Origin of the sequence: Paenibacillus vandeheii (assembly GCF_030433635.1) — a bacterium.
GTDB lineage: Bacteria > Bacillota > Bacilli > Paenibacillales > Paenibacillaceae > Paenibacillus > Paenibacillus vandeheii.
The window spans coordinates 1-57671 of the sequence record NZ_JAROCD010000016.1 but is presented as its reverse complement, the minus strand read 5'-3'; the positions used below and the strand labels follow the sequence as shown (position 1 = coordinate 57671).

51 protein-coding genes, 1 rRNA gene and 1 riboswitch (1 of these 53 running past the window's edge) are annotated in these 57671 nt (G+C 47.3%); of the genes, 18 read left to right on the top strand and 34 right to left on the bottom strand.

The window, feature by feature from the left end; genetic code table 11:
• The 4 genes from P5G61_RS26700 to P5G61_RS26685 form a co-directional block, all read right to left on the bottom strand.
• Positions 1–1070 carry the 5' portion of a vWA domain-containing protein gene (locus P5G61_RS26700; protein ID WP_301249258.1) on the bottom strand. Its footprint begins 619 nt before the window's first position, so only the first 1070 of its 1689 coding nucleotides appear in the window; it begins with the start codon at positions 1068–1070; its stop codon lies beyond the left edge, outside the window.
• Positions 1071–1081: 11 nt separating this feature from the next.
• Positions 1082–1813, bottom strand: coding sequence for a hypothetical protein (locus tag P5G61_RS26695; protein ID WP_301249257.1), 732 nt, complete (start codon positions 1811–1813; stop codon positions 1082–1084).
• Between the two features lie 351 nt (positions 1814–2164).
• Positions 2165–2731 (bottom strand): Uma2 family endonuclease, encoded by a 567-nt coding sequence (locus P5G61_RS26690; RefSeq protein ID WP_301249256.1) that lies wholly within the window; start codon positions 2729–2731, stop codon positions 2165–2167.
• 77 nt (positions 2732–2808) lie between these two features.
• Positions 2809–5133: a beta-L-arabinofuranosidase domain-containing protein gene (locus tag P5G61_RS26685; RefSeq protein WP_301249255.1), complete on the bottom strand. Its 2325-nt coding sequence runs from the start codon at positions 5131–5133 to the stop codon at positions 2809–2811.
• 200 nt (positions 5134–5333) lie between these two features.
• Between P5G61_RS26685 and P5G61_RS26680 the strand changes: the two genes are divergently transcribed.
• Together P5G61_RS26680 and P5G61_RS26675 are read left to right on the top strand one after the other, a co-directional pair.
• On the top strand, positions 5334–6101 hold the full coding sequence (locus P5G61_RS26680; protein ID WP_301249254.1) for an AraC family transcriptional regulator: 768 nt from the start codon (positions 5334–5336) through the stop codon (positions 6099–6101).
• Between the two features lie 166 nt (positions 6102–6267).
• Entirely contained in the window at positions 6268–6777 is a 510-nt protein-coding gene (locus tag P5G61_RS26675) for a GNAT family N-acetyltransferase (protein WP_301249253.1), read from the top strand.
• A 143-nt stretch (positions 6778–6920) separates the two neighbouring features.
• Here P5G61_RS26675 and P5G61_RS26670 read toward each other — a convergent pair whose 3' ends face one another.
• Both P5G61_RS26670 and P5G61_RS26665 read right to left on the bottom strand, forming a co-directional pair.
• Positions 6921–8270: an amino acid permease gene (locus P5G61_RS26670; RefSeq protein ID WP_301249348.1), complete on the bottom strand. Its 1350-nt coding sequence runs from the start codon at positions 8268–8270 to the stop codon at positions 6921–6923.
• Between the two features lie 360 nt (positions 8271–8630).
• The gene (locus P5G61_RS26665; RefSeq protein WP_301249252.1) at positions 8631–9086 is read right to left on the bottom strand and encodes a GNAT family N-acetyltransferase; all 456 of its coding nucleotides are present in this window, start codon (positions 9084–9086) and stop codon (positions 8631–8633) included.
• A gap of 256 nt (positions 9087–9342) precedes the next feature.
• Here P5G61_RS26665 and P5G61_RS26660 point away from each other — a divergent pair, with 256 nt between their 5' ends.
• Both P5G61_RS26660 and P5G61_RS26655 read left to right on the top strand, forming a co-directional pair.
• Positions 9343–9918, top strand: coding sequence for a GNAT family N-acetyltransferase (locus tag P5G61_RS26660; RefSeq protein WP_301249251.1), 576 nt, complete (start codon positions 9343–9345; stop codon positions 9916–9918).
• 2 nt (positions 9919–9920) lie between these two features.
• A complete protein-coding gene (locus P5G61_RS26655; RefSeq protein WP_301249346.1) occupies positions 9921–10262 on the top strand; it encodes a DUF1801 domain-containing protein in 342 nt (113 codons plus the stop codon).
• 157 nt (positions 10263–10419) lie between these two features.
• Here P5G61_RS26655 and P5G61_RS26650 read toward each other — a convergent pair whose 3' ends face one another.
• From P5G61_RS26650 to P5G61_RS26640, 3 genes are all read right to left on the bottom strand, one after another.
• The gene (locus P5G61_RS26650; RefSeq protein WP_301249249.1) at positions 10420–11724 is read right to left on the bottom strand and encodes a DUF1963 domain-containing protein; all 1305 of its coding nucleotides are present in this window, start codon (positions 11722–11724) and stop codon (positions 10420–10422) included.
• Positions 11725–11802: 78 nt separating this feature from the next.
• Complete coding sequence (locus P5G61_RS26645) at positions 11803–12981, bottom strand: alanyl-tRNA editing protein (protein WP_301249247.1); 1179 nt, start codon at positions 12979–12981, stop codon at positions 11803–11805.
• A gap of 265 nt (positions 12982–13246) precedes the next feature.
• Positions 13247–14155 (bottom strand): ketopantoate reductase family protein, encoded by a 909-nt coding sequence (locus P5G61_RS26640; RefSeq protein WP_301249246.1) that lies wholly within the window; start codon positions 14153–14155, stop codon positions 13247–13249.
• Between the two features lie 149 nt (positions 14156–14304).
• Between P5G61_RS26640 and P5G61_RS26635 the strand changes: the two genes are divergently transcribed.
• Positions 14305–14853, top strand: coding sequence for a TetR/AcrR family transcriptional regulator (locus P5G61_RS26635; RefSeq protein WP_301249245.1), 549 nt, complete (start codon positions 14305–14307; stop codon positions 14851–14853).
• A gap of 221 nt (positions 14854–15074) precedes the next feature.
• On the opposite strand, the gene dhaK is transcribed toward P5G61_RS26635, so the two are convergent.
• On the bottom strand, positions 15075–16844 hold the full coding sequence (gene dhaK / locus P5G61_RS26630; RefSeq protein WP_301249244.1) for a dihydroxyacetone kinase subunit DhaK: 1770 nt from the start codon (positions 16842–16844) through the stop codon (positions 15075–15077).
• Positions 16844–17986, bottom strand: coding sequence for a glycerol dehydrogenase (locus tag P5G61_RS26625; protein ID WP_301249243.1), 1143 nt, complete (start codon positions 17984–17986; stop codon positions 16844–16846). The genes dhaK and P5G61_RS26625 overlap by 1 nt, the downstream gene beginning before the upstream one ends.
• 361 nt (positions 17987–18347) lie before the next feature.
• Here P5G61_RS26625 and P5G61_RS26620 point away from each other — a divergent pair, with 361 nt between their 5' ends.
• Positions 18348–19379: a PocR ligand-binding domain-containing protein gene (locus P5G61_RS26620; RefSeq protein ID WP_301249242.1), complete on the top strand. Its 1032-nt coding sequence runs from the start codon at positions 18348–18350 to the stop codon at positions 19377–19379.
• 259 nt (positions 19380–19638) lie between these two features.
• Here P5G61_RS26620 and P5G61_RS26615 read toward each other — a convergent pair whose 3' ends face one another.
• Positions 19639–20739, bottom strand: a complete 1101-nt coding sequence (locus P5G61_RS26615; RefSeq protein ID WP_301249241.1) for a threonine aldolase family protein — start codon at positions 20737–20739, stop codon at positions 19639–19641.
• A gap of 15 nt (positions 20740–20754) precedes the next feature.
• A complete protein-coding gene (locus tag P5G61_RS26610; protein WP_301249240.1) occupies positions 20755–21621 on the bottom strand; it encodes a LysR family transcriptional regulator in 867 nt (288 codons plus the stop codon).
• Positions 21622–21758: 137 nt separating this feature from the next.
• Between P5G61_RS26610 and P5G61_RS26605 the strand changes: the two genes are divergently transcribed.
• Positions 21759–22748: a quinone oxidoreductase family protein gene (locus P5G61_RS26605; RefSeq protein WP_301249239.1), complete on the top strand. Its 990-nt coding sequence runs from the start codon at positions 21759–21761 to the stop codon at positions 22746–22748.
• Between the two features lie 94 nt (positions 22749–22842).
• The gene (locus tag P5G61_RS26600; protein ID WP_301249238.1) at positions 22843–23106 is read left to right on the top strand and encodes a hypothetical protein; all 264 of its coding nucleotides are present in this window, start codon (positions 22843–22845) and stop codon (positions 23104–23106) included.
• A 174-nt stretch (positions 23107–23280) separates the two neighbouring features.
• Here P5G61_RS26600 and P5G61_RS26595 read toward each other — a convergent pair whose 3' ends face one another.
• The 3 genes from P5G61_RS26595 to P5G61_RS26585 form a co-directional block, all read right to left on the bottom strand.
• Positions 23281–24051 (bottom strand): CPBP family intramembrane glutamic endopeptidase, encoded by a 771-nt coding sequence (locus P5G61_RS26595; protein ID WP_301249237.1) that lies wholly within the window; start codon positions 24049–24051, stop codon positions 23281–23283.
• A gap of 150 nt (positions 24052–24201) precedes the next feature.
• Positions 24202–24849, bottom strand: coding sequence for a response regulator transcription factor (locus tag P5G61_RS26590; RefSeq protein ID WP_301249236.1), 648 nt, complete (start codon positions 24847–24849; stop codon positions 24202–24204).
• Positions 24836–25807 (bottom strand): sensor histidine kinase, encoded by a 972-nt coding sequence (locus P5G61_RS26585; RefSeq protein ID WP_301249235.1) that lies wholly within the window; start codon positions 25805–25807, stop codon positions 24836–24838. The genes P5G61_RS26590 and P5G61_RS26585 overlap by 14 nt, the downstream gene beginning before the upstream one ends.
• A 399-nt stretch (positions 25808–26206) precedes the next feature.
• Here P5G61_RS26585 and P5G61_RS26580 point away from each other — a divergent pair, with 399 nt between their 5' ends.
• Positions 26207–26995, top strand: coding sequence for a formate/nitrite transporter family protein (locus tag P5G61_RS26580; RefSeq protein ID WP_079350000.1), 789 nt, complete (start codon positions 26207–26209; stop codon positions 26993–26995).
• Positions 26996–27199: 204 nt separating this feature from the next.
• Here P5G61_RS26580 and P5G61_RS26575 read toward each other — a convergent pair whose 3' ends face one another.
• The 5 genes from P5G61_RS26575 to fabF all read right to left on the bottom strand — a co-directional run bounded on the left by P5G61_RS26575 (position 27200) and on the right by fabF (position 35979).
• Positions 27200–28186: a WXG100 family type VII secretion target gene (locus P5G61_RS26575; RefSeq protein WP_301249233.1), complete on the bottom strand. Its 987-nt coding sequence runs from the start codon at positions 28184–28186 to the stop codon at positions 27200–27202.
• 51 nt (positions 28187–28237) lie between these two features.
• Complete coding sequence (locus tag P5G61_RS26570; RefSeq protein WP_435874296.1) at positions 28238–28696, bottom strand: acetyltransferase; 459 nt, start codon at positions 28694–28696, stop codon at positions 28238–28240.
• Between the two features lie 308 nt (positions 28697–29004).
• Positions 29005–33990, bottom strand: coding sequence for a DUF4132 domain-containing protein (locus tag P5G61_RS26565; RefSeq protein ID WP_301249229.1), 4986 nt, complete (start codon positions 33988–33990; stop codon positions 29005–29007).
• Positions 33991–34013: 23 nt separating this feature from the next.
• Positions 34014–34433 (bottom strand): hypothetical protein, encoded by a 420-nt coding sequence (locus tag P5G61_RS26560; RefSeq protein ID WP_301249228.1) that lies wholly within the window; start codon positions 34431–34433, stop codon positions 34014–34016.
• 307 nt (positions 34434–34740) lie between these two features.
• Complete coding sequence (gene fabF / locus P5G61_RS26555) at positions 34741–35979, bottom strand: beta-ketoacyl-ACP synthase II (protein ID WP_301249227.1); 1239 nt, start codon at positions 35977–35979, stop codon at positions 34741–34743.
• A 142-nt stretch (positions 35980–36121) separates the two neighbouring features.
• On the opposite strand from fabF, the gene P5G61_RS26550 reads away from it, so the two are divergent.
• The gene (locus tag P5G61_RS26550; RefSeq protein ID WP_301249225.1) at positions 36122–37003 is read left to right on the top strand and encodes a helix-turn-helix transcriptional regulator; all 882 of its coding nucleotides are present in this window, start codon (positions 36122–36124) and stop codon (positions 37001–37003) included.
• Between the two features lie 99 nt (positions 37004–37102).
• Here the strand turns inward: P5G61_RS26550 and P5G61_RS26545 are convergent, their stop codons facing one another.
• From P5G61_RS26545 to P5G61_RS26505, 9 genes are all read right to left on the bottom strand, one after another.
• Entirely contained in the window at positions 37103–37942 is an 840-nt protein-coding gene (locus P5G61_RS26545; protein WP_301249224.1) for a MetQ/NlpA family ABC transporter substrate-binding protein, read from the bottom strand.
• A gap of 77 nt (positions 37943–38019) precedes the next feature.
• Positions 38020–38688: a methionine ABC transporter permease gene (locus tag P5G61_RS26540; RefSeq protein ID WP_301249223.1), complete on the bottom strand. Its 669-nt coding sequence runs from the start codon at positions 38686–38688 to the stop codon at positions 38020–38022.
• The gene (locus tag P5G61_RS26535; protein ID WP_301249222.1) at positions 38678–39496 is read right to left on the bottom strand and encodes a methionine ABC transporter ATP-binding protein; all 819 of its coding nucleotides are present in this window, start codon (positions 39494–39496) and stop codon (positions 38678–38680) included. Before P5G61_RS26535 ends, P5G61_RS26540 begins: the two co-directional genes overlap by 11 nt.
• A 131-nt stretch (positions 39497–39627) precedes the next feature.
• Positions 39628–41916, bottom strand: a complete 2289-nt coding sequence (locus P5G61_RS26530; RefSeq protein ID WP_301249220.1) for an outer membrane protein assembly factor BamB family protein — start codon at positions 41914–41916, stop codon at positions 39628–39630.
• A gap of 109 nt (positions 41917–42025) precedes the next feature.
• Positions 42026–42820, bottom strand: coding sequence for an energy-coupling factor transporter transmembrane component T family protein (locus P5G61_RS26525; protein WP_301249219.1), 795 nt, complete (start codon positions 42818–42820; stop codon positions 42026–42028).
• Complete coding sequence (locus P5G61_RS26520; RefSeq protein ID WP_301249217.1) at positions 42795–44309, bottom strand: ABC transporter ATP-binding protein; 1515 nt, start codon at positions 44307–44309, stop codon at positions 42795–42797. Before P5G61_RS26520 ends, P5G61_RS26525 begins: the two co-directional genes overlap by 26 nt.
• The gene (locus P5G61_RS26515; protein WP_301249216.1) at positions 44310–44903 is read right to left on the bottom strand and encodes an ECF transporter S component; all 594 of its coding nucleotides are present in this window, start codon (positions 44901–44903) and stop codon (positions 44310–44312) included.
• A gap of 908 nt (positions 44904–45811) precedes the next feature.
• Positions 45812–46480, bottom strand: coding sequence for a pectate lyase (locus tag P5G61_RS26510; RefSeq protein ID WP_301249214.1), 669 nt, complete (start codon positions 46478–46480; stop codon positions 45812–45814).
• Between the two features lie 366 nt (positions 46481–46846).
• A complete protein-coding gene (locus P5G61_RS26505; RefSeq protein WP_024628996.1) occupies positions 46847–47722 on the bottom strand; it encodes a radical SAM/SPASM domain-containing protein in 876 nt (291 codons plus the stop codon).
• 329 nt (positions 47723–48051) lie between these two features.
• A riboswitch (TPP riboswitch) is annotated at positions 48052–48154 on the top strand.
• A gap of 169 nt (positions 48155–48323) precedes the next feature.
• On the opposite strand from P5G61_RS26505, the gene P5G61_RS26500 reads away from it, so the two are divergent.
• The 7 genes from P5G61_RS26500 (at position 48324) to P5G61_RS26470 (ending at position 54654) form a co-directional block, all read left to right on the top strand.
• Positions 48324–49091 carry an ABC transporter ATP-binding protein gene (locus tag P5G61_RS26500; RefSeq protein WP_301249213.1) on the top strand — a complete coding sequence of 256 codons (768 nt, stop codon included), beginning with the start codon at positions 48324–48326 and terminating at the stop codon, positions 49089–49091.
• Positions 49078–49890 (top strand): ABC transporter permease, encoded by an 813-nt coding sequence (locus P5G61_RS26495; protein WP_301249211.1) that lies wholly within the window; start codon positions 49078–49080, stop codon positions 49888–49890. Before P5G61_RS26500 ends, P5G61_RS26495 begins: the two co-directional genes overlap by 14 nt.
• A 158-nt stretch (positions 49891–50048) precedes the next feature.
• A complete protein-coding gene (locus tag P5G61_RS26490; RefSeq protein ID WP_301249210.1) occupies positions 50049–51116 on the top strand; it encodes an ABC transporter substrate-binding protein in 1068 nt (355 codons plus the stop codon).
• Positions 51117–51298: 182 nt separating this feature from the next.
• Positions 51299–52111: a hydroxyethylthiazole kinase gene (thiM, locus tag P5G61_RS26485; RefSeq protein WP_301249209.1), complete on the top strand. Its 813-nt coding sequence runs from the start codon at positions 51299–51301 to the stop codon at positions 52109–52111.
• On the top strand, positions 52108–52920 hold the full coding sequence (gene thiD, locus P5G61_RS26480) for a bifunctional hydroxymethylpyrimidine kinase/phosphomethylpyrimidine kinase (RefSeq protein WP_301249208.1): 813 nt from the start codon (positions 52108–52110) through the stop codon (positions 52918–52920). Before thiM ends, thiD begins: the two co-directional genes overlap by 4 nt.
• A complete protein-coding gene (gene thiE / locus P5G61_RS26475) occupies positions 52920–53585 on the top strand; it encodes a thiamine phosphate synthase (RefSeq protein WP_301249207.1) in 666 nt (221 codons plus the stop codon). Before thiD ends, thiE begins: the two co-directional genes overlap by 1 nt.
• Positions 53586–53910: 325 nt before the next feature.
• A complete protein-coding gene (locus P5G61_RS26470) occupies positions 53911–54654 on the top strand; it encodes a MerR family transcriptional regulator (protein WP_301249206.1) in 744 nt (247 codons plus the stop codon).
• Between the two features lie 270 nt (positions 54655–54924).
• On the opposite strand, the gene P5G61_RS26465 is transcribed toward P5G61_RS26470, so the two are convergent.
• On the bottom strand, positions 54925–55407 hold the full coding sequence (locus P5G61_RS26465) for a hypothetical protein (protein WP_301249205.1): 483 nt from the start codon (positions 55405–55407) through the stop codon (positions 54925–54927).
• A gap of 194 nt (positions 55408–55601) precedes the next feature.
• Here P5G61_RS26465 and P5G61_RS26460 point away from each other — a divergent pair, with 194 nt between their 5' ends.
• Entirely contained in the window at positions 55602–56036 is a 435-nt protein-coding gene (locus P5G61_RS26460) for a ferritin-like domain-containing protein (protein ID WP_301249204.1), read from the top strand.
• Positions 56037–56098: 62 nt separating this feature from the next.
• Here the strand turns inward: P5G61_RS26460 and P5G61_RS26455 are convergent, their stop codons facing one another.
• The 3 genes from P5G61_RS26455 to rrf all read right to left on the bottom strand — a co-directional run.
• Complete coding sequence (locus tag P5G61_RS26455) at positions 56099–56749, bottom strand: deoxynucleoside kinase (protein ID WP_301249202.1); 651 nt, start codon at positions 56747–56749, stop codon at positions 56099–56101.
• Positions 56746–57369 (bottom strand): deoxynucleoside kinase, encoded by a 624-nt coding sequence (locus P5G61_RS26450; RefSeq protein WP_301249201.1) that lies wholly within the window; start codon positions 57367–57369, stop codon positions 56746–56748. The genes P5G61_RS26455 and P5G61_RS26450 overlap by 4 nt, the downstream gene beginning before the upstream one ends.
• Positions 57370–57596: 227 nt before the next feature.
• Positions 57597–57671 (bottom strand): 5S ribosomal RNA (rrf, locus tag P5G61_RS32110); the annotation flags it as partial.

The following is a 57671-nucleotide window of genomic DNA, read 5'->3' as shown; positions in this document are numbered from 1 at the left end:
TGCAAGCCATTAAAGCCGAATTCCTCAGCCGATTGCTGATACTTCGCTTGTGTTACGAATTCCGCATACTTCTTGATGATCTCCTGCTTGTTCTGCGGCAATTGCCCCAGCGCATACAGTGGGCTGTCATGTCTTACGCCAAAAGGCGTAAAGACGTATCCGCTTTTCAGATCTGCGGTGTTTACGTAAGTCTGGTATTCCAGTACAAATGCATCCAGACGCCCTGACTTGGCTGCTTCACGCATCTGAATGGTTGTTGATGCTGTAAACGGTACGTTCGCCTGAAACTTCTCAAAACCCTCAATGGCTTTCTCTCCAAGCGGATTGGAGCTATCATACGTGTTGAGTGCCGTCACGAGAAAGTTCAGCCCCGTGGAACTGGCAAATGGATCGGTGTACCCCATCGCGAGTTCGTTATTGGCAATCGCTTCGGTCACGGTTTTTACATTAACTGAGCCGTATGTGTCGACCAGCGCATCATATTTGGCTTTGGAGATGACGATACCGGGAACGTTCCCCACCAGTCTTTTGGATACCAGGTCTGTCTTTACTCCGCTTGCAGCTACCATCTCGCCCCACAGTTCATTCGAAGGGGTGTACGCATCGGGCACATATTTGCCGGACTTGATATAATCGGCTGCCGTTCCGGATGCGATATTGCGTAATTTCACCGAAACCTGTTTGCCGTCTACGGTAATGTTCGCTTTGTTGAACTCTTCGGTTACTTCGGTTAACCAGCCGTCCGCACCGGTCCCCGCCTTCTCGATGGAAGAAAAGATCTCTACATAATCATTCGTTGTATTCTCGACCGTGATCGGGAATTTGGAGATGTCCGGCAGGGACTCTGCCACATCGACCGGATCGAGATCGATCTGTCCTTTGACCGGTTCAGCCGTTGCCGGTGCAATGTCCGCATACAGCTTGCCTAATTCTTTGCCTGCATTCTCTGTCGTTACCTGTGTACTGGATTTACCCACGTTCGACGTCAGCGTAATACCTGCATATACCAGGCCAAACACGAGCACGAGCATCAAGATCGATATGAAAAAAAACTTTCCCTTCTTCGCCATAAGGCAACCCCTCACTGTCTGTATAATTTAGTGTGCTTGATTAATTGGTCAATCTCCTGCATACAAGGCATCTGTTCGATATCTCCAGCTTCAAAACTGTCCAGTCGGGAGATTTCCAGCATCAGCTGGTCAAGCTTCAAAAGAATTTCCTCATTGGTATGAAGTGAATTTTTCACATAGCTCAGATATTCGTTATATACTTTGGTCTTTTCCTGAGTAAGCTTCTGGGGAAGTGTAGCGGATTTGGATTTCATCAGGCTGGCGTACTCGGCTTCATCAAACACATTGAGTCTGTTCAGCACGCTTCGGATATTGAGGTATAACAGCTTCTCCACTTCAAGAGTGACCGAAGCAAATTTCTTGTAACTCAGTTCCCCCGGATCAAATCGCTGGTTCAGTACATTCAGGAGGGTTTCTTTCTTTTTCTTCATGCGGCTCAGTTGGGACAATCCCAGCGTAATATCTTCCTCAAGCACTTTAATGCGTCTATAGAAGGATAACGCTTCCACATAATCTTCATGGGTTTCGATTTGCTTCACGGGCAAGACTACAGGCTGTCTGAACAACAAGGTATAACTTCCATAGAAGAGAGCAAGAGCACTTCCGAACAAGAACGTGACCGAGAGCGCTGTCGTAAAAGCACCCCCATCAAAATTCAGCCCGATGAATCCTGGCGAGAATAATAGAACGTTCATGACGACAACGCCGAAGATCAGCCCCAGCAGCTTTATGTACTTTATCATGTAAATCATCAGACCTCCTTTCACGCTATATGTCGGATCTTCAGGTCGATATTTCCAATTGCATATTTCTATCATTGTACATGATGTTGCCTCATTCGGGTGGATTAATATGGATATTCATAATATACGTGGCATGGGCTTATCCCATTTCATCTTTAGAAGGACAACGTGGATAAGATTTTGTAACCTCTGGGAAATGAGCCTTGCGCCCTTGAACCATCGGTGGCGGAAAAAGAAATGTTATCAGGTAATACGTGGAAATATGGAGTGCGTGTTATTTTTTATATAGGACTTATTCGATAAAAAAAACACCCCGACGCCAGCGCCGGAGTGATTATGATGTTTTCAGATCTAATTCAGTTTGAATAAATTCCGAAGCGGAATCTCCAGTTCCGGATATAATACCGATTGAATCGTTTCTTGCTCCGTGTACAGATGACGGTTCTGGTAAGTGCCTTCTTCCAATGTGTACACATGAACGGTCTGATTGCCAGGGTCAACAATCCAGTATTCATTCACGCCATATTTCTGATACAGATTAAACTTTTCATTAAAATCCTTCAGCGCAGTTGAAGGAGACAGCACTTCTATGATTAGAGACGGCGCACCGTGACAGCCGTTTTTGGATATTTGGTCTTTGGAACAAACCACCGATAAGTCCGGTTGGACAACATGGTCAGGTACGTCATACTGTTCATTCTCGCTGAAATAAATGTCAAAGGGAGCAACAAATACGAAACATTTTCGATTCTGAAAAAAAGTACGCAAGGAGAAGTGCAGCTCACCCACAATAAACTGGTGTAATGAGGTGGGCGCTGGAGACGTGCCGTACGCTTTCCCATTAATTAACTCCCAAGTTCCCTCCCAGGTAAGCCAATCCTGAAAACTATAGATGCCTTTATTGTCTGGTTTGGCCACACTCCAACCTCCTCTTTTACCTAATCAGCATTTTGCTTTTAATATACCACTGTGTTTGCCCAATTTCATACAATACCTCATTTACGATAAATGGACTCCGGTTTGCTCCGCGTTGTTCGTACCTCCACAACCTTACCGGCACAACCCTGATCACCCAATGCCTGAAATGCGACCCGAACGCTATCTTTGCCCGACGTAACCGTCTCAGGGATATCATAGGTAACGTAGAATACTTCACCGATTTTGTTCATATGAATCAGCTGTTCACCGACCACCGTTCCATCGACAGTGATATGAAATGTTCTTTCATACTTCGTATCCTTGCGTTCAAAAGGAGAATGATCCCCGCCCCAGTATGCGACACATACATAGTTCGGTGCGGAACCATCCACTGCCAACTGGTAGCTGAAGTAAGCCCCGCTGACACCAAAGGCTTCCCGCCACATATGCAGCTTGTTACGGCCATCTGTATACGAACCGTTATAATGTTCTGCGCGGCAATTGCTATCCAGATGATGTCCGATCTCATCCTGCTGACCATCAGGCTGTACCCTGTCGATGGTAATATCATTTAGCTCCTTCTCCAAAGCATCTCCTGCATCGTTGAACGGCCAATAGACCGTATAGAATTCATGATGCACATCATAGAACGGGATCAGCTTCACCGGTTTGCCATCCGAGGTGACGTCCTTGCTGATCTCAAACGTCAACGTACTTGCGTCTACCACCTTGATCCACTCGTTCACATCCTCCTGCTCCGTCCAGATTACAGGGACAGGTGCGGTCTTGGGATTCAGCGCGGTCTCATCCACGATGGTATCCTCGGGCAGCCCTTCGCTTCCAAGTGCTCCTGCCAGTACAATCGGACCGTACAGGAATGCCACCTTGTGTGCATCGTCCCGGGACGTGTATTGGTGGAGCGACATCGGCAGCGTGATCGTAATGACGTCGCCAGCGGTCCATGCGCGATCGATGGAGAGGTATCCGGCTTCCATCCGGCTATACGGATGCGCCGTATCCCCGTTGACCGTTGCCGTCATTGGCTCTTGCAGCCATGAGGGCACACGTAGTCTAAGATTGGCCGAGGCGCTGCCTTCGGTGATCGTCAGGGTACCCTTTTCCGAATAAGGAAAGTCGGTTTCGAGCTTCAGCGATAGGCCTTGGGATCTCCAGTCCAATTGGGATGCGATATACAGGTTGACGTACAGATCCTGTTCATCCTCGAAATAAATCGCCTCAGCGTATTTGCCCGGGTTCTCCATGCCAGATCCTGTGCAGCACCACCAGGCGGTATCGTGAGTACCGTAGATTTTGTAGTGGCCTTGCAGCGTTGACGCAAAATACGTTTTGTTCCCTGTATCTGGGTCCTGTGTGCCCAGAATGTGGTTGTAGATAGCGTTTTCATAATAATCCATATAGGCACTGTCAGGGTTCCAGGTGTAGAGTTGTTTCGTCAAATGCAGCATGTTGTGGGTACAGCAGCTCTCTCCGGTTTTGATGCCCAGACTCTCCATACCTTTGGCTTCATAATGCTCGGAAATACTCGTCGCACCAAATACGTAAGAACGATGATGAACCGTGGTATCCCAGAAAAACTCCGCTGCTGTCCGGTAACTCTCGTGAGTATGGTCCTGATTGTAAATTTCGGCTGCACCGATGACTTTCGGAATCTGCGTATTGGCATGTTTGCCCTGAAGATCGTCCTGCTGCTGCTCCAACGGTCTGAGGATCAATTGATGGGTGAACTTGTTAGCTATCTCAAGATATAAGGCTTTGCCCGTAATCCCATATAAATGTGCAAATACTTCATTCATGCCCCCGTGCTCACTTTGAAGCATCGCTTGTATCTGTTCTTCTGTCATCGGCAGCAAGCCTTCTACCGCCCAGTCAGCAAAACGTGTTACCACCTCAAGAGCCTGTTGATTCCCTGTTAATTTGTAAGCGTCAATTAGACCACGATAGATTTTGTGCACGCTGTACCAAGGCACCCAGTACTCGCCAATGTTGAAGCCACCAATATGTTCTGCTCGAAAAGCCATGTGGAAAGCTTCTTCAGACAAGCCGCCGATGTACCCGCTGCCTGTTGTCTGTTGAATGGATGTAAGCTCCCTGACGGCATAATCCAGGGTATGTTTTAGCGTTTCATTCCCTGTCGCCTGATAGGTCACAGCCAGGGCAGACAGATAGTGTCCAAGGGAATGCCCACTGATCGAGCGTGCCTCCCATCCCGCGTATCGTTCCTTTTTCGCCAGTAACCCATGGGCCTCAAAACATGGTGCCAGAAAACGATCAATGTCCAGCGATAACAAATACCGTTCCCCCACCTGTTGTGACGTTTGGAAAACGCCATTTAACAGATCCACATGCTCAGGTCCCAAAAAACCTTTTTTCGTTTCAATCATCACACTCACTCCTCCTTGGTATGTAATGAATATTTGGATATACTTTAATGGATGCACGAAGGATAAGGATAAAATCCGTGTTGTGATTCATATTTACCTATCGTTCATTGCCAACCCAACCCTTGAATATCCTCATATTATCAAATAAAATACAACTACATCAGACTCATAATCCAAGAAAAGGTGGAGAAATCCGTCCTATGCCAAAGCCATTGCAACATTACCTGTGCGGCAAGTTCATATCCGAAGGCAACTGGAGCCACATGAAGCGCAGCATGCCTGTTCACGAGATTATTTTGATGCTGGAAGGCGAGATGAACATTGCGGAGGAGGACGAGCAGTACGTACTTCATGCCAATGATCTGCTATTTCTGAGGGCTGGGCGTACCCATTATGGCTATCAGGTCAGCGATGCTCCCGTCAGCTTTTACTGGGTTCATTATGATTCGAATGAGGAAGAGTTTGACCAGTATCCCACCTATACGACCATTCAGGTTCCGTCCACGGCTAATCAGCTGTTCAAGCAGCTGCTGCATTGTTCATCATTCTCGCCGCAAGAAGCAGATGCCGCATTGCTGCTGCTGCTCAAAGAGCTGGAACGCAACACACAGGCGGGTTATCGACCACACAATGCAATCGTTGACCATATCTGCAAGTGGGTGGATATTCATCTGCATACCGACATTTCGGTAGCCAAGATTGCCGAGACTTTTAATTTTAACAAGGACTACATCTCCAAAATGGTGAAACGCGAGAAAGGCATCGGGCTCAAAACCTATATCCTCACCGAACGGATTCACCGAGCCAAGCAGATGCTGCTCAATACCAATGCCAGTGTGAAAGAAATAGCGGGACAATGCGGGTTTTCCGATTACAAACTGTTCCTGCGCATGTTCAAGCAATACGAAGGCAATACACCAACCGAATATCGCAATAATTTGTATTCCACACAGCTCAATCGCCTATAATGAACCTTAACCATGCGAACCTTGAGTGTGCTTGTTCGGATAGACCAACTCATAGAATTTCATGAGCCATATATAGAAAATTTGAATGAATCCAGTACCCTCAGGTGTGTTACAATTCAAGTCAGCTATATCTCTTATCAAACCATGATCAGAAGGAGAACTTGAGATGACAACCGCAGTAACGATTCATCCCGCTACAGAAGCTGACCATGAAGAAATTGTACATATTCTCATTGAAAGTTACTCCGAGTACCGGGACACGTTCCAAACACAGGAACAATGGGAACATTATTTGAAGGATATTCGAGAATCGCCGAGTAATCCTTATATCAAGCATTTATGGGTTGCCAAAATAGATGATCAAATTGTCGGATCGGTTCAATTGTTTGAGACCGCACACAAGGCTTATCCGACCTTCGAGTTACCCATTGATTATCCATTTATTCGGCTGTTGGGCGTGAATCCCAAGTGGAGAGGCCATGGCATTGCCAGGGAACTGCTTCAACAATGTGTTGAATCTGCTAAGGGCATGGGTAAAAACACGGTGTATTTATATACAGGCGGCCAGATGGTCAACGCGATCAGACTATACGAACGTTTCGGATTTGTAGAAGACCCCGAATTCAGTTCCGAGAGTAGTGAAGGCAAAGCGATCTGCTACCGATATGATTCGTAACTCTAGCAAACGGTATTGAGCGTGGATCGCAGGAAAGAAAGATAACAGGTAAATAACGGTATGGTGTTATTTACGCAAAAAGGCCGCTCAACAAGAGCGGCCTTTTATTTTTTTAATTGAATTCATTTTAATATAACTTAATTTTATGCCCGTCCATTCGTCTTCCTGAATCGGATCAGGGACCAGATAATCATTACAGCAAGTACGGTGAGACAGATGCCAATGCTAAAACGATTGCTCTCATCAAACACGAACATGACGGCAATCACGCCTAGACACAGTACCGCGGCTCCGGTGATATACGGAAATCCCCAGACTTTAAATGTCGGTTGTACCGGATATCTCTTACGCAGCTTCAGCTGTGAAGTGGCAATACAGATCCACACCAGCATCACGACAAATCCTGGAACCGCCAGCAACACGCGGAAGAGCTGATCTTGTGCGAACAGCCCCAGCATGGAGCCTCCAAGCAGAATGACGGCACACACCAGAAGTGTATTCACCGGGCTTCCGTTACGATTCGTTTGAGATAACACCTTGGGTGCTTCACCACCCACCGCCATGGAGTGCATCATCCGGGATGCACCGTATATGCCCGAATTCGCAGCAGACAGAACGGCGGTCACCAGTATAAAGTTCATAATATGTGCTGCACCCGGCAGTCCTGTGGAAGCCAGCACCTGTACAAAGGGGCTGCTTTCTGGCCCCAACTCATTCCAAGGAATAAGCCCACAGATGATGAGAATCGGAAGCGTGAAGAACAAAATAATTCTCAGCATGAAGTTCCCCACAATTTTGGGCATCACCTTGTCCGCATTTTCCGTCTCCGTTAAGGTCAAGCCAATCAGCTCAGATCCTCCATACGAGAACATGACGACCAGCAATGCCGAGAAAATCGATGACCACCCATTAGGGAAGAAACCGCCTGCTTGCGTGTAATTTTGCAGATAAGGTGTATTGTCACTTGGAATGATCCCGAAGATCAGACCCGCCCCGAGGATAATAAAAATAATAATCATGGCGATTTTAATGCCAGCCAGCCAAAATTCAAATTCCCCAAATACGCCTACACTAAGCAGGTTAATCAGTATTATAAACACCGCACACGCCAGACTAAGCATCCACAGCGGCACTTCCGTGAACCAGTACTGCAAAAAGCTGCCTGCGGCAATTACCTCAATTACACATACCGATAACCACAGGAAACAGTACATCCATCCCATAATAAAGGAGACTCTACTGCCGAATGCTTCCTGTACAAAATCCTTCATATTTTTGTTCTTGTATACCGTAGCCATCTCTGCCATTGCAGCCATGACAACCAGTAACAGTAACCCTGCAAAAATGTACGTTACAATGACTCCCGGTCCTGCGAGTCCAATCGTTTCGGCGCTTCCTTTGAAAATTCCGGTTCCAATGACACCGCCCATAGCCATGAAGCTAATATGTCTTGGTTTAAGTTTCTTCTGCAATGTTCCTTCTGTCTGAGCCAATTCCAATCCTCCTGATGTAAAAAACGTCTGTATTCCTGTTTCAATGTTTACATAAACATAATGTCCAGTATACCCTATTGTCCATGCCTCAGCCCAGCAGTTCCGTAAGGCCAATTCATCCCAAACCGATGCTGACATGACGTATGTTTTATACCCTACAATGATAAGAGCCAATCTGTATCATCACAACTCATATATCTGAATACATTCTACTCTTCTTCCGATCATCTAATATGTATGATTTGTTGCAATCCACCACTATGCAAAAAACAATTATGCACACACAAAAACCAGCGGTCTGTATACAACAGAATACTGGTTTCCTATGTTCCCGCTATGTTTTACTGCCTAACATGTAATTTATAATTCCTTCGTCATAAAAGCGCTGTTTGGGTCCAAATGATAATCTGCGAATGGATCACAGTAAACAAATCCAAATTCCTCATACAGCTTCCGCGCCGGGATAAAAGAATCCATTGAACCCGTCTCCAGACTGATTCGTTTATACCCCCGATTCTGGGCAACCTCGATAATATAAGCCAGAATTTGTCTCGCCACGCCTTTTCTCAGGTGAGCCACTGCTGTACGCATGGATTTCAATTCTGCATGCTCCGAATTTAGTTCTTTCATCGCACCACAGCCCAGCAGTTCTTTCCCTTCCCATGCGCACCAGAATGAAATCTCCGGTTTCTTCAATCCATCCAGATCCAGAGCGTGAATGCTTTCCGGCGGTGAATCTTCTGCCATGCCCTGCAGATGTTCTGCAATTAATCCAATCACTTGAGGGCCGCTCAAATCGTCTACTTTGATCTCCACATCTACCACTCCTGCCGACAATTTTGTTATATGCTGTGACACTGAATATATATCTATTATTTATATAGTACTACCATGATAGGTTTTCTGACAACAGCTTTAAAAACACGAATGAAATGTCTATTGTGATACCCTGAAATTTCCATTATAGTGAGGCTATCTGAAACCAAAAGGAGCGAAGAATATTGCGTAGCAGCCATATAACGAATTGTCGTATTGAGGTGAAACAAACTTAACTTATTCAAAGGAGACCAACATGACACTATCGACTGAAAACCTGTTTTATAGCAAACGATTGAAAATGACTCCGCCCCGTGCAGAAGACGTGCAGACCATGCTGCAATGGAATGAAGATCCCGAATATTTGCGAAATGTGGATACGGATATTGCCATTCCTTTTTCGGAAAAGCAACTTGAAGATGAAGGTGAGACGAAGGACAAGGAAGTTTACTTCCGGCTTCGAACACGTGAGGATGAACAACTGATCGGATTTGTTGTCATTCACAGCATTGAATGGAACAACCGGTGCGGACAGCTTGCCATTGGCATCGGACTCGCAGAGCATCGCAACAAGGGATACGGAACGGAAGCGTTGAATCTTATTTTGCGGTATGCCTTCCATGAATTGAATCTGGATCGGGTAGGTCTGGATGTCATCGCCTATAACGCAAAGGGCATACGTGCCTATGAGAAGGTCGGCTTTCAGCTGGAAGGTCGCGCCAGATCAGCTGTGTATCGTGACGGCAAGCGCTACGATCGCTTATGGATGGGCATTCTACGACCGGAATGGGAAGCACACAATCAGATCAATGTGGAGGGTGGACAAGCATGAATATGAATGCGGAAGTCACTGAATTTATCGAACAGATCCCGGTTCCCTGGCAAGTCCAGGTTGCAAGCAAACTGCGGGAGTTGGTACATGAGTCCATCCCTGAAGTCCAGGAACGTGTGCAATACAAGAAACCTCATTTCCTGAAAAACGGTAAATACGCGGCGGTCATTTCCCCGTCCAAGCCAGCAGTATCCTTCACGATCTTCAATGCAACTGGACTTGAACTGCCAGTTGGGATATTCGAAGGCCCAACTGAACGCAAAACCATCAAGATCAAGGAAAAAGATACGCCGGACTATGAGTGGCTGGCTGGCCTTCTTACACAGGCATCTGCAGAACTCTAAACGTTAGAGAAAAAGGCCAACCAGCATATGGTTGACCTAATCATACGAAAGGGGCTTCCCATCATGTTGAAGCCATATGGGATAGCCCCTATTGGGTATGCTGCTGTCATAACACCTAAATCGCTTCTATGAATTAAAAAAATCATTGCTTCCTTCATCAGGACTGTTGATAAGATACCGCAGTCATCTGGCACGGCTCGCAAATGAACATGTAATACATGCCATCTCCGTATTCCTCAACCTCGCCCCAGTCCAGTTGTCCGACAGCCTTCATTCTCATGGAACAGCATGGGCAGATCGGATACTCCGCGTCCTGAACCCATCCGGGATGGCCCCCGATCTGGGATGCAGAAGGTTCCATCGCCCACTCACTGGCATGGAACGCATGACGGGGTACAGTCGCAATCCGGAACTGCCGGCCTGCATCCGGTGCAAGCTGAACATCGTCATCCGGGTCAAGATCATCCGATCCCACGGGCATCACATTATGCACACTCCAGCACGGTTCACCTGCTGAATCCATCTCCATATAAACGACGCCATAACAGCTGCATATCATGCAAGTCTGCACTTGAAGTCGCTCACTGTTCCAAGCCACGTCCTGCAATGCCGGATGCCGTACATCCAGATCAATTAAGGTCGTTAACGGACTGCCACACCACTCACAGTTATCGCTACTTCCCAACAGCATAGAGATTGGATCGCCAATTAACGTGTCGTCGGCCCCTGCATTCTTTTTTACTTTATAGAGTGCATAACTTGGGGTGATGAATAAATCCCTGCGCTGGCCTTCATTCGTCAACCCCCAACCGGCTTCGGTTGCATAGTGCTCTGGTGCGACATGTAACTGATCTGCCCAGCGAGGCGGCGACTGCCTCCATTGCTGGAACTGGTGTACGACAACTTCATCTCCAATATAGGCAAGCATAAGCAATAGATTATTCCGATACTCATTATCGATATTCACCTGCTGCAAGAGTTGATCACGTACTTCGGCAGAGGCACTTTTATACATAACGGCAGGGTAGTATATCTCGTGCTCCAACAGCTCAGGAATCTGTGCACACAACGAGGTATCATGGTAACAAACCAGATATACCAAAATGTCTTTACCTGTATCCTCATCCCCTGTACGAATTCGTTGCATCGCATAATCGATCAGGAGAGCTTGCTGCTCTGTAGACAAGGACAGATATACCTGTTCTTTGGAATGCTTATATGGCACATAACGGATTAGTGGATCATGAACATGGCTTGTATGCATGATTTTCAAAATCTCTACCGGGTCTGTCATTCCCTCATACAAGTTCACGTCGCGCCGATTGGCTTCAATGTATTTTTGATGCGCCTCACGTTCCATCTCCTGTTTGCAAGGCATGCAGTACCCACCTGTTTTGGCAGCCGTTGCTGGCAAAATCGTATTTGCGCAACCCTCCCGTATACACGGAATGCGTTCTGTCATCTACGGGTACCTCCTCTGCTTATCATCCCGCTTTACGATCTACTTAGCTCAATTCATATCGATTAGCGGGATGGTTGATCAGTGATGTCCCAGTTGATCCTTCGTAAATTCATAAAATGCGATGGCATCTTCGCTGCTGGCAAAGCCCGCCTGAGCCATCTTGTCGCTGCCTCCGCCTTTGCCCTGGTAGGCTCCGAGATTGCCCTTGAAGAAAGGTCCACAAGCCCACTCCGGCGGCTGTCCGTTCTGTGCCAGAACAACTTTGGCCTCCGAGATGCTCGCAAAGAGTACGAGTCCCTCATGTTCCGATGTCAGCTTGGTCGCCAGACTCTGCATATCCTTGAGCGATTTGTCCTCAAATATTTGAGCAATGACCAGCCCTTCCCGTGCAGATAAAAGCTCCTGCGCATAATATGCGTCATTGGAAGCCTTCAGAGCGTTCAGCTCTGCTTGCAGCTGCTTTTGATCCGCTTCCATTTTATCAATCCGATCCGCCAGTTCTTCCCGGCTGGTCTTCAATTTGGCCGAAATTCCGGTCAGCACGCTTTGCGCAGCGTTGAACTCGTTCAGTGCCCGGTATCCGCATTTAAAATAAATCCGGGTGCTGCCCTTCATTTTCTCGGTTTTCAACAGTTTAATGATCCCGATCTCACCTGTGGCTGACACATGTGTTCCTCCGCAAGCGTTATATTCCACACCCTCGATCTCCACGATACGAATATCTTCGGTTACAGAAGGCTGCTTCACCAGAGGCAGACGTGCCGCTTCTTCCGCAGTGACCCAGGAACTGCTGATTCTGGCATTCCGGTAAATCTGATGATTGGCCTCCGATTCAATTGCAGCCAGTTGGTTCGCTCCCAGTTCGGCTGCGGCCACATCAATCGTGATGTAATCTGTCCCCAAATGAAAACTGACCGTCATCGCATCTGCCAGCTTCAGCGTAATAGCCGAGAGCAAATGCTGTCCGCTATGCTGCTGCATATGATCGAATCTGCGCTGCCAATCAATTTGGCAGTCAACGTCATTCTGCTCGGGCGCACGCTCCAGCTTGTGCAGCACCTCACCATCTTCACTAATTACATCCAACACGGCAATGCCGCCGATCTGTCCCAGATCACAAGGCTGTCCACCCCCATGCGGATAAAAGGCTGTCTCCGCCAGCGTGACATATATACCGTCTTCCTTGTCCATTCTGCCTGTAATTTGTGTATGCCACTCCCGTGTGTATGCGGAGTCATAATATATTTTTTGCGTCATCGAATCATCCCGATCCCTTCTCGTTCAAAGTAGAGTGCTGCTTAGCATTTTAACGAATGCATCGTCACTTTCTGATCTATGCAAAATCCTTATGTACCTGATCTCCAGATTACACTATCTGGCATAAACAAGCCAAGTTTCAGCCTGCAAGCATTCCTTTTTCATATCAAAAAGACCGCTCTGCAAGTCATGCTACAGGGGCGGTCATGTGAATATCAGCAGCATGACGTTACAACGTACTAACCCTACATCTCTGTTTTCGTTCTTAGGGTGTGATATCTTTTTGACTTAAAAACTTCAATAAATCGTTATTCAGCTGCACAACTTCGTTGTTTGCACTACTCGCATAGTCCGGCAACATCATATCCTTCACCATTTTAGTCCGCAACCATAGCATAAAGAACAAATCCAAAATCAAATCTGGACATGTGAGCACTATTTTAAATGCAGATGGATTAATAGCAACGCCCGCTTTTTGCATGGCCCTTAAATACGCTTTTAGAATGAATGTTATTTGGTGTGCCGTTTTTCTCATTCTGACTGTTTTTTCGTCCACGATCTTATTTTCCAAATGTAAAAAGCTAAGCATTGCAATGTCTGATACGGCATGTGTTATTAGATACGTTCTCATATCCTTATTTATTGCACAGGGAAGTTTTGCTGTTTTGAATATTTTTGCCAGGTTCTCTACACGTTCTGTCACTAAACCACTAATTTCTCCGAACACTGTAGTCACCAGAATCTTTGGTGGAATTCGGGCATACAATATTCCTTCTTTAATCTGTCCGCCAACACCGGGAAAAGCGGGTAAAAGTCTATCTCCAACCATATCTAGCCACGAAGAAAATCCAATTGAATTATTAGTCATTGTAACAATATTTTTGCTTTGATTGTCTTGTAGTGCTAACAACGCTGATTCGGATCGATCATAACGAACTGTAACGAAAATAAAATCATATATATCATCATTTTCAAGCGTATCAATGACATTGACTTTTATAGCTTTAACCGTACCTTTTTCATTATACTGCAGGCCATTTTCTTTCAATGTTTTAAATCGATTAGAACGTGCAAACATAGTAACGTCAAGCCCTGCTTCAATGAATCTCATTGCGTATATGCTCCCTATAACACCTGCACCATAAATTAAAATTCTATTTTGTTTAACGGACATAACAATCCTCCCTCTTTTTTGAATAATCTCTCTTGACTATGCAACAACGTGTTGTATGATTTAATCATAAATCGTTATTATGCCTTTGATCAAACATCAGTTTTTAAATATTTGTCGGATGATACTCTTGTTACCGATAGGAGAAAAAAATGAAAAAGCAGCCCCAAATCACGGAAAAAACTAGACAAACGTTTATCAATGTTTTTTGTGAATTATATAGTCAAAAGCCGATTGAAAAAATCTCGGTTCAAGAGATTACGAATAAGGCGGGATATAACCGCAGCACATTTTATCAATACTTTACTGATATTTACGAACTGTTAGACTTTGTTGAAAATGACTTATTGAACTACATAAAAGAAGAATTGGCGAAAAAAGAGCTCTCTTCACATACTGTTCAAGATGCGCTTCATTGTTTGGAAAACAAGGAATATCTCTCGGTTCTCAATGCCTTTTTGGGCGATTATGGCAGTATTCGTTTTTTAGAACGCTTGAAAAGAGAAATCACCCTTGGCAGATTGGAATTAAACCTACCGCCAGACAGCTCCATCACGCCATACTTGATTGAGTTTCACATCTCAACATCACTCTCTTTATTTCGTCTTTGGCTCCAGCGACAAAAGGATTTATCACCAGAAGAATTTTTTGAGTTAGTGGATACTCTATATACAAAAGGGGTAACGCCTTATTCTGAATGAATCTACTTAGACGCATTCAATAAAATAGCAGAGCAAAACCACGTCAAAATAGGAGTCAGATCGTAAACGATCAATAAAAAAAGCCACCAATTAAAATTGAGGCCACTGAAAACTATCGGTTAATATTTAATATGTTCCCGAAATGAGAAACGAGCCTTAGAAGCGATTCTAGAGGCTCGTTTTATTGTAGATTTTTTTAAGTTACTGACTGCACTCCATTTTTATTTCATTGAATCCGACAGCTCTGTGAAAATAACCCCCAGCGCATATGCGCCAGCATCTGGGTATCCGAGACTGCGATCACCAACAGCACCCGCGCGGCCCATACGTGCCACGATGTCTTCAGTTTTCTTCGCACCTTCTACTGCTGCTTCCGCACCTTTGGCAAATGCCGTTTTGAAGTCGTCTCCGGACTTCGCACTTTGCGTCCAGGCATCGGCACAAGGAACGAGTGCGTCAATTAATGTTTTGTCACCCACAACGGCACCACGTCCAAAGGAACGCTCACCAGTGGATTGAATCCCTTGAACTGCCGCTTGCATCATATCAGCGAATTCTGAAACGTTCAATTGCTGCTTGTCACCTACGGATTTGCCTGCTGCTCGGAATGCCGAACCCCAGATGGGACCGGATGCACCGCCGCAGTATTCCATAATAACAAGAGAGCATGCATCGAGAAATGAACCGATATTCTTTTTCTCTTCGTTTACGATATGGTTCCATTCGCGCTTGAGTTGTCTGAAGCCCTTCGCTACGCTCATGCCAAAGTCGCCGTCCCCCGCATGGGAATCCAGTTCACAGAACGGCACTTCGTTCTTAATGATAATCTCACTCATCTTATCGATCAGGTAAACGATATTATCCAGAGAGAATTGATTGTTGCTGATCACCGCAGACGTTGCCGATGTCTCCACTTCATAGGATACAGGCGCATCTTCAGTCACGACAGCTTCCAACGCTTCGGAATACGCCACTTGCGCTACCGGAGGACCAGACACTTTGAACGCCGGTGTGTCACTTTCCTTGAACAACAACGTCTTCAGTTCATCGTCCAGTTTCAGGATGGTTACCGATGCACCTGCCATATCGATGCTCGTCATGTAATTGCCAACAAATGTAGCAGCTACATGCAGGCCTGAACGCTGTGCCAGCTCACGCTGAACCGAGTTGTTAAGGAGATAAAGCTCCTGTAAAGGTGTCGCGCCAAAGCCATTGACAAGCACAGCAATCTCAGCGGATGCATCGCTGTCCAGCTTCATGTCTGCAAGCAGTGCTTCAACCATACGCCCTGCAAGCTCGTCCGCGGATACCAATTTCTCTCGGCGAATGCCTGGCTCACCATGAATCCCTACACCGAACTCCATCTCATCTTCAGCGATTTCAAATGTCGGCGTGCCTTTGGCAGGCACGGTACAGGAGGTGAATCCAAATCCGATGCTGCGTACATTCTGTGCTGCTTTATCAGCAACGGATTTCACCTCTGTCAGACTGCGGCCTTCTTCGGCTGCGGCACCAGCGATTTTGTGTACCAATACGGTTCCGGCTACGCCGCGACGTCCTACCGTATACAAGCTGTCTTGTACAGCAATGTCATCTTCAACCCGCACATATTGAACGTCTATGCCATCTTCCGCTGCAAGATGCGCCGCATTTTTGAAGTTCATCATGTCGCCACTGTAGTTTTTGATAATTAGCAGCGTGCCCTTCTTGCTGGCTGTGGCCTTGATCGCCTGATACACCTGAATCTGGGAAGGGGATGCGAATACATCTCCACAGACCGCAGCATCCAGCATGCCTTTACCTACATAACCCGCATGAGCCGGTTCGTGTCCACTACCGCCTCCGCTGATGAGGCTGACTTTATCCCCGTTAATCTCTCTCCGTTTAATGACCTTATATTTTTTCAAAAATTCAAGCTCCGGGTGCGCCAGCGCAATCCCGTTGCACATTTCCATGACAACATTTTCAGCCTGATTGATAATTTTCTTCATTATTTCGCCTCCCGGCGAGCTGCTTTGTAGTCCCGTCCCATACGATCAGCCGCTGCAATGGCAGCAGCCACTTCAGGAACAGTAATTGGGAACGGCATGGCGTGAATGGATTCTTCCGGAATACATGCGATCTCGGCCACCTTCAACAACTCTTCCTGACTAATGGTATCTACACCGATATCCGCCAAGCTTACAGGCAGTCCCACTGCGAGACAGAAGTCCATGACTTCATGCAGCTCTACGGTTGGTGCATTTTCAAGGACGAGTTGTGCAATCGTACCGAATGATACTTTCTCACCGTGGAAGAAGTGATGTGTACCCTCCAGAACAGTCAACCCATTGTGGATTGCATGTGCTGCAGCCAGACCGCCACTCTCAAATCCAAGACCAGACAACAGAATGTTTGTCTCGACGATATTTTCCAGCGCTTGAGTCACGACGTTGCTGTCACTGGCTACTTTCGCTTTCAATCCGTCAGTCAGCAGCATTTCATAACAAAGTTTCGCAAGGGCAAGTGCTGCATTGGTACCTACCGCAGATGGGGTGTATCCTTCACGGGAACCCATCGGCAAACTAGCGTTCACACGAGAGTACGATTTCGCTGTAGCTCTTGCCTCGAAGTACGTAGACAACGCGTCACCCATACCTGATACGAGAAAACGAGTTGGTGCGTTTGCGATAACGGTTGTATCCACGAGAACAACACTTGGGCTTTGTTTGAAATAAGCGTAGTCATCAAAAGCACCTTCTGGCGTGTACAGCACAGCCGAGTGACTCGTTGGTGCATCTGTTGCTGCGATCGTTGGGCAGATGATCAACGCCTCGCCTTCTGCTACACATTTGGCTGCATCAATCGCTTTACCGCCGCCGAGACCGATGGTACATGTGCATCCTTTTTCTTTCGCAATTTCCTGGAGACGAGCGACTTCCTCACGGGAACATTCTCCTCTAAAACCGCTTTCAACAAACGTAATATTGAATTTCTGTGCCGTTGCATCGAGCTTCGCCTTTACACGCTGTACATCATCGGGATGCGCGATCAGTAATGCAGATTCACCAAAGGATTTCACAAAGTAACCCAGGTTCAACAGCTCATCTTCGCCTTGCACGTATTTCGTTGGACTAATAAATGCTTTTCTCATAATGATATATGCCTCCTATGGATGATATAAGTTCGTTAACGGTATTATTTACCTACATGCCTTCAACAAGGCTACCTGATGTAATTCTTGGATGAACTTATATTAAATTTTGAATGCTCAACATTAATTCTAAATATAACTCATGCATGTCCGGGTTACAGTGGACTTTGATAACAAATTATTATAATTTGCAATCGTAAATTTTTGCTTTTCAGCAGAATCATGGTATCTTATTGTCATGAGATGGGTGAATTTTGACATCTTCAATATATTACCCGTCATGAACTCATCTTAATATGTACAACTTGCTAACTTTTAACGAACGAAATCATTCAACAGGTTAGCCAGGGAGGTTTTACCCGTGATTAAAGAATATCTGCATATCAATAAAATCCTCGACCTGAATAAATGGAAGCGCCTACAGGATTCTCTTGCCACTGTGACCAAGCTGGCTATTCTAACCGTCGATTATAAAGGCATTCCCGTAACCAGCCATAGCAGCTGCCAAGCCTTTTGCCAAAATGTACGTAAAGATCCCGAACTCCTTCCCTACTGCCAGAAATGTGATTCTCGTGGTGGTCTGGAAGCGGTTCGATTGAATGAGCCTTATGTCTACCTGTGCCATTTCAATATTGTGGACATCGCCATTCCGATCACGATTGATGGGAAATATATCGGCGCCGTAATGGCAGGGCAAGTAAAACTCGCTGATCCCGAGAAAGGAACGGATCTGGAACAGATTGTTACTTCCAAGAACGTTCCCCTGCATGAAGCCAAGCTGAAGGCGTTACAGGACGATTATGATAAGCTGCCTGTCATGACCTATGAAGAAGTTGTGAAAATCTCCAATATGTTATCCCTATTATGCAGTTACATTGTAGAGGAAGCGCTGAACAAAAATTTGCTGGTGGAAATGTTCGAGAAAGCTTCAGGAAATCAGGAGTCTCTGAATCTGTCCACCATTCTGCCCGGATACTCCATCCGAAATATTGAGTCGATCAAAAAAGAGATGACCAATGCGATTGCCGATGCCTACCTCAAAAACAGTCCGAGCGAAACGGAAAGCTCCAGCCCGGTGCTTCAGCCTGCTTTTGAATACATTCACAGTCACAAAAGTGAGCAAGTCTCGCTCAAACAAATGGCCGATCTGTGCCACCTGAGTCCAAGTTATTTTAGCAGGCTGTTTGCCAAGGAAACGGGTGAGAACTTCACAACCTATATTGCACGGCTCAAAATCAAATGGGCGAAGCAGCTGCTGGAGGTTACGGACATGCCCGTGTCGCAGATCAGTGATGAACTGGGGTTCAATGAATCCGGTTATTTTATCAAAATATTCAAAAAATTCGAGGAGATTACACCTGCCCTCTATCGCAAGTACATGCAGAAGCAATGAGCAAGCCTAAATACAACCGCAAGTTTTAGTTCCGCTGGAAGGCTCGTTGATATCTTTTTTCGTATCAAAGTTGAGGTTAAAATATATTTCCCCTATTAATCTGCCATGGCTACAATGGAGTCCAGATTACTTAGGGAGGCGTCACAAATAGAATATCGCAAATTGGGAAACAGCGGTCTAAGCGTCAGTGACCTATCTTTCTATTCCTGCAAAAAATGCCCTATCCAGAAGTGGATAAGGCAATATGAGCATAACATTATTAATTCACATGTTTCCGCAGCTCTCCATCCAGCCATTCCAGCGCCAAACGCAGCTTGTCCTTGGGCACCTTCTGATAACGATCCCCCGTTGAGAGTTCAAAGGCACAGCTATGAGCACTGGTCTGTTGCAAATATGAAGTAATCCCTAGGCCGAATTGTTGAGTCATGGATGCCAGAATACGCTCCACCTCGGCTTGGGCCAATGGAATATGTACGTGAAACATATTGGAGACAGGCACTTCTGGCAGCGTACTTATACCGTGACACGCATTTAACAAGGAGGCCAGTTCCTTGGCCTGCTCATAATATAGCCCCATTTTGCCAATTCGTTCATTGTAATAATATTGAGAACTAAGAATATATGGATACAGGCCGATCAGATCGCCGCCGTGACGCCGTTTCCATATTTTCGATTCTTGCATAACATCCGTATCCCCTGCCAGTATGGCTCCTGCAATACCACCAATGCCTTTGTAAAAAGATACGTAGACACTATCGAACAGACTGCAAATTTCAGCTGGTGTCTTCTGATAATAAGGCGTAATCTCAAACAGGCGTGCCCCGTCCAGATGAAGCTTGATCCCGCGTTCACGGCAATAGGCCGAGATGGCCTCCAGTTCTTCATATGCAGGCAATTGTCCCCCAATTTCGCGTTGAGGCAGTTCAAGCAGCAGGCAGGATATCTCCTCGTTCATCCCCTCTACATCTTCCAATCGAATCAGTCGGTCCTCGTCCGCCAGTAAAATGGATTCAATCTGATGCAGCTCCTTTAGTCCGTCTTCCTCATGAATTTCCAGGTGAGATAAAGGATGATAAGCTACCCGCTTGATGCCTTTGCGGTCACACCAGATACGTAAGGCAATTTGCTGTGCCATCGTACCACTGGGGAAAAATACAGCCGCTTCCTTGCCCAGAACGTCAGCCATCTGCTGCTGGAATTGATCAATAATTTTACCGTTGCCATAATGATCACTATATTGTTCCCCATCCACATGCGCCAGCACTTCCTGAAGCACTTTGACTTTACGGCTGCCATGGCCGCCTATAATAAACTCCGCCTGATCAAATGCTTCCGCTAACGTTAATTCTGTATCCTTCAAGGTTATTCACTCCTTTTATTGTTCTGATCCTTGTTTCGTCATCATCTGCACCAATGCACCCAGCGCTCCAGATAGGTGGTCACTCCGTGAATGCACGAACCCTACACCCAACCTGCGATACGGATCAGGCAAAGATAACACTGCAACCTCGCCTCTCCCTTCTGCTTTCGTAACCGAGGAGCGTGGGAGCAATGACACACCCAACCCGGCAGATACGCCATTCATAATGGTGTCCAGTGTTCCGTATTCCGTGACGTTGAGGGTGTGCACGCCCTGATCTTTCAAAAAGGCTTCTGCCTGATCGCGATGGGTACAGCCTACTTCAAAAAATAACATGGGTTTGCGCAATAAATCATGCAGTTCATGGGTTCCGGGTTCAGCAATCAGTACCAACTCTTCGTTGTACACTTTCATATAGTTTAGCTCAGGATGGTCGACAGGACCATATATTAAAGCTCCATGCAGCTCATGTTGGATGACCTTCTGATTCAGTTCATGTGTCCCCCCTGTAATTAACGAATGTTGCACCTCGGGGTAACATAAACGGTATTCAGCGAGCAGCGGCGTAAGAAAACTGGAAGCTGCTGTCTCAATTGCACCAAGACGCAGCGTCCCTGTAGGTGGATTTCCGATCTGCGTTGCCTGCTCTGCTTCATATAACAAATGTAATATTTTATCCGCATATCCCAGCAAATTCTCACCCGCTGGTGTAAGCGACATGCCCCGGTTAGACCGATGAAACAGAGATACTTGCAGCTGATCTTCCAACTGTTTAATTCGTGTTGTTACATTGGATTGCACATAATTCAGCGCTAATGCTGCTTTGCTGATACTGCCTTCACGGGCAACCGCCTGAAATATTTTCAAATCTCCGGCATCCATGCCCTGATCACCTGCTTTTTATCTATGATCTGAATTGATACTGACATTCATTTTTGTTCATTTTACGTGAATCTGCCCCATCTGTACAATGAGGCTCAGTAGTGAAGTTTTTATATACACAAGGAGGAATTTTGTAAATGAAAGCGATTATACATTCCGGCCAAAGCGGCCTTGAAGGTCTTCAATATACAGAGACAACATCTCGGGCACCAGAAGCTGGTGAAGTACAGATCCAACTGAAATCTGCTGGAATTAACCATCGTGATCTGTTCATCATGGCAGGACGTAACTCACAAGACGCATCACTCATTCTTGGTTCCGATGGAGCAGGTGTAATCGTAGCGATTGGAGAAGGTGTAGAGGACTTATCTTTAGGTGATGAGGTCATTATCCACCCTACTCTCGGTTGGGACCACGCAGTAGAGGTACCCATTGTGCCCAATATTGTAGGGGGCCCTACGGATGGAACTCTCGCACAATATATTACGCTGCCTGCTAGAAATGCCTTGCCCAAACCCTCTCATCTATCATGGGCGGAAGCAGGAGTGTTGTCCCTTTCGGCTTTGACAGCATACCGCGCCCTATTCACTCGTGGCGGACTTAAGCAGGGTGAACTGGTACTCATTCCCGGCATTGGCGGCGGTGTAGCAACCTATGCTCTGCTCATGGCCGTAGCCACTGGTGCGAAAGTGACCGTAACGTCCAGAAGTGAAGCCAAAAGAAAAGAGGCTCTGCGCTTGGGCGCTACCCGGGCATTGGATAGCCATGCCGACTGGAGTTTGCAGACCGATCTGGAACCTGTTGACATGATCTTGGATAGCATCGGACAAGCCATGTTCCCGAAATATTTTGATATAATCAGACCAGGTGGACGTATCGTGATGTACGGTGCAAGCTCGGGAGATGATCTGACTATTCCGATCCGCTCGATCTTTTTCCCGCAAGTTAGCCTGATTGGCACCTCCATGGGAAGCCGTGAAGAGTTTGTCCAGATGCTGCAATGGGTGGAGCAACATGATATACATCCTGTGATCGATAGCATATATCCGTTGCAGGAAACAGCGAAAGCATTCGAACGTATGGAAAAGGGCGAGCAGTTTGGCAATCTTGCTATACTTGTGGAGTGATATCCATTTTTAGATTGATATTAATCAATTGGTAAATATTAACTTTACGACAATGGGGGGAATCCATCTGATCCGTCTCGCTAAACATACAGCAATGGTTCTTATCGCTATTATGCTTTTGGCCCAAATTCCGATGTTGAAAGAAACCTACGCCCGAGGGGTAACTACGCTCTATGTGAAGATAAAGTACCCCGAACGCTCGTTTCAATACAGGGATTTCATCTATGAATCTCATTTCGGGAGTTATATCATTTCTTATGCTGATCAAGACGGAAAACCCTTTAATCTAATGCTTGAGCCAAAATTTTTACCACTGATGGTTACGTATGATCCATTGGATCAACCCATGAAAGACTAGTTTGTTCACTCTATGAATCATTCAGGAGGTATCATAAGTCCAACCATTTGCACTTGGTCGATTTGGTTCGAATTGATCTGCATCCTTGTCTTTCTTAAAGGAAGCTTGAGTACAGGATATTTATACATTTTAGGATTAAATGGCGCGGATAACTTCAACACAGGGGGTGGACATTTACAACCCCTTCCGTGCAGCACCAATCAGCATCGGAATGGCAATCACAAGACCTAGGATCACCGTAACAATAGAGCCCTCCAGACCAAAATCCCCCCCTGTGAGCAGCGCTTGACCACTTACCTTCACAGTAAACAAGCCGTCAGCAGGGAATCCCGAAACAGGAATGCCGAGCAAGGCTTCCAATGCATTCCAAGCAAAATGCAATCCCATGACGAACCACAAGTTGCGCCGCCACAAGAATGCAGCTCCGAGCAGTACCCCTGCTTCTAAGGTGATGGCAAACGCGCTCCATAACGTTGCTCCTGGATTGCCAAGATGAACGGCTCCAAAGGTAAGCGAGGTTACAGCGAGTGCAATCCAGCTCCCCCCCAGTATTTGAATGGCTTGAAGCATCAATCCCCGAAACACCAGTTCCTCGACAATAGCTGCACTTAATGCTGTTTCGATAGAAGTCATGAGAATAGAAACCGGATCTGCAGCGTGTGCCCATTGAAAGGAGTAACCTCCCATTGCCACAATAAAAAAAGTGGACATTGTCACAAAAATCGCCCCGGTTAGTACGCCCCACACAGCTTCAATCCCTGCACTCTGCTTTGATAGCTCTGACGTTGTTCGCCCTGCCACGTATTTCATTATGAACTTATACAACAGGATAGCCACGAAGCCTAGTATTATTGTCAAGAATAGGGAACCGATCCCCTCTACTCGCTCAGTTAGCGACAGGAATAACCCCTGCACCAGAATAATAGCGACAGCCCCTATAAGCATCCAAATGATTGGAAAGCGCAATAGCCTCTCTTTGCTTATGCTCATTTTTTTCCTCATGTCTTTCTCCAGCTCCTCTGTGCTTGATAGCTCTGAGTATATGCCCAAAAAGTCATAAAGAAATAGTGCGCTTTTGTCATGCTTTGGCTAGTTTTAATCCAGGATTCCGGAATCTCGGGCTTTGCGGGCGGCCTCCCGTCTTCCCTTCACATGAAGCTTCGAATAAATCGTTGATATGTAATTTTTAACCGTCCCTTCACTAAGAAACAGCGCCTCTGCAATATCCTGATTGCGAAGACCAGAAGCCAGCTTGTGCAGCACCTCAATCTCACGGACGCTAAGCCCGTACTCATTACTTTTCTCTAAGGAGGTATTGTTCGTGTTCATGCTTTTGATCATTTTACTCGCCATCTCTTGCGTAATTAAGGTTCCTCCGGCATGAACCACCCGTATGCCTGCAGCCAGATCCTTAGGATGAATGGCCTTGAGCAGGTAACCTTCTGCGCCATGGCTTAACGCCGCAAGCACATATTCCACTTCCCGATAGGATGTCAGCATTATAATTTTGATACCAGGCATTCGCTTCTTAATCAAGGCCGTTGCAGCCACGCCGTCCATGACTGGCATATTAATATCCATCAGTACAATGTCCGGCTGAACCTGCTCGCAGCCATCAAGAGCTTCCTCCCCATTTTTGGCTAACCCGACAATTTCGATATCTTCATGCATGGACAGCACGATATGTAAACTCTCCAGTATCAATTCTTGATCATCGGCAATCAGCACTTTAATGTTCGCCATGCAGCAACACTCCCTTCAGCGGAATTTCACATCTGACTTCGGTGATCGCCTCAGCTTCCTCCTTAGAATACACGGACACGCTGCCTCCCAATTGCTCAATTCGATGCTTCATCGTAGTCAAGCCGAACCCGTAATTCAGCTTATCAATGAGTTGCCCGTTATTTTGAACGATTAGTTGTATCGTGCTCTCGCCAAACTCAAGCTTCAAATGCAATTGAGATGCTTTTCCATGCTTTAATGCGTTTGTAAAAGATTCCTGTATGACCCGAAGAATCGCTTGCCGCACTTCAAAACGCATTCTGGGCTCTGTCCCCAACAGATTGACGGTCAGTTCAGTTCCAGTATGCTCCTGGAAATGGGTAACAAAGGACTCTATTTGTTGTGTTAGACTCGACTCCTCTTCTTCCCCCATCTCATGAACAATGTTTCGCATGTCATCCAGATTTTGTTCAGCCAATGCCCTTAAGCGGATTAACCGGTCTCTGACCTCTTCAGGCTTGCGATCCAGAAGGGCAATCGAGGCATCAAGGCTCATAATGAGTGAGATAAAGGAGTGCCCCAATGTATCATGAAGCTCCTTGGACATGCGGTTACGCTCTTCATGCAGCGTCATTTTCTCAATTTCCGCAGTGTAGAGGGTTAACAGCTTATTTTGCAGCTCCACTTTAAGTGCCAGTTCATTCTTCTGCTCATACGCTTTGGCTACGGAGCTCGCCCATATACCGATGAAGCAGAACAACAGATTGTCCGTTGCGATACTAAAAGCTTGCTCCAAAGGCAGTTTTAAGTAAGACTGCGATAAAAAAGGAATGATCGCCACCGCAGGAATGACCCAGAGAGTCTGCTTCGTTAATAAGTATCCCATTATAAGACTCAACAGCAAATAGTCTGCTCTTGACGTCAGATCCGGATGGATGAATGAATTCACATAATAAGAACCGCCCAGCAATAGCTCCATTATGCAGAACCAGGCCTTGTTATTTCTCCACCCCGGGAACCAAAACAGAAGAGGGACGACAAGCGCTAGGAATAGCCAGATGATGTTCGCTACCGTTAGCATCGAAAACTCAGTTTCTGCAAATAGACGGGAGGCTAGCAAAAAATAATGATAAAAACGAAGAGCAAATACGCTCCAATCCATAAAAGACAATATCTTTTTCATAACTTCATCCTACAGGAAATTCGGAATCCAAGAAATAAATGAATTACGCAAATATTCGATATATTTGATCGGGGGACACGAGTGTACCTTCCTATTTCATCCCTAAACAGTTCCTATAATTGTTAGCCACCTCTCCCCAACTTCCATATTTTCGTTATAATGTAAACAAGACATCAGGAAATCAGGAGGCGAATTATGGAAACGGAAGGTTTACGGAACGTAGAACTGCTTGCTCTGAAGAAACACAAGATTTACAAACAAAGCTTAATCAGGTACCTTGCGCGCTCCATGCTCGCCAGCATGTTTATCGGGTTTGGCGTCATCGTGGCGTTCAAGACGGGTAACTTCTTTTATATGGAGAATTCCCCTTTTACATACCCCATGGCTGCCCTCACGTTCGGCGCTGCGATTATTCTGATCGCCTATGGTGGCGGTGACCTGTTCACCGGGAATACGTTCTATTACACCTATGCCGCCTTACGCAAGAAACTGAAATGGTTCGAAGTCGTGAAGCTGTGGATCGCAAGTTACAGCGGGAATCTGATGGGTGCCGCGGTATTTGCTCTGTTGATCTATCTGACGGGACTGTTCGATTCATCTCAGGTCAATGGTTTTCTGCTGAGTGTCGTAGAGCACAAGATGGAAGCTCCAGCCATGCAGCTCTTTTTTAGGGGCATTTTGTGTAACTGGCTCGTATGTCTGGCATTCTTTGTGCCTATGTTCATGAAGGAGAATGGTGCGAAAATGTTCGCCATGATGCTCTTTGTCTTCTGCTTCTTCATCTCGGGGTATGAGCACAGCGTCGCCAATATGTGTACGTTTGCGATTGCGTTGGTACTGAACCATTCGGGGACCATCTCGTTCGGCGGGGTAATCCACAACTTGGTTCCGGTGACACTTGGCAATCTGGTAGGCGGCGTGCTGCTGATGGGTTTTATGTATTACGCGGTAAACAAACCGTTTCTGGACGAAGAGACACACTAATATCTTTGGGAAAAAAAAACCTCCTTACTGGCCCGGTCACCTGACCGTGGCTTGCGGTAAGCTAAACCATAAACGCCCCCGCAACCTTTCCATCCTGTGATGAAGGTTGCGGGGGCGTTTATTCATGGGCGGGCCGCTATATGCGAGCCCTCGTTTCTACCTGCCTTGTACCTGGAAGGAGGCTACAAGGCTTGATTCCGTGGCTTAGTTGTACTCCCGCCACGGAATATATTCAATATCGTTGTCACCTCGCGTGACCACGATCATATTCTCGATTTTGCCCGTATCCTTGTTGGTTCGGTAGATCATCGTACGTGTCTCGCCTTCTTCCGGCACGGAGAACAGAAACTTGTCCGCAACAAAGGAGGATCCGAGCCCTGTTGCATGCTCCGTAAAGGCAGATCCGCTCTTGCTGGTCAATAATAAGCCGATGCCATAGGCTGTAGCCGTTTGTGCTCCTTTGCCAAAGAGATGCTCTCCTTGACTGGTCGTATGGGTTTGTTCCCAATACTCGTATTTTTTCGTATCCTTGTTGTAATCCACCACATTGCCCTGTTTATCCAGGCTGATGCTAGTCGTTTCACCCTTGTCACTTTTCACCTGATACGTACCTACAATTGAATCCTCGGTAATCTTCACCGTCTTGCCTGTGTTCGGATCGGTCTGGTAAATCTCATCCTCATATTGAAGCCGAATGATGTTCATGCTGGCCTGAAGCTGCTGCACCAGCTTTTCGTCACCCATTTCCTCGGCTTTCTTCAACATTTCTTCGTAATTTTTGTAATTCTCGGCGTCCTTCTCATTCCATTCATCCATATTTTCCGGAGGACCTGACGTTTTGCCCGGACCATCGCCTTTATGTTTACCCAGGGACGTAAGGGTCTGTGCAGCAGTCAAAGCCACCATGAGCGCCTTGTTCACAACATCTTCATCCGTCGTACGGAAACGCTCGGCGATTTTCTTGAGTTCGGATTGGATTGACAAGACCAGCTCAAGGACGGACTTCATGGTACCTTGGGCGGTGGCATAATCGTTATAAAAACGCTCCCGCTCCATTCCGTCCCAGTTGCTGCGCATGACACGGATCTGGCTATCCAATGTGGACATGAACCCCGACAATTGCTGATGTGCCTGGGCGAATTGCCCACTGACTGTATCCAGTTGCTCCGGTGTTACCTTGATCTGTGTCATCCTGCACACTCCTCTTCGTCATGTCCCTTATGTATCGTGATCCACCGACGATTATCTTGCAGCCTGATCTGCGTTGATCTCCAGATGCAGAAGCGGAAACGGATTACCGGAACCGTCCAACTCGGAACGGCCAATCTGTACAAAACCCATTTTTTCGTAGAATCGGGTTGCTCCAGCATTCTGCTCATTGACATCCACCTTGAGGTGACGGCCTTTGATGTTAAGGGTATGGTTGATCAGAAGACGTCCCAGACCCTGTCCATGCTGACTGACATCTACAAACAACATCTCGATAAAGTTATCATCCAAACCGATAAAACCAACGGGTTCATTGTCCGCATTCAGCGCTTCCCATACCTCGACTTGCCTTTGCTGCAGCACGTCGCTTACGACTGTTTTATAGAACTGGATGTGATGTTCTTCCAAAAACGTGTGTGTTGCCCGAACGGCTCTCTCCCAGATCTCGACCAACTTCTCAAGATCCTGTTCACGATATGAAACGATTAACATGACCAATGTATTCTCCTTTTCTAGTAATCGATTATGTAAACATCCGATGCTGCACATGGATATGGTTAATACATCAAATTTTATATCACTCTACGTATATTTTACCATGTCCGACATTCAATCTGTACCCACCATTGCCAATCTTGAGTCAACTTTTCAGTGCTATTTAAGGATTTCTCACCAACAAAAACAGAAATAAAAGGCAGCTAAAGTCACCTTGGACTGGTGCTTCAACTGCCTACTATTCAAAGATTCACTCGGCTTCGTCAAAATGACGCTTGGCTACAGCATCATCTCAACATTCCTGATCAATGCTGTAATTGGGCAAGGATTTGTGGGTCCTTGATCTTTTTATCTTCTGCCAATAACATCACTTTGGATAGAATCTCAGCCGTTCTCGGATCTTCATCCAGGAATGGAAGGAAAATCCTACCTCGGTGCTGACTGTGTACTGGTACGATATGAAGCGCGCCCGTCGCCTGTTTGAACACATTGCCACTTCCAAGATGAACAGCATACTCGCCCAATTCACCATCAATTCGAGCATAATTTCCATCGAGACGCACGTTATCGATCTTCAACAGACGCAGCGACTCATTCACGATCACATGACGCATCTCCATCGTGGTCAAGCTGGCTTCCGGATCTACTCCGCCAACATGCGCAACGCTAACGACCAAATCGATGTCACGCATGACTTCTGAAAAGAAGACAGGTGGAACATCCTTCAACGCAACAGGTTTATACGTCTTCCGATCATAGAACTGTACCGTCTCCAGCGTAGGTGCTTCTGTATCTGCCGGTGAGAACCAGTCTGCCATGGCATAGAGATTGGCAATCAGATTATGCTCATAGCTTACCTTTTGCAGACCTTCCTCATAGCTGACGGTCCATTGGCGTCCTTTGAGCAGGGCGACTGCTTTTTTCGGTTGAATCTGATATCCCGCATATCGCCGGGATACGGTCCCATTAGCCAGCTCGTCCTCATTCGGAAGATAGAGCTCACGGAACACCTGCTTGAATGGCTGCCGTTCCTGACGGTTAAACAGATCCCGCTGGAATTCGCTCCAGCTTCCACTCTGGAAGAAATGCAAAGGATGTGCAATGAGCAGCCGATCCTGTTCCGTCAACGTTTGAATCGAGCTTTCCGAATCATCTGAAACCGGAGTAATCAGCCCACCGGACGTTACATCGAATCGTCCAAGCTTGTCATCTGCTTGGAACACAAGGGTGCGAACCAGTGGACGAAGAACCGGATTCCGCAGCAGACTTGAAACTTCCTCACTCGTAAAGGACGTTCCTGCGGTCATGGAACGCTCCAATTCCAGTCTTGCCCGGCGGTACTGCTCAACCAGATCCGTCTTTAATTCCTTCAATTCGGCGATGTATCCATCTTTCTTGAAACGGGCAGGTACAGACTTGAGTGTTTTCCCTTTGCTTACGATGAGCAGTTCCGGCTGACCCTCTTCATCAATGATCAATTGAGCTGTGGTCGCCTCATCCAGTTCATGGGGCTCAAAATAGGACTTCATTTCATCCAGCTTGCGAGCTTCCATATCCCACATCAGCCGGGTAACATCGGCATATCCCGCATTACGAGCAAGGTTGCCCAGCGCAATCTGAGATACTAGACCTTCACTGGCCCGGCGCTGTGCGCCAAACTGCTTGCTCTGCATCAGGAACTTCTGAATGAAGTCGTATCGCTCGCGCAGATCCTCTTCCTTTTCTGCTGCAAACGGAATCAGGCTGTAGGTCAACAAATGATCCTTATTGCGCTTCTCTTCCACAGACTCACGCATGTCCTCTAATTTCAGCTTACCCAGTGCCGCATCTGCGAACAGTTGTGATCTGCGGTGATTAGCTCCCCCGGATATATATTTGGCACAATCGTACAACAGACTGAACCGCTCCTCGCCGACGGCCTCATATGCCTCCTCGAACCAGGCAATATCAAATGCGCCTTCATTGAAGTCCTGTGGCGTGATTGGAGAATAATGCGCCACGATCGTTTCTTTTTCAGCAGTGAATCGTTCATTGATATGGGCATGGAAGTACCAGGCTGCACTTCGAAGACCTTCCCATCCAAGATGCTTCGCAACAATCTCCATCCATTGAGGAGCGTACATCGACGCTTCCAGGAGCTTCTTCTCCTGAATGGGATGCTTCGCCAGCAATTGTCCCAACAGCACTTCGTCCTCTCCATCACGCGGATGGCATACCTGGATCAGGTGGCTGAACGTTTCTTTACGTGTCGTATTGTCACCATAGCTGTAGATATATCCACGGACAAAGGTATCCTGATCCATGGCAGCAACGAGATGCACCCAATGCTCCAACCCATCAATGCGCTCAAGCTTCATCGCCAGGGTACTTACTTCTGTTGAGAGCTCTCCTCTGGTCAGCTCAATCTCCAAAATTCGCTCAACAACCGTTCTTCGGAGTTCTGCCAACATCGGTTTCTCCGCAATCCAGTCATTTCGGCTGGATGTCAATTCCCGAATAAACAGAGCACGGGACTCTCCCACAAGCAGCTGCTTGTAGACTTCCTGTGCATCAATGAAACCCAGTTCATAGGCACGCAGGTAATCATTCAGCGTAAGGAAGGAGCCTCGGGAACTGTCCTTGTTTAATCTGTCGAATTGGCTTAACGTCTGAAAATATCGTTTGAAACTGTGATCGTCATGTACGCGATCCCTCACAATATAGAACCATGGGCCAGACAAGAGATCAAGCATGCCCGATTCCTTTTCCATTTGTTCCTCAGGCATCATTTTCATCACCGCATACAGTGTCCGCTCAGCAATTTCAAATGTATCTGACCTATTGCTGTCCTCATAAACAGCCTCAATCAGCGTTTTCACCTGATCTGCGTAACGAAGCTCACTGACCATCTTTTTCATGTCCTGGATATGCTGAACCGGATAGACCTCTTCAGCAAATTCCTTACGCCAGCCTTCCAGCAGCCAGTGTTTCTCCAATTCACCATATTCGTATACGGTGGAATAGTATCGGTAATAATCATCCAGCTTCTTGTTCAGATCCTCCAAACGAATCGCGAACAACATTTGCTGCAGTTCCTTACTATCCAGACCACTCTTCTGCACATATTCCCCCCATATATTATGGAGAGGGAATTGCTCCAATAACACTATATCCTGCCGCTGATCGTAAGGGGTATAGACCATCGCGCGCAAAGTCGCACCTACAAGCAAGGTTTCTTTGTAGCCCGCATAATATTCAGCCTCATATTCATAGTCTCTGTGTTCATGCACCAACGCATCCAAACCTTCAAGAAACTGCTTCGCTTTTTCTAGAGAAAGGGTAAACACATCCTTGGGCTTGAAGCCACCGAGATCACGTTCTTCATGAAGCAGTGGATTTTCCCATGAAGGGTCATACAAGCCGAATCCATTAGCCGCCGTATATCTGCTGCTCTGCTCTGTAAGCTTATCCAGCAGCTTTTGCTCCTTGGCTGTTGGTTTCTTGATGAGCTCTATTAATGGTTGCATCTGCTCCTGCTGCTCCGAACGCTGTGGATCTGCGGAGACCTCGGTCAACAGTTCCAGTGCGCCCAATCGCTGCAGTTCGCTTTTGGATTGCAGGAGTCGTTTCAGTGATACCATCAGCTGATCTGCTGGCTGAAGCAGCATTACCTGGATGATCTTCTGACGCAGCGTTCCCGTTTTCAGCTTCAGCAACGCTTCCATTTGCAGCAGCTCTTCAACCGTCAGCGTCAACAGCTTCGCTTTGAGCAGAGCATTCTCACGGTTGTTCATGCTTTTATCCGAAAGACTGTCAAAAATAAACTGTCTTTGTACTTCATTCTCGGGGTGGTGGACAAACTGGGACAACAATTCCCCTCGCAAATCCGAGCTTAGCTTGTCCTTGAGTGCAATAACCTCGCCAATCCATTCCGAATCCATGTCATACGCAGCAAGGTACAGCATTTTTTTCACTACATCATCCGGATCGATCCGATATTGAACAAATTCAAGAACCCCGGATAGTCCACCATCCCCTCCTTGCGGAATGAGGGTCAGCATCTGCTTGAACAGATCAAAGTCAAGCCGACGCACGGCTTTATCTTCAAAAACAGGCAGTGGCCAGACGTGAACACTCCGTTGATTCTCTCCATTTTCAAAGCTCCAGTTAAACATGTACATGGCATCATAATTCTCAATCACCCAATGCAGCAACTCCAGATCCTGTACTTCAAGATACTGACGTGCGATATGTAACCGCAGCCCTCTGTTCTGACTGTTTGCGAGCACGTATTGTGCAACAATCTGCTGATATACTTGCCCGTGATCCATGATCTGGATCACTTTTCGCTCCAGTCCCTTCTCTTCGATGACCGCCGTTGCCCAAAGACTAATGAACAATTGGTTTGCATTGGCACTGTGCTGCCATTCCTCTCGAACCACAGGATCAGTCAATGCTTGATGCGCTTGGGTAATGAGCTGCACAGCAACACGCTGATTCGCCGCTTCAATTCCGATCCCTGTCCATACGGCGAGCGCTCTCACCACCGAACTGAACCGAATCAGGTTGTTGTCGATAATTATTTTTAATATGTATATGTACGCCTCAAGTGTTCCTTCATCCATCCGTTCAACAATGCTCTGGCGCAAACCCTCCTGCAGCCTTGCTGCAATCAGCAGTTCCCCAACCATCTGGTAAGCATCCACCTGATCGCTCATAAAGATACCCTTAATCATCTCAGTGGTCAGCAATGCATTCTGATTGTCGCCATAGATAATATCATGCAGCGCCTGCTTCATATCCCCGGTTTCATGATCCAGTTCAAAGGCAATGCAATCCGGTATAACGGCTCTGATCTCATGAAGATAATCAAACTTGTACTCCCGCATGGATACATACTCGTTCAGAGAGAAGCCATGAATCTCCATGCGGAACAAGGCAATCATTTTACGAAGAACCTGTCCAATATGCTGTTCGGGATTGATCGTACGAAAGGGTCTGCGCTCATAATTTTTGCTATAAGGAAAATTCGCGGCACGTTCTGCAATATAACGGAACCGTGCCAGAAAGGGTTCACTGACCAGTTGTTCCAGCACATCCAGCAATGGACGGAACAATGGAGCTTGCGTCTCAGCAGCCATACGCTTCAATAGTGCATCTGCATTCAAATAGGCCTTTTCGTCTTCGCGCAAATAGGTGAATCCAGCCATTTCTGCAACATAACTCGCGAGTTCCCGCTCCACACCATTCAGCGAATTCACTTTTTCCTGCAACTCTTGTTGATACTGTTGAACTTTATCTTCCTGATTCATTCCATTCTCCTCCTCGTCACTCTCTACCACAGACGCCCGGCAAGCATGGTAAAACGGATGAATACCACGTTATCGTCTTCCTGTATAATCAACGGCTCATCCAGTCCCTGCAGCTCTTCATCATTGAGAAACACTTTGAATAACCCATCTTCATATGCGGTTATAGCGGTATCCATGGCGCCTTCTGTATCAGGAACCCCTTCGTTGTAAATCGCGCCAAAGCCCACTTTGCCTGCTGCCCCCTGCTCATGTATATCCTCGGACATCAGGTAGGCAAGCCATTCCCCTTCACTTTTCTTGTCCTGAAGAGCTTTGAGCTGCTGAGCCACCATGTTCTTAATAAGCTGTCTCAGCGTATCGGTTGTTTCCGGAAGTTCGGCAGCTTGTTTGGCAAGTGCCGGCTTGCGTTTCCCCAGACTTTTCACCGTAATCCATACGTTCACTGCGTTCCCTCCTATGTATAGCTTTATGTTAGAAGAAGCCTCAATCCGCCCTTATATCTATACCACCAAGGAAAATGGACCAAACTTAAGCTTCGTCCTAGTTCGTTATTCAATTAAATATGCGTACATATGTGCCCCTATTGAACATTCTAACGAATATTCCGACCATATTCATGGGCCAATCCTCATATTTACATGCAACTAGCGAACTAATGACCTATATAGCACCTTCACAGCCGAATCAGTCTTCCCACAGCAAATAAAAAGAGAACAGTGCGCCCTAGGACAGTCACTGTTCTCTGTATTGTTAAGATGAATATTTCTTCAAAATAATAACCGCATTATGACCACCAAAGCCAAATGAGTTGGACATGCCAATCTGCATATCCGCTTCTCGTGCAACGTTGGGTACATAATCGAGATCACACTCCGGGTCGCCCTGCTCTTGATTGATCGTCGGCGGAATGATGCCGCTACGCAAGCTTTGAATGAGTGATATGGCTTCCGCCCCACCAGCCGCTCCCAGCATATGCCCGGTCATTGATTTGTTTGCCGTTACCGGAATATGATAGGCTTCTGCACCAAACAACTGCTTGATTGCTCGGGTCTCGGAGAGATCACCCGCCTCCGTACTGGTAGCATGAGCATTAATAACATCAATATCATGCGACTGAAGCTGCGCATCCGCCAGAGCTGCTTTCATGGCCACGTATGCTCCCCGCCCTTCCGGATGGGTGGCCACCATATGATACGCATCTGAACTGGCACCATATCCAACGATCTCCGCAAGGATGTTTGCACCTCTCGCAAGCGCGTGGGATAAGGACTCCACAACTAGAACCCCGGCGCCCTCAGCCATGACAAAACCGTCTCTGCCTGCATCAAATGGTCGGCTCGCTCCTTCATACGCTTCATTTCGTGTAGATAGCGCCGTTGCATTGCCGAAGCTTGCCAGCGATACTTCGGTGACAGCAGCCTCCGTCCCGCCAGCAAAAATCACATCTGCTCCGCCATGACGAATCAGCCGGAAAGCCTCACCTATCGCGGTATTACCGATCGAACAGGCTGTCACTGGCGAGAGAGTGGGCCCCCAACAACCAAACCTCATGCTCACCATGGCCGCAGCCATATTGGATATCATCATAGGCACCAGTGTTGGACTGACTCGTGCAGGCCCACGTTCAGACAGGAGTTTGCCTTGTTCCATCAGAGTCTGGATTCCGCCGATGCCGGAACCGATATACACGCCAACCCGTTCCCTGTCCACATGATCCATTTCCAGACCGGAGTCAGCCAGAGCCTGATCTGCTGCCGCAACAGCAAATTGCACGAACCGATCCATGCGCCGTGCTTCCTTTCGTCCAAACCGTGTCTCTCCGTCAAAATCACGGACCGCTCCTGCTATCTTCGTTTTGTAGGACGTTGTATCGAACGCTTCAATAGGCGAAATTCCCGATTTGCCTTCCACCAATCCATTCCAAAATGTATGCACATCATTCCCCAAAGGAGAGATAATCCCCATTCCAGTAATAACTACACGCTCCATCATGTATCCTCCTTCAGTGCTCTTTCCATACTTGTATCGTTCAGTTATGCACTAATATTGCCATTCGTATTATCCTATTACAAGTTGTCAATTATAATAGTATAATGACTACCATGATAAACTCAGGAACGAAGGTGATGGCATGAACCATGATGTCAGGCTGCAGGCACTGTCCGCTTTTCTGAAAAACCAACGCTCCAAAATCTCTCCGGAATCCGTCGGATTACCCGCTGGCTCCCGGCGAAGAACGCCTGGATTAAGAAGAGAAGAAGTATCCCAGTTGGCTGGTGTAAGCACGACGTGGTACACCTGGCTTGAGCAGGGCCGGGATATTCAGGTATCTCATTCTGTGCTCGATAACATCGCTTCAGCTCTCAAGCTGACTGCGGATGAACGGAAGTATTTATTTTCCCTTGCTCTGGAGTATCATTCGGAGCTTTACATCCTGGATGAGAAACCCCTCCAAATTCACCCTTCCTTGCAGAAAATATTGCAGGAACTTCGCAATTGTCCCACAATCATCTCGGACCGACGCTGCCATATTGTTGGCTGGAACGACGCGGCCCGTCATGTGTTTATGGACTTTGAACAGATTCCTGCTGAACAGCGGAACATGATCAGTTTATTGTTTGAACGAAAGGAATTCCGGAGACTGGCCGTCAATTGGGAGGATTTTGTTAGCGGATTTCTGGCTATTTTTCGTGCTTATTACGGTCAATATGTCGATGATGAATGGTATAACCTGTTTTTGGATGACATGATGGACCGATATCCTGATTTTCATACCCTTTGGAAACAAAGCAGTGTTAGCAGTGCGCCGGATGTGTTAATAGAATTCCGACATTCCAGAGCAGGCAAGATGCTGTTTGATCTCACTTCATTACAGGTTCAAGGAAATGCTGATTTGCGATGCAGCATCTACACACCTGCAACAGACACCGCTACGGAGCGAAAATTAATCCGCCTCATGGAACCAAAAGCAGAAGGTTACCCTGATAAAAACGGACTCTCCTTTACCTCGTAACAGCTTCCAACCAAAAAAGATCCAGGCGAATTCGCCTGGATCTTTATGTTATCTTCTGATCGGATCATTGCCGTTAGTTCAATTGCAATGGACCGGATCTTATTGAAAAGCCGGGATCGCAATATCCGCATACTTCTCTTCAAAGAAAGCTTTCACTTCTGGACCCGCCATACGCTTCGCCAATTTCTGAATGGCTTCCGAATCCTTGTTATCTTCCCGGGCAACCAACGTAATGGCAAAATGGGAATCATCCTTCTCCGTAAACAGCGCATCCTTCTTCGGTGTAAGTCCAAGCGGACTCGCATAAGCTGGAGTCATGGCAACCAGATCGGCATCATCCAGCATGCGGGCCAACATCAACAGATCCACTTCTTTGAACTTGAAGTTTTTCGCATTCTCCGTGATGTCAGCCTGTGTTGCATTGAATCCGACGCCTTCTTTCAGCTTGATCAGGCCATTCTGCTCCATCATGACCAGCGAGCGTCCAATATTAGATGGATCGTTGGCAATCGCCACCGTTGCACCTTCAGGCAGTTCTTCCATGGATTTAACCTTTTTGGAATACGCTCCGTAGATCGCATTGTAGATTGGCTGCACAGCTACCAGATTGGCGTTGTTCGCCTCATTGTACTGATTCATGTAAGGCACGTGCTGGAAGAAGTTTGCGTCCACTTCTTTGTTTGCCAGTGCAGTATTGGGTTGAACGTTGTCCGAAAGTACCACGACTTCCAGATTAACACCATCTTCTTTCAGCAATGGCTTCACAATATCCAACACATCCGTCATTGGCGGAATCAAAGTAGCTACTTTCAACGTTACTTCTTGTCCGGCTTGGCTACCTTCCTTGGTTCCTTCCGCCGCAGGTGTTTCTTCTTTTTTGCCGCATCCGGCTGCAACCAGCGTTACTGCCAGCAGCATGAGCATTAGTTTTGCCTTCATCTGTATATTTACCCCTTCATCATGTAATCTGTATTGGACATGCTGTATTTCATTCTTTCTTTGCTGGCCTGTCCTCTTTAGGATCTGCGATCAAGCCAGCAGGACAATCTGCTGCCTGTAAATTGGATCATCTGCACCAGGATAATCATAATGATAATGGTAAATACCATGATTTCCGTCTCGAATCGCTGATAGCCGTAACGAATAGCAAAATCACCAACTCCACCCCCACCGACAATCCCCATGACCGTAGAGTATGAGATGAAACTGATGGTTGCCGTTGTTAAGCCGAGTACGAGACTTGAGCGGGCCTCCACATACAGGAATTTCACCACAAGCTGTAACGTCGATGCACCCATGGATGAAGCAGCTTCAACCACACCCTTCGGTACATCAAGCAATGCCTGCTCTACCAGTCTGGCGTAATAAGCAATTGCGATGATCGAGAGCGGGACGGTTGCCGCAAGCGTCCCGATGGATGTTCCAACGACCAGACGTGTGAACGGAATCATAAATACGACGAGCAGCAGAAACGGGAAGGAACGAATGATGTTGACGAGACTTCCCAGAATCATGAACAGAGGTCGATTCTGATAACGTTGCCCTTTTCTGAACAGATACAACAGTGTACCCAGAGGCAACCCGATTAACACTGCCGCTGTGATGGAGATCCCCACCATAACAAAGGTTTCACCGATGGCCTGCCAAATTTCATGCTGATACTTCACAACGGATTCAGGTATCATCGTTATGGTCCTCCTGGCCGCTATGAAGAGAGGTATTAGATCCAATAATGGATATATCCTCACCCATCAGCAAGGATGTCAGCAGATCAGGCTGTGGTACCGGTATGCTGCGTACATCGACTTCCGACAGTGTTTTGACAATCCGTCCCTCTTTCATCACCGATATCCGGTCGCAAAGCTTTCGGGCAACCTCCATCTCATGCGTAACGAGCACAATAGTCACACCCAGCGTTTCGTGGACATGACGCAGCACATCCAGAATCCCACTCGTTGTCTGTGGATCAAGGGATGATGTTGGTTCATCACAGAGCAGCACATCCGGACGGCTGGAAAGTGCTCTTGCGATGGCAACACGTTGCTTTTGCCCTCCGCTTAACTGAGCAGGATACTGAGTGGCCTTATCCTCAAGTCCGACAAATTTCAATACTTCCTGTCCCCGCGCAAGCCGCTCAGAACGGGAGACGCCAGCGAGTTCCAAAGGCATGCAGACATTGCCCATCACTGTCCGATTGCTAACCAGATTGAAGTGCTGAAAAATCATGCCAATGGACCTTCGAGCCTGACGCAGACTCCGCTCACTCATCCGGGTCAGGTGCTGCCCATTCACAATGACTTCGCCGTCATCCGGCTTCTCCAATCCATTGAGCATGCGCAGAAGTGTAGATTTCCCCGCACCACTGGAGCCGATAATGCCGTGGATCTCTCCCTGGCCTACTTCCAGGGAAACCGAGCTTAGCGCCTCGAATCCCTGATCCTCACGGGACCCACGCTCGTTATAACGCTTGCTTACCCCGTATAATGAAATCATGGGAGATTCCTCCTGCGATTGATCGTACATGGTCCTTCAAGAACACATGAAGAAAGCCCGCACAGCCGATAACCGGAGCGCGAGCAATCCTGTTTATTTATAATAAATCATCATTCGACATGAAACAAGCTTTAACGTGAGATACTTATGTTCAAGTCACTTGCTTCATATATGCTAAACCGTCCATTGGACGACCCGATATAGATTTCATTTCCAAGCCGGTTTATAGTTCCGTTCTTCGCATCCCGATTCCGATGCTCCGGGTCACCCATCACAACGTCATGCACACGGCCCATCAAGGTACCATCATGTTTATCCATGATCAGAAGATCCTCACCCATCGGCAGCAAAAGCTGATCATCAATCACCAGGTAACTCCCCTGATTGGTAGGGTATCGCAGAGCAGCAATCGTGTTTTGTGCATTCCAACGTGTCTCTCCTGAATCATATGCAAGAGCTGCCGGATATCCGTTTTTGATTACATATAATTGATCGTCCTCCACAAACCCTCGTTCAATCTTGCCGTTCATTACCCATAGCTTTTTATTACTTTTCGGATCGTATAGTGTCGTTGTAAAATCTGCAAATTCTCCATAATGATCGCCTTTTTTGTTCTCCCGGATCAACAGCATGCCATCATTCAGCACCTCAAATCTCTGTCCTTCCCGAGCAGGGAAGTTCGCCAGCTGTGCACCTGTGTTGAGATCAAGCAGTACCCACTGATGATCTTGCAACATCCAGCGTTCGGGCTGAGCTGGCGCAAACGGATCAAGACGTTCGACTCCGTCAAAATAGGAATCATTCACAAGTTGTTCTATGGTGGATCGTTTGGATTTCAAACTCCACACGGTTCGGCCAGACTTCGGATCGACTGCAACCAGTTTATTTTTCTCCCAATACATCACATAGGGATCATCTGCACTCTGGTTCAACAGTTGATATCCTGTACTCAGCTTCCGCGTCCACAATGTTTTTCCGTTCAGACTGTTCAGTACCGTTATTCGCCCATTACTTGAGCCTTCAGCAGCTGGGTTATCTACAATCAATACATTCTTTGCGGCAGTAATGCCTTTCAATCTGATTTGTTTCTGTGGGGTGTACTCCCAGGTGACCTCTCCATCCTTCAACCGGAGATGGCGTATACGATCCACGTATTCTTTCTGGTCAGGGTCATAACTTGTATAGATCGTCACAGCTTCACGGTTGGCATCTATATATGCTTGCAGCGCACCATATCCTGAATTAACCTGCCATAGTTTCTGGCCTGAATGACGATCAAGGGCGTATATGGAACCTTCGTAGTAACCCCCACTAAATCCACCGTCATCCCCTTTCATCAGGAGCACATCATCCGTCGCTGCTTGCAAAAAGGTATAGTTGATATCCCCTTGATTCGTCCATATTGGTTTCCAAGGTAATGTTATCGGCAATGATTTGCCTGTGATTTTGGTTGTGAATTCATATTCATCCGAACGACCGAAGCTCCAATCGGACACCACATTATTTCGATCATCTTGCGGTATGTTCCAGCGTGTTCTGGCAAGCTTGCCGTTCTTATTGAATGTCACCAAAAATTGGGCATCAGCTCGCTCATATCGCCAGGTCTGTCCAATACTCATCACATAACCCGTGTCATTCAAATTGGCCGAATTCTCTTTCCAGTCCGGTTCACCGAGCCATTGTTTGACTTGTTTGGAGGTTGTTTTTTTGTTCAACATGATATCCGTCAAATGGCGTACAGCCAACGCGGACTGCGATGCATCCTGTTGAAACCAGCCATCCGCTACAATGACTTGCTGCTCTATACTCTGTGCCTTGATCCAGAGCAGTGCAGGTCGATAAGTGAATGATTCCTTGTTCCAGATTCGTGGAGCGATGGAAACGCCATACCAATCCTTCGATGCTGCAACAATCACCGCCTGGTCTGTAAGCGATGGACTTGGAGACCAGCTTGTCGAGCTTCCTGGAGCCAGATACAGCTTACTTCCGGAACGAAGACTGAAAGTCTGGGGAGTTATAGTCTTCATGCTTCTACTTTCCTTGGATGCGTACCAGCCGGGAATCCAGAGTTCCCCTCTGCTGTAATCCTCGAATTTGATCCATTCGCCGCGAACGGCTTGTACTTTAATTTTCTCATTGCTGGAAGTGTAGTACTGTATTTCTATCCGATCAGCGGGCACTTTGTTATCGATAACTTGGGTGTACAGGGGCATACCTGCCTCCAAATTCAAGGTATCTCCCTTTTTATAAGTCGTTTTCGCTTGTGCAGACAAGGCTTGAGTTGTCGAACCGGAGCCCTGTCCTGCCCGTGGTTCCGTATCCATTTCCACCAGCATGAACCCCGTAACCAGTACGGCCGATACTCCAGCTACAGTGATCCATAGGTACCCCGTCTTTTGCCACATCGACCCTCTCTTCACGCTCGTTCACCTCATCTATTTGAAGTTATTTCCAATAAAGACGTTTTGAACAAGGAAAAGTTACTGTTACTCCCAAATTTATTTACCAAGCATGAAATAATTACAGGTCTCACCTTACATCCACAAGCATTGAATTATACGGGAATGTGATCCCCAATATATAAGCCGCCGTTAACATGATGATAAAATACCCCACAAACCAAAGATCCGCCTGAGAGTACCCGATCTGAACGTAGTACGTCCGGCTCCCGCCTTCCTTGAATCCTTTCGCTTCCATCGCCACCGCCATTCGCTGCGCACGGCGGATACTCTGCGCAAGTAGCGGAATTGTATATCGTTTCAGCATGCCGTATACGTTCCAGCGAGAGCCGCGCTGCATCGTTCCCCGAATAAGAATGGCATAACGCAGCGTCTGGAATTCATCCAGCAGAATGGGAATCATGCGCATGGCCGCCAGAAAGCTATAGGCATACTTGGGTGGGAGCCTCCACTGCTGCATAAGGGAATAAAAGAGACGAACAGGTTTGGTCGTCAGGCCGAATAATAATCCAGCCGCCGCCATACTGAGTGAACGAAATCCCAGATGCAACCCGCGATAAAAGCTCTCTTCCGTGATATGAATCAATCCCCACTTAAACCAGGTGGTCTCGCCTTTACCAAACATGATCATACCCGTAGAGGTTGATATAAATACCAGAATGAACGGAGACGCATACAGTAATAATCTGGGCCATGGGTGACCTGTCCAGCCCAGCAATAACAGCATGACAATCGCCACATTAGCCATGACATTCAGATTGTGAACAAGGATGACGAAGACAAACAGTAACGTTAGGAAAATCATTTTCAATCCCGGATTTACCGCGTGAAGCCAGGTCTCACGATGAGGAAACGAGAGCTGCATCGGCTAACCTCCCCTCATCCACCCTCCAGACTTTTGTGCAATACCTGTTCACGATTTCACGATCATGTGTAACCATAATGATGGCTGTACCTTTACGCCGCAACCGCTCCAGCTGTGACAGCATAGCAAAGGTATTGCGCGCATCCTGTCCAAATGTAGGCTCATCCAGTAACAAAATACGCTGTTCTCGCACCAGAGCAGACGCCACACTCAAGCGGCGCTTCTGTCCCATGGATAATTGGTACGGGTGCCGCTGTGCCAAATGGGTCAGTCCGAATTGCTCCAGCATATGATCAGTTCGAACATTTCTTTCTTCGGCAGTTAGTTTGCCGCCCAGCAAGGAAAATCCCACTTCATCCCGGACCGTATTTGTCACGAATTGAAATTCAGGATTCTGGAATACAAAGGCAATGCGATTGGCAAGCTGCTCCGTTTTCCCGGCCAAATGTCCTTCCACAGCATAATGACCTGTCGTTTTCAGGATATTCATCAAGGACAGCAATAATGAACTTTTACCTGCCCCGTTAACCCCGACAATCCCCACCCAATCTCCGTGCCATACCTTGGCCTGTTCCACCTGAATGAACGGGGTTTTCCCACGCCATCCGGTGAATTGCTGCATTTCCAGGGCTGGCTGCTGTTTGGCCAAAGCCTGATCGCACTCACCCTCGTCGTTATCTGTATCAGCGAATCCATAGGAAAACTGTCCTCCTAATAATGTTGCTAACGCCTCTTTCTTCGTCTGGCCTCGCTCTTCCCATACACCTGGATACCAGATTCCGTATTCTCTCAGCATAGGCCGTTCATCCGTAAACACCTGTTTCGCCGGGCCATCCGCCACGATTTTACCCTCCGGGGACAACACGATGATTCGGTCAACCCACTCGACGATCTCATTAATTTTATGCTCGACAATAATCAGTGTTTTGTCCTGCGAGATCCGTTTCACCGTATCCCATACTTGGGAGGTACCCTTGTCATCCAGCAGCGCGGTCGGTTCATCTAGAAACAATACGTCCGGCTCCATCGCAAGAATCGAAGCTATAGCGAGACGCTGCTTCATGCCCTGAGACATCGATTGGATCAGCGTACGATTATGTTCAAAGTGTAACCCTACTTGTTCCAAGTATTGATGGATAAGAGCTGGCATCTGCTCACGCGGAATATTTCGGTTTTCAAGGACAAAAGCAATCTCTTCATCCGTATATGACATACAGAACTGGGTATCCGGATCTTGAAAAACAATGCCGGGCTGTTCAGGCACCTGAATATCGTCGCACTTCATCGGAATCTCCACAGATCGCGGAATCAGACCGCTCAGAATTTGCAACAAGGTCGATTTGCCAGAGCCACTGGGTCCAAGTAACAACACTTTCTCCCCTTGACGCACAGAGAGAGACAAGCCTTGAAACACCAAGGCCTTCTCTCCCGGGAACTTGCATCTTAGATTCGTAACACCTGCCGCCTGCGCATTCCCCTTCGTGATCATCTAGTCCAATGCCTCATAATCCTGCTTTGAAACTGGTCTGAGCGAGCGCGTAACCCCTGTCAGCTCCAACGCTTTGGCCAGATAATAAGCGAATACACCCGCAATCAGAATACTGCCTATGAAGCGGAAGCCGATAAACAACGTGTAATTCCACGCCGAGAGTGAATCGATGTACCCGTACTGATAATCCAACAAAAGCGAAGCCGCTGCTGCTCCAATGGCTGCCAGGCAGGTGACGAACAGGTTCGTTTTTCGGTACAGCATTGCAGCAAAGAATATCTCTGCCCCCAGTCCTTGAAACAAGCCATACACCAGTGTGGACATGCCCCACTCACTACCCAGAAAAGCACTTACGGTTGATGCCGCAACTTCAGCGAGAATAGCCACGCCCGGCTTACGGATAATGACAAAAGCAAACGTGCCCGCCATAAACCACATGCCATAGATCATCTGCTCCGCATGAACGCCGAATGGCTTCATCAGATCATACGTAGGTCCCCATATTTTGTAGATCACCCCGAATACCACTGCAATCACGATCGTTACCAGAATATCGGTTAATTTCAATCTGTTGCTGCGTACTGCTGTTGACATGTTCTCTACTTCCTTCCTCTGTTTCCCTTGATTTATAAAATAAACAATAAAATAAACAAAAAAAGCCTCCCCGGTTCCCAGGCAGGCCATACGCACAGTTTACAATTCTTACGATGCTACGCAGTAAGCGGATATAGAAAAAGTAGATACAAACGACCTCATCCTTCGTGCGCATCAAAAAAAACCGCTACACCCAAGAACGCTGACATTTATCATCTATTCTTTACCCTTACCATTGCACATCGCAAAATCATGTTCTCTACGCTGGCATTACCCAGATCAGATATACGGTCAGCGGCACAAGGCCGCTCTCTCAGCCCAACTTCATTGAGCTCCCGGTTCACTTATTTCATTGCTTCTACTGTACAACACATGGGTATTTGTGACAATCCCGTTAAGGGAAAACCATGCATCACCTTTGAGATCGAGTGGTTAAATATATGTTTTTTCTTGTGATAATATGCTTCTGCTTCAAGGCATATTTCTTGCATACAACCTTCGCAACGCACCATGGGACTGTCTCGAAAGGGCCTCCCATTTCCGTAAGCTTGACCACACCGCTGGTCAGCGTGATGCGTCAAGCTTGCAACGTTCTAACGAATCTACCGCACCTTGTAGACTGCCAATTCTCAAGGCATGCAAAATTTTAACGAACTTCAGTGAAGTTATTTCAGTGCAAAAGCGGCGTCCAAGCCAAAAATCGACCCCATCGATGAAATAACCTCTCTGTGACTCGTTACATCTTAGATCGGTGCAAATGGCAGCGAATAGCGTGTGTCAGTTTCGTTAGTCCAAAATAACGCGAACAAGGGCTGTCCCTCGTCATATTCATGACTTATGGGACAGCCCTTTAATGAGTAAGCTTCATATCGTTTAGAGGAACCTTTCATTCAAACCATACATCCTTTTTAATATTGCGTATTCCCGGATTGACTTGTTTTACCCGATGCAAAGCCTTTAAACAAAGTCGGTACTTTGGAGTAACGTGTATTTGTAATTTTCCCTTGTGATGTACTGCTATCCGTACGCATAATGGAATCTTTGACATTGGAAATGTCTGAGTTGTCGAGTGTCATATTCACCGCAAAGGACGTCCCGCCGTTTTGACGCACCAGCTTGCCAATATCGTCTGCACGGAAATTTTTAATGTTAATCGTCCCCGCTGCATTGATTTGAAACACTTTATCATAGGCTTTGTAAGCTGCCCCGCCCGTAATGTTGACCGTTCCAGCTGACTTCAGAGTCAGAGCGTCCTCGCCTACATCCTCCCAAACCACATTTGATATCGTACAGTTACCGTAACAATGAACACCGTCAGCTGCAGGTGAACCGATAATCACATTTTTGAGCGTAGCGCCTGCCTCCAATCGAAATAACGGCTTCTGATCTTCCGCTTGAGATCCATCTCCCAGTGTGGAGGGATTAGCTACATAGGTTTGGCCTTTGCCGTCAAACGTTTCACCCTTGGCTACAATAATCGTTGAGTTTACAACGGTAGGTGCAGCAAAAGCTGGAATTGCACCGAATAATGAAGCGACCAGACCGGCGGACAGCAACAACGTCAACATTTTTTTCATAACTTAAAGCCTCCCTTATTCTGATAGATTGGCGGACAAACATAAGCTTGTCCTCACGGAACCTCTCAGAGGTGCACCTCTGGTTCGGAACCTACCCTGATCCTACCAAAAAAGGGATGTAACGATAATAATCATTAGGTTAGATATGGAAACGACAGCATCATGCCTGTGATCTCGGCATTTTTTGCAGCGCACTCCAACGTGAAATATGCCGATCTCAACTTCGGGTATGCCTTATTTACAAGTCATAATCTATGGTTAGATACTCCTTTATCGTTCTAGAAAAAACGAAAGACCACTTCATCTGTTTCCAGACAATGTGATCTCTATTATTTTGATCTCTAATTTTATTTATTAAATTACGCTTTAGGCTCCAAACCGCTGACGATATCCGCACTTCCGACATAATTCCTCCACCGCTTCCCGTTTGGAGAAACCATAGAACAGATTGTTGGCTCTTTCACCGTCCACGATCTCCGAGAACGACTTCTCATGAACGTTGCCTAAATTAATTACACCCTCGCCATCGAGACAGCATGGGACTACAGTTCCATCGACCAGAACAGCTGCTTGACTGCGAAGCGCGTGGCAGAAGCCTTTGCCGTCATCTTCCGGTGCATCCAGACTCGGCCACTGGAACTCGTGGTCCTGATTCAGGTACACATTCGGGGCAATTTTGACACCACTCCCCGGCACAACCTTCTCCTCGATGCGAAAATCCAGATTGAACTCCCGTTCAAGAACCTCCAGCGTCTCCCGGTTTCTACTCATCTGGGCATTCGTGAAGTTATCCTGTGTCAGATTCCAGAGTCGGAATGAAATAATGACATTGTGCTTTACGGCTTCCCGTACAAAAGACAACACGTTGCCCAGATAGCCCTCACGGTCTGTGGAACCTTCGTGACCATCAAAGCTGTGCAGGGAAAAGTTCATCTGACGCAGCGCTGGTTTGCCGAGCAATTTGTGTTGGGTCTTGGGCAGCAGCGTACCGTTCGTCGTAATGTTGACCTTGAATCCTTTCTCATGTGCGGAATCCAGTAACAGATCAATTTTGGGATGAAGCAGCGGTTCACCTTTGACATGCAAATAAATATGTTTAGTGTGGGGTTTAATCTGATCCAATATATTGTTGAAGACTTCAGGGTCAATGAAATTTTTGGCACGTTTGGTCTGCGGACAGAAGCTGCATGCCAGATTACATATGCTTGTGATCTCAATATATACTTTCTTGAACGTTTTCAACTCGGGGTCCCCATTCTGCTTAGGAGGGAGAACAGTCCCACCCTCATTTATGATCCGGCCCATATGTGCCACCACTATTATATCGGGTTAGAGGGCCAAGGTAAATCGACCCGCATGTTAATTTCCTTTTCCCCCCTTCCCGGGCGTCTTCTTACTTGTACATCTGAGCAGATTGCCCGTCTGATCGAAGAGCTTAATTCGCTGTTCATTCAAACGGTTAGAATCTTGGGTTACTTTCCTAACTCACATTACTCACTCTTCTTTTAGGCCGCCCTCTTTACATTCTGCTTCATTGTGATATATGCTGAATACACAACTGCATATCTTGAACATTGCACTAGGGGAGCCTTGCGGCTGAGACGAATCGAACGATTCGGACCCTTTGAACCTGATCTGGATCATACCAGCGGAGGGAAGTGGAGCGGCCTTTCAGTAAGCGGATTTTTTCATGTTGATGATGAAACTTAATGTGAATTGAACTTACAGACCCACTCATTTCTCCGGAAATGGGTGGGTCTTTTTCGCGTTCTGCGGGCAGATCAGAAGGTGTAATTATAGATCCCGCAGTTTGAAGTTTGAATAACAAGGGGGGACGGACGAGATGGATAACGACATAACCATTCACAACATGAGCTATGCTTTCCCCGGAAAAAGGGATTCCCCCGTGCTCTCCAATGTGTCGATGCGTGTAGCTCAGGGCGAATTCGTCTCGCTTATTGGTTCGAGCGGCTCCGGTAAAAGCACCCTTTTCAAGCTGCTGGCAGGCTTGCTTGAGCCAACCCACGGAACCATTGAAATTCCTTGGATTCAAGAAGGAAAGAGATTGGGCCAGGTGGCTTACATGCCGCAAAAGGATCTCCTGTTATCCTGGCGAACCGTCATGGAGAATTGCATGCTCCCTTCTGAACTTGCTCCAGGACGGCAGGACAAGGCAAGGATACGAGCGGACATCCTGGCTGGCCTCGACCGTTTTGGCTTAACCGGATACGCGCATGCTTACCCGGACGAGCTGTCGGGCGGTATGCGCCAGCGTGTTGCGCTGCTTCGTACTTTGCTGACAGGCGGCCAGCTCATGCTGCTGGATGAACCCTTCGGCGCACTCGATGCCCTGACCAAACGGGAGATGCATCGCTGGCTGCTGGAGCTGTGGGAAGGTTTGGGCAAAACCGTGTTGTTTATCACGCATGACATTGAAGAAGCCCTGCTGCTCAGTGATCGGATTATCCTGTTAACTCCGGGACACCCAGGCCATCAGCTGCAGGATATGACCGTACCCTTGCCGCGTCCAAGACATTCGGACATGATCTACGAACCGGCTCTCGTTCAGATGAGAAGACTATTGGAGGAACAATTGCATGCGAAACGGTAATTTGAGAGACAGCATGAAGGATAGCTTAATACTTTGGCTTACCCGTTATGGTCTGTTTCTTTTGCTCATGCTCTTGCTGCTTATCATCTGGGAGTGGATTGTGCGTATGGGATGGGTGCCTTCCTTCATCATTCCAGCCCCGACGTCGATTGCTAGTTCGCTGTATGAGCATCGTCGCCTCTTGCTGACAACACATCTGCCCAATACCTTGATGGAGGTTGTCGTTGGTTTTGGCTTGTCTATCGGCGCCGGAATTGCACTTGCGACAGGCATGCATATGAATCGGTCAATGGAAAAGGCCTTATATCACTTCATCGTAATCAGTCAGACGATCCCGCTGATCGCCTTGTCCCCCGTATTCATCCTGTGGTTTGGCTACACGCTGTGGAGCAAAGTCGCGGTGGTATTCCTGATCGCGTTCTTCCCAATTGTCGTGAGTACCTACGATGGCCTGCGCCAGGGTGATCCGGAGCAGCGTGAACTGCTGCTGACGATGGGGGCCAGCAAGTGGGATATTTTTCGCAAACTCCAGATTCCACTTGCCCTTCCCTCCTTCTTCTCGGGACTGAAAATGTCTGTGGTGTACTGTGTGGTTGGTGCAACGATTGGGGAATGGCTCGGCGGAAGCAAGGGACTGGGCTATTTCAGCCGCAGAATGTCGAGCAACATGAACACAGATGCCATGTTCGCCGCCATTGTGCTGTTATCCCTGCTTGGTATCGCCCTGTTTGTACTCATTGCATGGCTGGAGAGAAGATTCGGTAGACAACGTCATGCACGCCAAAGTAAAGCTGGATAACTCTCGGAAGTAGACCTAGCGGGACAGACTTAGCGTACTTAGTGTAATCCCCCTACTATCGGCTGGAAATCTATTGCAGTACATCCGTTTCCAATCGCCCGGTATGTAGAATGGGTAAATCTCAAAACAGAAAATAAGGAAACGAGGAACTTTAAGTTATGAATAAAAAGTATATCTATTCCCTGCTCCCCCTCCTGCTCGTAGCCCTATTCCTGATCGTCAGCGGATGCAGCAAAACGGGCACCAACACGCCTGCTACAGATTCAGCTTCCAATACAAAAGATACAGAATCATCTGCGACCGAAACGTCAGTGGATTCCAAAGACAAGCTGTCCATCATGCTCGACTGGTATCCGAATGCAGTGCATTCCTTCATCTATGTTGCTCAAGAGAAAGGATACTTCGCGGACCAAGGTCTGGATATCGATGTCCAGATGCCTGCCGATACCAATGACTCACTCAAACTGGTTGCTGCCGGAAAAATCGATCTGGCGCTAAGCTACCAGCCGCAAATTTTGCTTGCGCGCGGGGAGAATATTCCTGTACGTTCCATTGCGGCCGTCGTTCGGCATCCGCTCGTGCATCTATTAACTGAAGCAGACGGTAAAGTGAAGTCGCCAAAAGATCTTGAAGGGCTGACGGTCGGCTATTCCTCAATTCCTCTGTATGAAGCAATGGTTCGTACCATGATCAGCCAGGATGGAGGTAATCCCGACAAGATGAATCTGGTAGATGTGGGATTTGACCTGATTCCTTCCCTGGCTTCCGGGCAGGCAGATGCTATTATGGGCGGTTTTATTAACCATGAGCAATTGATTCTGGAAAAGGAAGGCCATGCCATGAAGTCAATCAGTCCCGTTGATTACGGCGTACCTGATTATTATGAACTGGTCCTCACTGCAAGTGATGCGGGCATTGAAGTGAAAAAAGATCAGCTTACCCGCTTCATCCTAGCGATGCAGGAAGGACAGAAATATGTGACAGAGCACCCCGAGGACGCGCTGAACATTCTGCTTGCGCATGAGAACGAAACCTCTCCACTTGACCCGGAGATCGAAACCAAAAGCCTGAATATTTTACTGCCACTGATGAATGAAAAAGGTCAGCCGTTTGGCGGGCAGGACGCCTCTTCTTGGGAAAACGTACGTGCATGGCTTGTTCAAAGTGAACTGATTCCGGATTCCGTGAAGACTGAGGATGCTTATATCAACTTGCAGGGGGAGTAAGGAATCGGATGCTGGATGAGATCAAAGAAAATCTGAAAGTAGTCAATTAGCTATCCGAGAATGACCTTTAACTCAATCATTTATGAAAATTTTGCTATCTAACAAGCTTGCAAACTTATGCGTATAAGGGTAACCGTGCCTGCTTTTGTTGATCAAATTGCTTCTTATAAGGAGGAACTTATATGTCTTATCTGGAACGTGTTCGTACACAAAATCCACTCATTCATAACATTACTAATATTGTTGTTGCTCCCTTTACCGCCAACGGTTTGCTTGCACTCGGTGCATCTCCATTTATGGCCTATGCGTATGAAGAAGTGGCTGATGTCGCCAAAATTTCGGGAGCGGTGGTACTGAACATTGGCACTCTGGACGAAAAGGTAGTTGAAGCGATCCGTCTGGCTGGTCAATCAGCGAATGTAAATAACGTGCCCGTTGTGCTCGATCCGGTTGGAGCTGGGGCAACCCCATACCGTACGGAAACTGTTCAGATGCTCGTACGTGAGCTTCGCCTCACTGTGTTGCGTGGCAATGTGGCGGAAGTCTCCAATGTTATCGGTGAGAGCTGGAGCATCAAAGGCGTGGATGCAGGTCAAGGCGAGGGAGATCGAATCGGAATAGCTGAACGGGCAGCGCAGAAACTTGGCTGTGTAGTCGTCATTACCGGACGCGAGGATGTCATTACGGATGGGCAAACGACTTTCCTGACGAGTAATGGACATGTCCTGCTTACTCAGGTGACCGGCGCAGGCTGTCTTCTTAGCTCCGTGATTGGTGCCTTTGCAGCTATAGCAAAACCGGGAGAAGACGTTCTGGGCAGTATTGTGGAAGCACTCGCTTTCTATGGCGTTGCAGCAGAGATTGCCGCGGAGCGAACCGCTGATCTGGGACCGGGCAGCTTCCAAATTGAATTGCTGAACCAACTGGCCCAAGTGACACCTGACGTTCTCGCACAGCGGGCACAGGTTCGCCAGATTGATGGAGGTGCGCAATGAGTATTGCGCAGGCTTTGACAATCGCAGGTTCGGATAATGGCGGCGGCGCCGGAATACAGGCCGATCTGAAGACCTTTCAGGAGCTCGGCGTATACGGCATGACCGTGATTACAGCCATTGCTGCCCAAAATACAACAGGTGTGCAGGGCGTCTTCCCTATCTCATATGAGGGTATCGCTCAACAGTTGGATTCGACCGGTGATGATTTTCAGCCTACAGCAGTGAAGACGGGCATGCTCTACAGTGCCGAGATCATTCGGCTGGTCGCCGAGAAATGGCAGCAATACGGCTGGTCCAATCTGGTCATCGATCCGGTTATGGTTGCCAAGGACGGAGCCCCTCTGCTACAACAGGAGGCCATTCAGGCCCTAATTACAGAGTTAATGCCTCATGCACTGATCACGACACCGAATATTCCGGAAGCCGAGCTGCTCACCGGGATGTCCATTATGAATTTGAGTCAGCGTGAAGAAGCTGCCAAGCGGATCGTGCAGATGGGCTCGACGTATGCTTTGGTGAAGGGTGGTCATGATCAGGGAAGTGGCATGATTGTCGATGTGCTCTATGATGGGCAGTCATTTCATTACCTGGAGAATGTTCGAGTGGTGACACGACATACCCATGGAACGGGATGCACGTATTCTGCAGCCATTACTGCCGAATTGGCAAAGGGCTCCTCTGTGCTTGCTGCCGTCACGACGGCGCGAGCATTCATTCAGGCGGCTATCGAAGATGAGCTAGGGATTGGGGCCGGGCACGGGCCGACGAATCATTTTGCGTATCAGCGCAGACAGCGAGGTGAGCAGTGATGCGCCATCTGGATGCAGCAGCGATACGCCGTGCGATGCAGGTGTATTTGGTGATGGGCAGCGTGAATACGACGCGTGACCCGGTGGAGGTGCTTCGCCAGGCCATCGCTGGCGGCATTACGCTGTTCCAGTTCCGGGAAAAAGGAACTGGCGCTCTGGTTGGCGAAGCACGCATCACACTTGCGATGCGGCTTCGCGAGGTGTGCAGCCAGCACGGCATACCGTTCATCGTGAACGATGATGTAGAGCTGGCTGTAGCGGTGGAGGCCGACGGCATGCATGTCGGCCAGGACGATGCGGACGCGGCGCTGGTACGCGCCCGCATCGGAGAAGGGCGGATGCTTGGCGTATCCGCCCACTCCGCGCTGGAAGCCCGCCGTGCGGTGCAGGCGGGCGCCGACTATCTTGGCGTCGGGCCCATGTACCCGACGCCGTCCAAAGCGGATGCCCACGCTGTGCTGGGCCCCGCCGGGGTGGCCGAACTGCGCGCCGCAGGCATCGCAGTTCCGCTCGTGGGTATCGGCGGCATTACGCCCGATACCACGGCCGCCGTGATGGCGGCAGGAGCCGACGGCGTAGCCGTCATCTCCGCCATCGCGGGCGCGGCCGACGTGCGCGCAGCGGCTGCGCAGTTCGCTGCGGCGGTGCGCGGGATGCAGGCGTAGCCATGCGCTCCCTGCACCGCCAGCCCGTGGGCTGCACCAAGTGCCTGGTGCAGCCTAACAACACTTTGCCTCCTCTCCATTAAGATGAGGCAGTCGCTACCCATACAGTGCAACAGTCAATAACATTAACAAGCAGCACTCCCATAAGCGACGGATTATTGAAATTATCCAAGCTTTCAATCATTTACACATTTATTTAGTTTTCAGTCACCCAATCCACTCTCAAGATGCGGTTTCCATGCTCGCATCTTATTTTTCCATTTTCACCTGTTGACTCTCACGTAACGTGACGCTGTACAATCGATGGTGTAAGGAGGTTTCAATCATGGCCATGAAAGTAAAAGAAGTAGCCGAACTTGTCGGGATCAGTGTGCGCACACTGCATCATTATGATGAGATCGGACTGTTAATACCGGACGAAGTGACTTCTGCCGGGTATCGACTGTATTCAGATGCCAATCTGGAAATGCTGCAGCAGATTTTATTTTTTAAAGAACTCGATTTCTCTCTGAAAGATATCAAGAAGATTATAAACAATCCCTCTTTCGATCAGGAGGAAGCCCTAAATATGCATCGCCATATTCTGCTGGAGAAGCGCCAGCGATTGGACCAAATGATTGCCACCATTGATAAATCGGTTCAACACGTGAGAGGAGAGATTAAAATGACAGCCAAGGAACAATTCGAAGGATTTAATTTCAGTCATAATCCGTATGAGCAGGAAGCCCGGGAACGTTGGGGAGACCAATCCGTGGATCAGGCTAACCAAAAATTACAGAACCAGCCTCCCGAGAAGCAAAAAGCCCTATCCGATCAAATGAACTCAATCTACACCCGACTGGCAGCAATTCGTCACATTGACCCCACCTCTGACGAGGCTCAAGCCGGTATCTCGGAATGGTACACCTATCTGAACAACATGGGTAATTATTCACCTGAAGCCTTCAAAGGGCTGGGGCAGATGTACGTGGAAGACGAACGCTTTACACGCAATATTGATCAATTCGGCGAAGGCTTGGCTGTTTTTATGCGGGATGCCATGGCTACCTTTGCAGATCAAAACAGCTAATGAGGTGATAAGCTTTAGTTCCATTTTGCATCAACCGATGCCCACCGCCATTAGGTATTCAATTGCTTACTTGGACAAATAATGCATCACTTGGATCCATTTCTTACTATTCTAATTCAAAAAGGGACGTACGCCATTGGCGCTACGTCCCTCTTTTCGTACCTCAGCCGCAATGTGAACGAGCCTTTCAGTCCATTCACTCTGAGTACGCCTTTTTTATGTTTGCTATCCTGCATTCCACAACGGTTCTGCATTCTCCAGTAGGATCAATTAAGCTCTTGGAGCATGATCAGATGACGATGCATCCGATGCCAGACTGGTCTTTGCCATCCGTCCTGGAATCTGCCATGCCGATACGATCGCCAGTACGATGAATAACAGATCAACCGGCTCGCTGAAATAATCCGTAAAGGTTTCCACAAATGCACTTACCATCTCACCATCGAATACCAGATCCATCATGTTCGCATCGCTGAACAACTCGGATGTAAAATACACCACCGTCAAATACTTCCCAAGCAAAATGCCGATAAGTGCAAATATAACTGCGATGACTTTATGTACCGTCGCGATCTGTTTGTTCGAGAACAATACAACAGCATAGCCTGTGAGCGCCCCAATGACAATAGCAATGAGCCCAAGCTCTCTTTCCGTCATGGCAGCGATCACTGCCCACACAATACCCCCTACAACTGCTGCCAATAAACCACCAACGATTGGCATGCCGATCTTGATCCCTTGTTTCTCTTCCACCTTGACTTTCCTTCCTGAGTCATGCTTATGCTTATTTTCCAGAATTCACCTTTCCTATGAAACCACAAAATATGCTTTTATTTAACAAATTTCTATGCTTAGGTAAGCAGATTATTGATTTTTAGAACAGGCGGCACATTTGCCTATGATCCACATAATATGCTGTAAAAAGAGGTATGGAAGGAGCAACTCCCTTGTACAGTTATCCTTATTATCGGAATGACAGCATGATCATAGCTCAGGTTACGAAAGCAATAAACGGAGAATCATCAGCTATTGCCTGTTATACCAAACTTGCTGAATTGGCACCGACTACAGAAGAAAAAATGCGTATTCTGGAGATTCGCCAAGATGAAATGAAGCATCTTCAATATTTTATTAGTATCTATGTATCCTTGACGGGAGTTCAGCCCACTGTCCAAATCGCTCAGGATTGTCCATCCGAATACATCGCGGGAATTCATTATGCCTTCAAAGATGAGCAACAGACCGTCGAATTTTATTCTGATGCTGCAGATCAGGCCACTGACCCCCATATTAAAGAAACATTTAGACGGGCTGCCACAGACGAGCAAAGGCATGCCGTATGGTTCCTGTACTTTCTTACAAAGCATAAAGCTCCACTGTAAAATAAAAATACATCCCCTCCTATTGGCATAGGAGAGGATGCGAAATTATAGTGATTTCTTATTTAGACTTCCTTAGACGGTTTAATAACAGCAGCAATCTGTGCCAAAATGGCATCCACCGATGCTGGGTCATTCACGTCATACTCATCGATGTTCAAACGCAGTACCGGACAAGCCGTAAATTGATTAATCCATACTGAATAGCGCTCATGCATATGCTCCCAGTAGGAACGGTCCGTCTGGATCTCCATTTCCCGTCCACGTTCCGTAATTCGATTCAGAATGGATGGCAGACTGCCCTCCAGGTAGATCAGAACATCCGGATGAGGAAAATACGGTGTCATCACCATGGCTTCAAACAAGCTGCTGTACGTCTCGAAATCCGTAGCCGACATTGTGCCCTGATCCGCATGCATTTGCGCAAAGATGCCAGTATCCTCATAAATGGAACGATCCTGTACAAATCCGCCGCCCAGTTCAAAGATTTTCTTCTGTTCCTTGAAACGCTCTGCCAGGAAGTAAATCTGCAAATGGAAGCTCCAACGTTCGAAGTCATGATAGAACTTCTCCAGATATGGATTGTGGTCGACTTGCTCAAGAGAAGTCTTGAAATTCAATCGCTCTGCCAGGGCAGCTGTTAGTGTGGATTTGCCCACTCCAACGGTACCTGCTACCGTAATTAATGCATTCGCCGGAATGCCATAGTTGTTCATGTGATATACTCCTTTACCTGATTAACAATGTGTTTGAAATGTTCAGGATGTTCTACAAAATCGAGCTGTTCCGCATTCACCTTAATGATAACCGGCGGATTCGGGCTGCTAGCCAGGTAGGCCATGCCTGTTTTGTAATCTGCAATTAACTGTTCCATATACGCTGGGTCCATATCCTGCTCAAAAGACCGTCCACGTTTATTAATGCGATGCATTAAGGTATCGAGTTCAGCTTCGATATAAAGCACCAGATTGGGCTTCGGCAGATCATCCGTTAAGAGATGATAGATTTGACGGTATTTGTCCCGTTTTGTTCCCTTTAGGGTACGATCGGCAAAAATCATATTTTTATAGATATGATAGTCCGAAATGACCGGTATGTTCTGTTTAATATAGTGAGCACCCGTATCTTCCAGTTGCTTGAATCGGTTGCATAGAAAAAACATTTCAAGCTGAAAGCTCCACTCATCTATATCCTGATAGAAGGAAGCCAGAAAGGGATTCTCTTCTACAATTTCCTTCACCAGCGGAAGATTCAATTCCTGGGAAAGCATCGTTGCCAACGTTGTTTTCCCGGCTCCTATGGGACCTTCCACTGCAATAAACGGTGCTGATTTCATCGTGTTCCAGTTCCTCCTCGTACTCATGCGTGTTTCCGTTTCTATATAGACCCCACCTATTGTATCACAGCTTCGATGATGGGAAGGCCAGTATTTTATGTATAAAATGAGTTTTATCTCAACGGACTACGATAAATAAAACAGCCTGTGGTAGTTATCATAATTCCTACAATTCATAAATAACAGAAAAAGACACGATCGCTTATATACGATCGTGTCTTTCGATTGCTTGGCGGCGTCCTACTCTCCCAGGACCCTGCGGTCCAAGTACCATCGGCGCTAGAGGGCTTAACGGTCGTGTT

What these genes read in the sequence shown, in the direction of transcription:
- P5G61_RS26695 (WP_301249257.1), bottom strand. Translation starts at nt 1,813, where the DNA reads ATGATAAAGTACATAAAGCTGCTGGGGCTGATCTTCGGCGTTGTCGTC.
- P5G61_RS26685 (WP_301249255.1), bottom strand. Translation starts at nt 5,133, where the DNA reads ATGATTGAAACGAAAAAAGGTTTTTTGGGACCTGAGCATGTGGATCTG.
- P5G61_RS26680 (WP_301249254.1), top strand. Translation starts at nt 5,334, where the DNA reads ATGCCAAAGCCATTGCAACATTACCTGTGCGGCAAGTTCATATCCGAA.
- P5G61_RS26675 (WP_301249253.1), top strand. Translation starts at nt 6,268, where the DNA reads ATGACAACCGCAGTAACGATTCATCCCGCTACAGAAGCTGACCATGAA.
- P5G61_RS26660 (WP_301249251.1), top strand. Translation starts at nt 9,343, where the DNA reads ATGACACTATCGACTGAAAACCTGTTTTATAGCAAACGATTGAAAATG.
- P5G61_RS26655 (WP_301249346.1), top strand. Translation starts at nt 9,921, where the DNA reads ATGAATGCGGAAGTCACTGAATTTATCGAACAGATCCCGGTTCCCTGG.
- P5G61_RS26650 (WP_301249249.1), bottom strand. Translation starts at nt 11,724, where the DNA reads ATGACAGAACGCATTCCGTGTATACGGGAGGGTTGCGCAAATACGATT.
- P5G61_RS26645 (WP_301249247.1), bottom strand. Translation starts at nt 12,981, where the DNA reads ATGACGCAAAAAATATATTATGACTCCGCATACACACGGGAGTGGCAT.
- P5G61_RS26640 (WP_301249246.1), bottom strand. Translation starts at nt 14,155, where the DNA reads ATGTCCGTTAAACAAAATAGAATTTTAATTTATGGTGCAGGTGTTATA.
- P5G61_RS26635 (WP_301249245.1), top strand. Translation starts at nt 14,305, where the DNA reads ATGAAAAAGCAGCCCCAAATCACGGAAAAAACTAGACAAACGTTTATC.
- dhaK (WP_301249244.1), bottom strand. Translation starts at nt 16,844, where the DNA reads ATGAAGAAAATTATCAATCAGGCTGAAAATGTTGTCATGGAAATGTGC.
- P5G61_RS26625 (WP_301249243.1), bottom strand. Translation starts at nt 17,986, where the DNA reads ATGAGAAAAGCATTTATTAGTCCAACGAAATACGTGCAAGGCGAAGAT.
- P5G61_RS26610 (WP_301249240.1), bottom strand. Translation starts at nt 21,621, where the DNA reads ATGGATGCCGGAGATTTGAAAATATTTCAGGCGGTTGCCCGTGAAGGC.
- P5G61_RS26605 (WP_301249239.1), top strand. Translation starts at nt 21,759, where the DNA reads ATGAAAGCGATTATACATTCCGGCCAAAGCGGCCTTGAAGGTCTTCAA.
- P5G61_RS26600 (WP_301249238.1), top strand. Translation starts at nt 22,843, where the DNA reads ATGGTTCTTATCGCTATTATGCTTTTGGCCCAAATTCCGATGTTGAAA.
- P5G61_RS26595 (WP_301249237.1), bottom strand. Translation starts at nt 24,051, where the DNA reads ATGCTTATAGGGGCTGTCGCTATTATTCTGGTGCAGGGGTTATTCCTG.
- P5G61_RS26590 (WP_301249236.1), bottom strand. Translation starts at nt 24,849, where the DNA reads ATGGCGAACATTAAAGTGCTGATTGCCGATGATCAAGAATTGATACTG.
- P5G61_RS26585 (WP_301249235.1), bottom strand. Translation starts at nt 25,807, where the DNA reads ATGGAGCTATTGCTGGGCGGTTCTTATTATGTGAATTCATTCATCCAT.
- P5G61_RS26580 (WP_079350000.1), top strand. Translation starts at nt 26,207, where the DNA reads ATGGAAACGGAAGGTTTACGGAACGTAGAACTGCTTGCTCTGAAGAAA.
- P5G61_RS26575 (WP_301249233.1), bottom strand. Translation starts at nt 28,186, where the DNA reads ATGACACAGATCAAGGTAACACCGGAGCAACTGGATACAGTCAGTGGG.
- P5G61_RS26570 (WP_435874296.1), bottom strand. Translation starts at nt 28,696, where the DNA reads ATGTTAATCGTTTCATATCGTGAACAGGATCTTGAGAAGTTGGTCGAG.
- P5G61_RS26565 (WP_301249229.1), bottom strand. Translation starts at nt 33,990, where the DNA reads ATGAATCAGGAAGATAAAGTTCAACAGTATCAACAAGAGTTGCAGGAA.
- fabF (WP_301249227.1), bottom strand. Translation starts at nt 35,979, where the DNA reads ATGGAGCGTGTAGTTATTACTGGAATGGGGATTATCTCTCCTTTGGGG.
- P5G61_RS26550 (WP_301249225.1), top strand. Translation starts at nt 36,122, where the DNA reads ATGAACCATGATGTCAGGCTGCAGGCACTGTCCGCTTTTCTGAAAAAC.
- P5G61_RS26545 (WP_301249224.1), bottom strand. Translation starts at nt 37,942, where the DNA reads ATGAAGGCAAAACTAATGCTCATGCTGCTGGCAGTAACGCTGGTTGCA.
- P5G61_RS26540 (WP_301249223.1), bottom strand. Translation starts at nt 38,688, where the DNA reads ATGATACCTGAATCCGTTGTGAAGTATCAGCATGAAATTTGGCAGGCC.
- P5G61_RS26535 (WP_301249222.1), bottom strand. Translation starts at nt 39,496, where the DNA reads ATGATTTCATTATACGGGGTAAGCAAGCGTTATAACGAGCGTGGGTCC.
- P5G61_RS26525 (WP_301249219.1), bottom strand. Translation starts at nt 42,820, where the DNA reads ATGCAGCTCTCGTTTCCTCATCGTGAGACCTGGCTTCACGCGGTAAAT.
- P5G61_RS26520 (WP_301249217.1), bottom strand. Translation starts at nt 44,309, where the DNA reads ATGATCACGAAGGGGAATGCGCAGGCGGCAGGTGTTACGAATCTAAGA.
- P5G61_RS26515 (WP_301249216.1), bottom strand. Translation starts at nt 44,903, where the DNA reads ATGTCAACAGCAGTACGCAGCAACAGATTGAAATTAACCGATATTCTG.
- P5G61_RS26510 (WP_301249214.1), bottom strand. Translation starts at nt 46,480, where the DNA reads ATGAAAAAAATGTTGACGTTGTTGCTGTCCGCCGGTCTGGTCGCTTCA.
- P5G61_RS26500 (WP_301249213.1), top strand. Translation starts at nt 48,324, where the DNA reads ATGGATAACGACATAACCATTCACAACATGAGCTATGCTTTCCCCGGA.
- P5G61_RS26495 (WP_301249211.1), top strand. Translation starts at nt 49,078, where the DNA reads ATGCGAAACGGTAATTTGAGAGACAGCATGAAGGATAGCTTAATACTT.
- P5G61_RS26490 (WP_301249210.1), top strand. Translation starts at nt 50,049, where the DNA reads ATGAATAAAAAGTATATCTATTCCCTGCTCCCCCTCCTGCTCGTAGCC.
- thiM (WP_301249209.1), top strand. Translation starts at nt 51,299, where the DNA reads ATGTCTTATCTGGAACGTGTTCGTACACAAAATCCACTCATTCATAAC.
- thiD (WP_301249208.1), top strand. Translation starts at nt 52,108, where the DNA reads ATGAGTATTGCGCAGGCTTTGACAATCGCAGGTTCGGATAATGGCGGC.
- thiE (WP_301249207.1), top strand. Translation starts at nt 52,920, where the DNA reads ATGCGCCATCTGGATGCAGCAGCGATACGCCGTGCGATGCAGGTGTAT.
- P5G61_RS26470 (WP_301249206.1), top strand. Translation starts at nt 53,911, where the DNA reads ATGGCCATGAAAGTAAAAGAAGTAGCCGAACTTGTCGGGATCAGTGTG.
- P5G61_RS26455 (WP_301249202.1), bottom strand. Translation starts at nt 56,749, where the DNA reads ATGAACAACTATGGCATTCCGGCGAATGCATTAATTACGGTAGCAGGT.
- P5G61_RS26450 (WP_301249201.1), bottom strand. Translation starts at nt 57,369, where the DNA reads ATGAAATCAGCACCGTTTATTGCAGTGGAAGGTCCCATAGGAGCCGGG.